The organism is Streptomyces sp. NPDC037401, assembly GCF_055602345.1.
In genome coordinates this window covers 165,465-219,488 of sequence record NZ_JBVJWO010000010.1, presented here as the reverse complement: position 1 = coordinate 219,488, position 54,024 = coordinate 165,465, and the positions used below count along the sequence as shown (strand labels likewise).

Below are 54,024 nucleotides of genomic sequence, written 5' to 3'. Positions count from 1 at the left end.
GGCAGGCCTGGCAGCAGAGCTGGGACCGCCAGCAGGAGTGGTACATGCCCGACCGCGAGGAGCGGTTCCGGGTGATGCTGGACATGGTCGAGGCACTGGTGGGCCCCGCTCCTCGGGTGCTGGATCTGGCGTGCGGTACGGGAAGTATTACGGACCGCGTCCTCAAGCGGTTCCCGGATGCCATCAGTACGGGCGTGGATCTGGACCCCGCCCTGTTGACCATCGCGGAGGGGTACTTCGCCGGCGACTCCCGCGTCACCTTCGTCACCGCGGACCTGAAGGACCCCGACTGGGCCGCGAAGCTCCCGTACGCCTCGTACGACGCCGTGCTGACGGCCACCGCGCTCCACTGGCTGTACAGCCCCGACCTGGCCGTGCTCTACGGGCAGCTCGCCCCGCTGGTCCGCCGGGGCGGCGTGTTCATGAACGCCGACCACATGCCCGACGAGACCACCCCGCGCATCAACGCCGCCGAGCACGCCCACCGGCACGCCGCCATGGACCGGGCCCGCGCCGCGGGCACCCTGGACTGGGCGGACTGGTGGGCCCTGGCCGCGAAGGACCCGGTGCTCGCCGAGCCGACCCGGCGCCGGTACGAGATCTACGGGGAGCACGCCGACGGCGACACCCCCTCCGACGCCTGGCACCTGCGCACGCTGCGCGAGGCCGGTTTCGACGAGGCGCGCACGGTCTGGCGCTCTCCCTCGGACGCGCTGGTGCTCGGCCTGAAGTAGCCCGTGCGGGACGCGTCCCGGCCCGCACGCACGCGGAAGGGGCGGTACGGAGATCCGTACCGCCCCTTCGCCGTGTACGGCGTACCGCCTAGAGCACCTTGGAGAGGAACGCCTTGGTGCGGTCGTGCTGCGGGTTGCCCAGCACGTCGCGCGGGTGGCCGGACTCGACCACGACGCCGCCGTCCATGAAGACGAGGTTGTCGCCGACCTCGCGGGCGAAGCCCATCTCGTGGGTCACCACGATCATGGTCATGCCCGACTCGGCCAGGTCCCGCATGACGTCGAGGACGTCGCCGACCAGCTCCGGGTCGAGAGCCGAGGTGGGCTCGTCGAAGAGCATCAGCTTCGGCTCCATGGCCAGCGCGCGGGCGATCGCCACGCGCTGCTGCTGGCCGCCGGAGAGCATGGACGGGTAGTTGTTGCCCTTGTCGCCCAGGCCGACGCGGTCGAGCAGCCGGACGGCGCGCTCGCGGGCCACCGCCCTGCTCTCGCCCTTGACCATGACCGGGGCTTCCATGACGTTCTCTATGGCCGTCATGTGGGGGAACAGGTTGAAGCGCTGGAAGACCATGCCGATGTCCCGGCGCTGGGCCGCGACCTCGCTGTCCTTCAGCTCGTAGAGCTTGTCGCCCTTCTGCTTGTAGCCGACGAGCTCGCCGTCGACCGAAAGCCGGCCCGCGTTGATCCGCTCCAGGTGGTTGATGCACCGGAGGAACGTGGACTTGCCGGAGCCGGACGGGCCGACCAGGCAGAAGACCTCGCGGGGGGCGACCTCGAGGTCGATCCCCCGCAGGATGTGGGCGGCGCCGTAGGACTTGTGGACGCCCTCGGCCTTGACCATCGGCTGGCCGGTCATCGGGTCACCTCCGTACGGCGGAACATGTTCAGGTTGGCACGGATGCGCTGCCACGGCGTGGGCGGCAGGCTGCGCAGCGAGCCGCGGGCGAAGTGCCGCTCCAGGTAGTACTGCCCGACGCTGAACACGCTGGTGAGGGCCAGGTACCAGATGGAGGCCACGAAGAGCATCTCCATGACGGCGCCGGCCGTGTTGCCGATGTTCGTGGACGCCCGCAGCAGTTCCGTGTACTGCACGGCCGAGACCAGGGAGGAGGTCTTGAGCATGTTGATGAACTCGTTGCCCGTGGGGGGCACGATCACCCGCATGGCCTGGGGCAGGACCACCCGGCGCATCGTCTTGGTCTGCGACATGCCGAGCGCGTGCGCGGCCTCGGTCTGGCCCTCGTCGACGGACTGGATGCCGGCCCGGACGATCTCCGCCATGTACGCGCCCTCGTTGAGGCCGAGGCCCAGGAGCGCGACCATGAACGGCGTCATGACGTCGACGGTCTCGTTCTTGTAGATCGGTCCGAGGTTGATGTACTCGAAGATCAGCGAGAGGTTGAACCAGACGAGCAGCTGCACGTAGACCGGCGTGCCGCGGAAGAACCAGATGTACAGCCAGGCCACGGCGCCCGTGACCGGGTTCTTCGAGAGGCGCATGACCGCGAACAGCACGCCGAGCGCGAGGCCCAGCGCCATGGCCGCGACGCTGATGATCACGGTGCTCCACAGGCCCTTGAGCACCGAGGTGTCGAAGACCTTGTCCCAGACCGTGTCCCAGAGGACGTTGCCCTGGGAGAAGGCGTAGACGAGCCAGCCGAGGAGCACGACGACGACGACGGCGCTGATCCAGCGGCCGTAGTGCCGTACGGGGATTGCCTTGATCGCCTCGTACGGGGAGCCCGAGGCGCCGGGTCCGGCCGGAGCGGCGGCCGGACCCTTGTCGATCTTGTCAGTCACAATGACTGCCCTTCAGTGGAGCGCGGAGAGTCACTTGCCGGCGTTGACGGTCGCCGAGGTGACGGCACTGTCCTTGACGTTCCACTTCTCCAGGACCTTGGCGTAGGAGCCGTCCTTGATGATGGCGTCGAGGGCTTCCTTGACCGCGTCACGCAGCTGGGTGTTCTCCTTGGAGACGCCGATGCCGAAGAGGCCGACGTCGCTCTGGCTGCCCGCGACCTCGAAGTCGTTGCCGCCGCCCGAGGTCTTCGCGATGTACGCGGCGACCGGGTAGTCGTTCAGGTCGGCGACGGCGCCGCCGGCCTTCACACGGGTCTGGGCCTCGGCGTCGGTGTCGAACGCCTGGATGGTGAGCTTCTTGGCACCGCACTTCGCGGCCTGGGCCTTGAAGGTGTCCTCGTAGATGGTGCCGCGCTGGACGGCGACCGTCTTGCCGCAGAGGTCCTCCAGGGACTTGATGCCCTGCGGGTTGCCCTTCTTCACCAGCAGCGAGACGCCGGAGCTGAAGTAGTCGACGAAGTCGATGCCCTTGCCGATCTTCTTGCCGGCGTCGTCCAGGCCCTCCTGGCGCTTCTTGTTGTCCGTCATCGAGGACATGATCAGGTCCTGGCGGCCCGTGTAGATCGAGGTGATCAGGCCGTCGAAGGTGCCCGAGACGAACTCCATCTTGACGCCGAGCTGCTTGCCCAGGGCCTCGGCGATGTCGGGGTCGACACCGACGATCTTGCCGCCCTCGGTGAACTCCATCGGGGCGTACGCGGCGTCCGTGCCGATCTTGATGACGCCGGAGTCCTGGTACTTCTTCGGCAGCTTCGAGAACAGCGGGGCGCTGTTCACCTTGCCGCCGCCGGACGTCTCGGACGACGCCCCACCCTCGGTCTGGTCACCGCAGCCGGTGAGGATCAGAGCGCCGGCCACCGCGATCGCGCTGACCGCGGCGATGCGGGACCGGGCGGCGGTCGTACGACGAGTGGTGCTTGCGGTCATGAGCTGGTCCTCCGGCAGGGGTGCTGAAACTGGCCGAAAACGGTCGGGCACGCACCTTCGAGTGTCGCGACCTCGTGTGATTACGGCATCTTGCCATTCGGACCGCACGAATCCGACGGTCAGCCAGGTCAAAATCGGATAACGGGTACCCCGAGTTGCCCAACAGGACTGCGGGGAAGGGTGATCGTCACCGGAAGTTCTGGCGTGAAAGGAGCCTCAGGCGCCATTTTTTGCGGCGCGTCTCGAGGCTTGGTCTGGGTTCGCCGGATTTTTCGACGAAAGCGGACAACCGGCTTAAAGTCACAGCGGAATCGACTCGTCTGGGCGAGTGTTCTTCCGGTAGAACAGATCCTTACACCCCTCATCCGGGGCCCAGGGCGCGTGTGCGGCGCGCCCGCGCGTACGAACCTCCCACTCCGGGGGAAGTGGGCCAACCGCCGACAGAAGCCGGAGTCTCGAACGCGGTGCCCGCCCACGCCTCAACCAGGAGTGGTCAACCCTCAAATGATTAAGACTTAAGGGGTCAAACAAGTGGCAGCGGAGATCGTCAATCCTCGCAGCGACAGCGTCACGGACAACAATCCCGATGCGGCCTTTGCGCTGCACCGCGGCGGCAAGATGGCCGTGCAGGCCACCGTGCCGGTCCGTGACAAGGACGACCTGTCCCTCGCGTACACGCCCGGCGTGGCGAAGGTGTGCAGCGCCATCGCCGAGCAGCCCGACCTGGTCCACGACTACACCTGGAAGTCCAACGTGGTCGCCGTCGTCACCGACGGCACGGCCGTGCTCGGACTCGGTGACATCGGGCCGGAGGCCTCCCTCCCCGTGATGGAGGGCAAGGCCATTCTCTTCAAGCAGTTCGGCGGCGTCGACGCGGTTCCGATCGCGCTCGCGACCAAGGACACCGACGAGATCATCGAGACGGTCGTCCGGCTCGCTCCCTCGTTCGGCGGAGTGAACCTCGAAGACATCTCGGCACCGCGGTGCTTCGAGATCGAGCGCCGCCTCCAGGAACTCGTCGACATCCCGATCTTCCACGACGACCAGCACGGCACGGCCATCGTGACGCTGGCCGCCCTGCGCAACGCCGCCAAGCTCACCGGGCGCACGCTCGGCGACCTGCGCGCCGTGATCTCCGGTGCGGGTGCGGCCGGCATTGCGATCGCCAAGATCCTCGTGGACGCGGGCATCGGCGACGTGTGCGTCACCGACCGCAAGGGCGTCGTCTCCGCGGACCGTACGGACCTCACGGACGTCAAGCAGGAGATCGCCGGGCTGACGAACACCTCCGGCCTCAGCGGCACCCTGGAGGAGGCGCTGGCCGGCGCGGACGTGTTCATCGGCGTCTCCGGCGGCACGGTCCCCGAGGCGGCCGTCGCCTCGATGGCGAAGGACTCGTTCGTCTTCGCCATGGCCAACCCGAACCCGGAGGTCCACCCGGACGTCGCGCACAAGTACGCGGCGGTCGTGGCCACCGGCCGCAGCGACTTCCCGAACCAGATCAACAACGTCCTCGCGTTCCCCGGCATCTTCGCCGGTGCGCTCAAGGTCCGGGCCTCCCGGATCACCGAGGGCATGAAGATCGCCGCCGCCGACGCCATCGCCGGTGTCGTCGGTGAGGACGAGCTGTCCGCCGAGTACGTGATCCCGTCGCCGTTCGACGAGCGCGTCGCCGAGGCGGTCACCGCCGCGGTCGCCGCCGCCGCCCGTGCGGACGGCGTGGCGCGCCGCCCGTAACACCGGCAAGGCGACCCCCAGGGCCGCGCCGCTCCCCTCCGGGACGGCGCGGCCCTTCGCATTCCCGGGAACCTCCCCCGCGAACCTCCCCCGCCGGGACAGCCGGGCGACGCCCGCGGTTCATCCGCTCCTGCTGGGATTCCTGACGCCCACTCACCGACGGCAGGAGGCACTTCCCGTGAACCTGGTGATCAACGGCGACGCCGAGAGCGGACCGGGCGGCGGCGCGACGCCGGTCGCGTCCGTCACCGGCTGGACGATCCGGCAGGGCGCGCCCGCGCTGGTCGGCTACAGCGTCGGCGGCGGCTATCCGACGCCTTCGGACCCGGGCCCCGCGGCCCGCGGCAGCCGCTTCTTCTCCGGCGGCAACAGCCCCGTCACCGAGCTGGTGCAGGACGTCGCTCTGCCGGCGTCGGTCGATGCCGGCACCGTGCGCTACACCCTCGCCGGCTGGCTGGGCGGGTACCTGGGCCAGGAGGACGGCGTGCAGCTGTCCGCGGAGTTCCGCGACGCGAGGGGGATACCGCTCGCGCTGTCCGTACTCGGCCCGGTCACCGCCGCGGAGCGGGCGGGGAGGACCGGACTGCTGCAGCGCACCGCGGCGTCGGCGGTGCCCCCGGGGGCCCGTACCGCGCGGATCCGGCTGGTGTTCACCCGGGCCGGCGGGACCTCCAACGACGGGTACGCCGACGCCGTCTCGCTCACCCTCACCGGAGGTGCCGCATGAAGCTCGACCGCCGTGCGCTGCTCAGGGCGGCCGGCGCCGCGGGCGCCCTCAACCTCGCCTGGCCGCTGAGCGCAGGCCTCTCCCCCGCACAGGCCCTGGAGGCCGCCCGGACGCTCGGCGCGGTGTACGACCCGGCGCCCTTCACCCTCGGAGTGGGCTCCGGCGACCCGCAGCAGGGGTCGGTGGTGCTCTGGACCCGGCTCGCGCCCGAGCCGCTGGCCGCCGAGCAGCCGCTGCCGGACCTGGTGGAGGTGGAGTGGGTGGTGGCGGAGGACCCGGGCCTCGGCCGGATCGTGGCCCGCGGCACGCACCCCGCCTCCGCGACCCTGGGCCACAGCGTGCACGTGGCCGTCCACGGCCTCGCGCCGGGCACGCGGTACTGGTACGCCTTCAAGGCCCTCGGCGTCACCAGCCGGACCGGCCGGACGAAGACCGCGGCCGCCGGAGCCCTCGCCCGGGTCCGCTTCGCCGCCGCCAACTGCCAGGCCTTCCACGACGGCTACTACGCCGCCCACCGCGGGATCGCCGCCGAGGACGTGGACTTCGTCGTCCACCTCGGGGACTACATCTACGAGCACGGGCCGGTCGGCGGCGACCACGTGCGCGACCACGACGCCCCGCAGACCCTCACCCTGGCCGACTACCGCCGCCGCCACGCCCTCTACAAGGGCGACCCGGCGCTGCGCGACGCGCACGCCGCCCACCCCTGGTACCTGACCTGGGACGACCACGAGGTCGTCAACGACTACAGCGGCACCACGGGCGGGGCGCCGTTCCTGCGGCGGCGCTCGGCCGCCTACCAGGCCTGGTACGAGAACCAGCCGCACCGGGACGGCTCGGCGGCCGGCCCCGGCCTGCCCGACCCCGAGATCCACCGGGTCCGGCGCTGGGGCGACCTGCTGGAGCTCACCGTGCTCGACCTGCGCTCGTACCGCTCGGCGCAGAACCTCGCGGGCGGCACGATCCTGGGCGCGGGGCAGAAGTCCTGGCTCAAGCAGAACGTCTCGGCGTCCCCGGGCGGCTGGCACGTCTGGGCGAACTCGATCATGCTCAGCCAGCTGCGCTCGCGGGCGGGCGGCCCGTACATGTTCACCGACCAGTGGGACGGCTTCACCGCCGAGCGCAAGGAGGTCCTCGGGCACGTGCACGCCGGCGGGATGGAGGACCTGGTCGTGATCACCGGCGACTGGCACTCGGCCTTCGTCGACGACATCCGGACGGACTTCGACGACCCCTCCTCGCCGGTCGTCGGCACGGAGTTCACCGCCCACTCCGTCACCTCGGGCGCGTACTCGGCGGACTGGAACAGGACCAACGGACCCGTGATGGGCCGGGCCAATCCGCACCTGAAGTACTTCGAGGGCAACCGGTACGGCTACGACGTCTACGAGGCCACGCCGTCCCGGTTCACCGCCCGCATGAGGGTGATTGCGGACCGGCGCGATCCGAACTCTCCCGTGACCACGCTGACCGCCTTCCACGTCGACCGGGGCGTCGCGGGCTCGTACGAGGACCCTGCGACGAAGAACTCACCCGCTCAGTGGCGGCGGGACTAGTCCCGGCCACTACCGGCCGGTAGCGTCTGGCGGCATGTTCGCTGCCTATGCCGCCCGAATCGACCGTGACCAGCCGCTGAGCGGCCTTGAGCTGGGCGAGCGCCCGGCCCCCGAGGCGCGCCCCGGCTGGGTGACCGTGAACGTCAGGGCCGCCTCGCTCAACCACCACGATCTGTGGTCGTTGCGCGGGGTGGGCCTCGGCGAGGACAAGCTCCCGATGATCCTCGGCTGCGATGCCGCCGGGACCGACCAGGACGGCAACGAGGTCGTCCTGCACTCGGTGATCGGCCAGTCCGGCCACGGGGTGGGCCCGGACGAGCCCCGCTCCATCCTGACCGAGCGCTACCAGGGCACCTTCGCCGAGCAGGTGACCGTGCCCGCCTGGAACGTGCTGCGCAAGCCCGCGGAGCTGTCGTTCGAGGAGGCCGCGTGCCTGCCGACGGCATGGCTGACGGCGTACCGGATGCTGTTCACCAATGCGGGGGTGCGGCCCGGGGATTCGGTGCTGGTGCAGGGTGCGGGCGGCGGTGTGGCCACCGCCGCGATCGTGCTCGGCAAGGCGGCGGGCCTGCGGATCTTCGCGACCAGCCGTGACGAGGCCAAGCGCAAGCGGGCCGTGGAGCTGGGCGCGCTGGACGCGTACGAGCCCGGCGCCCGGCTGCCGCACCGGATGGACGCGGTGATCGAGACCGTGGGGGCGGCCACCTGGTCGCACTCGGTGAAGTGCCTGCGCCCCGGCGGCACCCTGGTCATCTCGGGCGCGACGAGCGGTGACCGCCCGGCGCACGCCGAGCTGACCCGGATCTTCTTCCTCGAACTCAAGGTCGTCGGCTCCACTATGGGGTCCAAGGACGAGCTGGAGGACCTCCTCGCCTTCTGTGCTGCGACCGGCGTACGGCCGGTGATCGACGAGGTGCTGCCGCTGGACCGGGCCCGCGAGGGCTTCGCGAAGCTGGAGTCGGGCGACCTGTTCGGCAAGGTGGTCTTCACCGTCTGAGCCGCTTGAGCCGACTGAGCCGCCTGGGTGCGGCCCGAGTCGTCCGGGCCGCCTGCCACCGGGATCCGCACACCTTGTTGTCAATCTGGGTTGACACCCCTCCCGCGTCAACCTAGATTGACAGCATGACGGAAGCAACCGATCTCGCCGCGGCCGCCGGCGACCGCGACCCGCGGGTGGGGCTCCGGGCGGTCGCCGCGCTGCGGCGGCTGCTGGAGCAGCTGGAAGCCGTACAGGTACGCAGCGCCCGCACCCAGGGCTGGTCGTGGCAGGAGATCGCGGCCGAACTGGGCGTCAGCAGGCAGGCAGTGCACAAGAAATACGGGAGGCATTGATGTTCGAGCGGTTCACGAGCAGCGCCCGGAACGCCGTCAAGGGCGCGGTGGCACAGGCCGAGCGGGCAGGGGCGGAGGCGGTCGACGAGCAGTGCCTGCTGCTCTCGCTGCTGGAGCTGGGGGCACTGGACCCGCTCGGGGTGGACCCTCAGGCGGTGGCGGGAGGGCTTGCGCGGGCCCGCCGCCGGGGCGGGCTGTCCAAGGCCGACGAGGAGGCCCTCGCGGGCATCGGGATCGACGTGTCCGAGATCGTCTCCCGGATCGAGGAGGCGCACGGCGAGGGCGCGCTGGACCCGGCCCGCCGCACCGCGCGGCGCCGGTGGTCGAACCACCGCCCCTTCACGGCCGACGCCAAGAAGATCCTGGAGCAGTCGCTGCGGATCGCGCTGGGCCGCGGCGACCGCCACATCGGTACGGAGCACCTGGTGCTGGCCCTGATCGCCCGACCGGGTCCGGCCGCGGAGGTCCTCGCGGACCACGGCGTCAGCTACGCCGCCGCCGATGCCGCCCTGGCCCGGCCGGCCGCCTGACCCCGAAGCGGCGGGGCGGGCGGCCGGGCGGGAGCGGTCAGCGGGAGGGGCCGCGCAGGACGGCGTCGACGGCTCCGGCGGCCTCCGCGAGGCGGCGGCGCACCTCGGCGAGCTGCTCGTCCGTCACCCCCCGGTCCCGGGCCGCGTCCCGGATGTCGTCGCGGAAGCGGTCGAGGAGCCGGTCGAGGTCGCGGGCGGGGTCGCCGGCGGACGGCACGTCGGCCGCCCAGCGGGACGCCTTCTCCCGGTCGGCCGCCTCCTCCCCGTGGGTCGCCTGGTCCCGGCGGGCCTCCTTCTCCCGGCCGCCGCGGCCGTCCTGGCCGGTCCGGTCCTCCTGGCCGAGCCAGGACGTGGCCTCGCGGGCCAGCCCGCCGAGCTGCGAGGTGAACTCCGAGAGGCCCCCCAGACCACCGCGGACACCTGCCTTCGCGAACTGCTCCTGCATCTGCCGCACGACGCGCTGGACGTCCTCGCGCGCCTTCTCGTGGGCCTCCTGGGCCTGGCGGCGGGCGTTCTGCGCGTCCTCGCGGGCCCGGCGGCTCTCGTCCTTGGCCCGGCGGGTCTGCTCCTTCCACTCCTGCTTGGCGCGGCGCAGCTCCTCCTTGGCCGACCGCCAGGCGTCGCTGTCGCGGAAGGCGTCCTCGGGCTGCTTCTCGGAGGCCGCGGCGGCCGCCCTCATCTCCCGGCGCAGGTCTCCGGCCGCCCCGCGGACGTCGTCGCGGATCTCGGCCGCCAGCTCGGCGACCGACTCGCGGATCTCCAGCTCCAGGTCGGCCAGTTCGCCGCTGCGGCCGGACAGTTCCGCACGGCCCGCGTCGGTGATGGAGTACACCTTGCGGCCGCCCTCGGTGGCATGGGTGACCAGGCCTTCGGCCTCCAGCTTGGCCAGGCGCGGGTAGACCGTGCCGGCGGAGGGCGCGTACAGGCCCTGGAAGCGCTCCTCCAGGAGGCGGATCACCTCGTAGCCGTGGCGTGGGGCCTCGTCGAGCAGCTTGAGCAGGTACAGGCGCAGACGGCCGTGGGCGAATACGGGCGGCATGTCACAGCACCTTCTTGTCGAAGTCGAGGGCGGCGGGGGCGGGCCGGGCGGCCCGGTCCGGCTCCGGTTCCGCGTCCGGACGGCGCAGCAGGGCGATGGAGCCGGAGAGCGTGGTGGCCTTGAGGGTGCCGGTGCCCGAACCGAGCGTGCCGGTGATCCGCTTGGCGCCGAACTGCCCGGTGACGCGCAGGTCGTCGAAGGCGTTGGACACGGAGCCGCCGGCGGTGTTCGCGTCGACCGTGGCGTCCATGGGGTGCGGCAGGCGGATCGCGACCTTGCCGGACACGGAGGTCGCGCTGATGTCGGCGCAGGGCCCGGCGGGGTCGAGGTCGAGGACCATGTCGCCGCTGACCGACTCGGCCTTGACGGAGGAGCCCGCGCCGTCGACGACGGTGATCTCGCCTGACACGGAGCGCACGCGCAGCCCGCCGGTGACGCCCTGGGCCTCGATGGACCCGGTGACGGTGTGCGCGCCGACCGCTCCGGACAGGCCGACGAGGGTGACGTCGCCGTTGACCGTACGCACCTCGGCCGGGCCCCCGACACCGGAGAGCACGGCGGCGGCGGAGACGGCGCCGACCTGTACACGGGTGCCGGCCGGCACCGCGAGGGAGACCACGGCGGTGCGCTGCCAGCCCTCGCGGTCAAGGGCTCCCCTGAAGCTGGACCAGGGCAGGTCCTCGTACGCGACGGTGAGGGTGCCGTCCTCGTGGGTGACGTGCAGCGGCGGCCCCTCGACGTGGGAGACCTCCAGGCGGGCGGGGCCCTCGTCCACGCCGACGACGTTCACGGCACCGTTCACGAGACGCACGGAGAGCTCCGCGACCGGCTCTTCGAACGAGAGCTTCTGCGGCTCGCTGACCGACCACGTCGACTGACTCATGGGACTGCTCCTCCTCGGTCGGGGCCCGACGCAACATATCGCGTCTTCTGCAAGACACGATATATCGCGGCTGTCGGAAGTCAAGCGCCTCCCGGCGCGGCCGGCTGCGTCCGGATTGCTCAGTGATGGCCGTACGGGGCAGTTGATGCCGTTGATGCCCTTTGATGCACGGGAATGCGCCATTTGCCTTAGCGTGTGGACATGCCGATCTCTATGACGACCGCAGGCGGGCTGCTGCTCTGCCATGCCGAGCCGCAGTCCGTACGCCCCTCCGCGCATCTGCTGCGCGAGCGGCTGCTGCTCGCGCCGGCGGGCGCGCAGTGGAGCGTGCTCACCCCTCAGGGCAAGCCGTGGCGCGACGGCGGGCACAGCGCGTCCGAGGTGCTGGAGGGGTGGACGACGGCCGTGGCCGTCGGCGCCAACCGGCCGGTCCTCGGGCTCTGGTGGGAGGAGGGCCGGACCGGCTTCGCCCTGGCCTCCGGCCTGCGCCGCACGGTCACGTACGCGTGGACGTCCGACGGCACCCCGGACGGGGACCCCGATGCGATGCGGACCGTGGCCGCCCGGCTGGGGCTCGACCCCGTGCTCGACCGCGAGGCCCTGGACCTGCTGACCCGGCCGGACCCGGCGGCGGACGGGCGGGCCCGGCTGCTGGGCCTGATCGCACTTCTGGCGCGAACCGGCCTGGCGCTCCCGGCCGGACTGGCCCCGGGCGAGCCCGTGGACCGGCTGCGGGAGGCGGCGAAGCTCGCACCGGGAGCGGAGACGGTCGAGTGGTCGGGCTGGCGCGACGCGGTGCTGGCCGAACTCGACGCGGTGGACAGCGGCCCGCTGGGTCCGTGGGTGCGCGGCCCCCGGGCCCGCCTGCTCGGGGCGGCCCAACTGGCCGTCGGCGCACCCCTGATGGCCTGGGGAGCCGGTCGGCGCAGCGCCGGCTGGGCGGCGGCCGGAGCGGTCCTGACGGCCCACGGAGCACTGTCCCTCGCCTACGACCGGGCTCGTGGTCTCACATCCCGGAACCATGGCGGGGCCCCGGACGTCCCCTGAACGTAGGCATATGCATGAGGGGACGGGACGGATGAGAGTCACGCTGGGCGAGGAGATCATGCTGCTGTCGCTGGACGACGAGTCCGGCGCCGCGAAGGAGCGCCTCGCCGCCGGCTGGGCCGTTGCGGGCGGCATCCTGCTGGAACTGGTCCTGGCGGGCAGGGTGTCGATCGACGGCGAGCGGCTGGAGGTCATCGACACCACGCCGACGGGCACTCACCTGCTCGACGGGCGGCTGCGGATGGTGCACGACTGGGCCGAGCGGCACCGCAAGCCCTCCGTGGGCAACTGGCTGACGCGCGACCAGAACAAAGCCGTGAGCGCGACCGTCGACAGCCTGCGGGCCCGGGGGCTCGTCGTCGAGGAGGAGCGCCGCGTCATGGGCCTGTTCCCGGTCCGGCGCTACCCGGAACTGGACGGCTCGGTCGAGCGGGAGCTGCGCGCGCGGCTCGCCGGCGTGGTGCTGGCCGGGGCCGCGCCCGACGAGCGCACCGGCAGCCTGGTGTCGCTGCTGCACGCCGCCGGACTGCACCGGCTCGCCTTCCCCGACCGGCCCGCCCGCGAGGTCAAGCCGCGCATGGGGGAGCTGGCGGAAGGCCAGTGGGCGGCCGACTCCGTCCACAAGGCGATGCTGGCCATGCAGTCCGCCGCCCTGGTCGTCATCCTCAGCGCCGCGGCCATCACGGCGTTCTGACCCCGCGCCGCACGCACCCGGCTCCCGGTCCGGGTGCGGCGCGGCTGCGGGTCCCGGGTGCGGCCGGCCGCCGGATCGGCCCGCGCCCCGGCTCAGGAGGGCGCGAGCAGCGGGCTGCGGGTCCGGTGGAGCCAGTGCCGGTAGGCCTCGGGGCGCAGGGCCGCCTCGCGGTAGGCCGCGCGGAGTTCCTCGTACACCTCGCCGTACGCGAAACCCGGGCGCGTCACCAGCAGCAGCCGGACGGCCAGCGGGTCGCCGCGCAGGGGGCGGATCGCCATGTCCTCCCGCGGTCCCGACGTGGGCTGGCAGGGCGCGACCGCCTCGCCCGTGACCACCAGCGAGGCGGCGGTGTGGTAATCCCCGTGCAGGAAGGGCGGGTCGAAGCCGGCCTCGGCGAGCACCCGGCGCAGCCCGTCCCATTCGCCGTCCACCGACGGGTCGACCATCCAGCGGTCTCCGGCCAGGTCCGCCAGGTCCACCACCGCCGCCCGGGCAGCCGGATGGTCGCGTGCCATCGAGACGAACTGCGGCTCCCGCTCGACGAGCACGTGCGGTTCCACCCCCGGCGGGATCCGGAGCGGGCAGCCCTCGACCTCGTGGACGAAGGCCACGTCCAGCTGTCCGCACGCAACCATCCGCAGCAGGGCATTGGCCGAAACGTCCACCAGGAGTGAGGTCTCGGTGGCCGGGAGCCGCCGTCGCAGCCGTCGCAGCCAGCCCGGCAGGGCCCGGCTTGCCGTCGAGCCGATCCGCAGCCGCGGGCCCTGTGCGGCGGCCCGTGCCTCCGCCACCAGGACGGCCATCCCGTCGAGCAGCGGACGGGCCCGGCCCAGCACCACCCGCCCGAACGGCGTGGGGCGGCAGCCGGTGCGCTCACGCAGGAACAGCTCGCCGTCCAGGGCCTGTTCGATCCGGCGCAGTTGCGTGGTGAGCGAGGGCTGGCTGACGCCGAGCTGCCGGGCCGCCTTGTGCAGACTGCCCGCGTCCGCGATGGCGCACAGTGCGCGCAGGTGCCTCACCTCAAGCTCCATGCCCCGAGGGTAGGGCGGCCCCTGGGAGCGCACCAGCCACTGGTGAACCACCGATTTCCGCCATTCTTACGGCAGTTGGCGGCGCGGCGAAGCTTGGCTCGGAGCAGGCGATAGGGCCGCGTTATCGAGGACTGGCATCATCCGCACGGCGCATCCGCTCCCCCAGACTCCGGTACCGAACGACCGCCCCGTTCACCGGAAATGAAGTGGGAGCCCCCCATGCCCCAGTCCCGCATGACCGTACTCGCCTGCACGCTCGGCCTCGGCCTCGCCGCTGCGCTCGGTGCCGCACCCGCCGCGGGCGCCGCCCCGGCCCCGGCCGCCGCGACCGGCTCGCCGGCATCGTACGCCGCCTACGAGAAGTCGAAGGAGAACGCCGCTGCGAACCGGGCGTTCTTCGAGGCCGTCATGAAGTCCGTCGCGGAGAAGCGCGCCGCGAACCCGCGCGCCGCCGCGGTGACCGTCACCTACAGCACCCGCAACGCGCCCAGCTTCCGCACCCAGATCGCCCGCAGCACCCAGATATGGAACAGCTCGGTCAGCAACGTGAAGCTCCAGGAGGTCAGCTCCGGGGGGAACTTCTCGTACCGCGAGGGCAACGACCCCCGCGGCTCGTACGCCAGCACCGACGGCCACGGTCGCGGGTACATCTTCCTCGACTACCGCCAGAACCAGCAGTACGACTCGACCCGCGTGACGTCCCACGAGACCGGCCACGTGCTGGGCCTGCCGGACCACTACTCGGGCCCGTGCAGCGAGCTGATGTCGGGCGGCGGCCCGGGCACGTCGTGCCGCAACGCCGTCCCGAACTCCGCCGAGCGCAGCCGCGTCGACTACCTGTGGCGCAACGGCCTGGCCGCCGCCCTCGCGAAGAAGTAGCGCCGGGCACGCACGTGCAGGCCCGCCGGGCCCCTCGGGGACCCGGCAGGCCTGCACGCACATCAGCGTGTCAGCGCTTGCGTGCGTACGTGCGCACGACGACGCCGTTCTCGAAGGTGCGCAGGTCCGTCAGCTCGACCTCGCGCAGGGCGAATCCGGCCGTCGACATCGGCAGGCCCGATCCCGTGAACACCGGGTACGTCTTGAGTACGAACTCGTCGATCTCGTCGACGAGCTGCCCGGCGACGTCCGCGCCGCCGCAGAGCCAGATCCCGAGGCCGTCCTGCTGCTTCAGTTCCCGCATCCATGCCGCGACGTCACCGCTGACGATCTCCACGGCCGGGTCCGGCGAGGGCGAGAGCGAGCGCGAGACGACGTACTGCTTCAGGTGGGCATAGGGGCTGGTGACTCCGGCCTTGAGGCCCACGTCGTAGCTGGCCCGGCCCTGGACGACGGTGTCGAAGCGCTTGGCCTCGACGGACTCCATCCCGAAGTGCGCGTGCGCATGGGTGGGCAGGGTCTCCGGGTAGTCGCCGGTCATGAAGCCGACGAACTCGGGGCTGAGCCACTGGTTGAAGAAGTCCCCGTCACCGTCGGGGTCGCCGATGAACCCGTCGACGGACACGGCCATGAAGTACGTGAGCTTGCGCAAGCGCAATCCTCTTCCGTTCGTTCGCGGTCACCCCGGCGGCGACCACTGCGAGGAAAGTACTACGTTCACAGTGGTCTCACAATCGATTTCCGGCCCTGCGGTTTTCAGCCGCGGGGCTTGCGCCACATGGGCCACATCAGCGGCCCGTCGGGCAGCTGCACCGCCGTGCCCGTGAACTCGAAACCGAGCCGCTCGTACAGCCCGCGGCTGCGCTCGCTGCTCGCCTCCAGGTAGGCCGGCAGCCCCTCGCGGTCGCAGCGCTCCAGCACCGGCCGGATCAGCTCGGTGCCCAGCCCCTCGCCCTGGCGTCCCGGGGCCACCCCGATCATGAGGAGGTACGCGTGCTCCTCGGCCGTCGGGTGCACTTCACCGGTCAGCCGGCCCACGAGCTCGCAGCGTTCGTTGCCGGGGTCCGCCGCCTCCCGCATCCGGGCCGGGATCTCGTCCTCGCCCTCCGGCTCCCCCGCCGGGATCCGCAGCCACAGCGCGACCGCCGAACCGTCCGCGGCGCAGTCGATACGCCCCTCCGCCAGCGCCACGTCCACGAACACCCCGAGGAAGCGCGCGTGGACCGCGCGCCGGTGCGCCGGGTCCGGGAAGACCCAGCTGCTCACCGGATCGTTCCGGAAGGCCTCGTCCAGCAGCGCGGCCACCGCGTCCCGGTCGGTCTCCAGAGCCTGTCGTATCTCCAGTCCCACTGTCAGTCACCCGTCACTTGAGAGGCCGTCAACAACGGGACAGGATCCTAGGGTTACCGCATGGCGAAGGCCCGCCCGCATGACCGGAATCGATCCTGCGGACGGGCCCGCCGCCCCTCAGGGCGCCTGTGCGGACGCCCAGGTCGTGTCGTCAAGGTCCCGTCTGGCCGCCGGGCCGGGCGGACGACGCCACTTCGACGACACTCCCTAGCGCGTACGCCGCGTGACGAATTCCGCCAGCGCCAGCAGCCCGCCCGCGGCCGCCGGGTCCGGCACGGCCCGGGACAGCTGCTGCACCGCCCGGCCCATCCGGTCGGCCGCGTGGACCTGTGCCCAGTCGCGCCCTCCGGCCCGCTCCACGGCGTCCGCCGCCCGCCGTACGTCGTCCCCGGCCATCGGGCCCGCGTACAGCCGCGCCAGCTCCGTCCCGGCCGCGGTGCCCGAGGTGAGGGCGGCCACGACCGGAAGGGACTTCTTGCGGGCGATCAGATCGGCGCCGGCCGGCTTGCCGGTGTGCTCCGGATCCCCCCAGATGCCGATCAGGTCGTCGATGAGCTGGAAGGCCAGCCCGGCCTCCCGGCCGAAGGCGTCGAGGGCGTCGACCTCCTCGTCGTCCGCGCCTGCGTACAGCCCCCCGAGCGCGCACGCACAGCCCAGCAGGGCCCCGGTCTTGGCCATGGCCATCGCCAGGCACTCGTCCAGGGAGACCCGGGCCCGCTGCTCGAAGGCGCAGTCCGCCTGCTGGCCGGCGCACAGCTCGACCACACAGGCCGCGAGCCGGGCCGAGGCCCGGGGAGCGGCCGGGTGCGGGTCCTGCGCCATCTCCTTCAGCGCGAGGGCGAGCATGGCGTCCCCGGTGAGGATCGCGTCCGGTATCCCGAACACGGTCCACGCCGTGGGCCGCCCCCGCCGCCGCGCGTCCTCGTCGATGACGTCGTCGTGGAGGAGGGTGAAGTTGTGCGCGAGCTCCACGGCGGCGGCCGCCCGTACCGCCTCCCCGGCCGTGCCGCCGAGCGCCGCGGCCGCGGTGAGCACCAGGGCCGGGCGGATGGCCTTCCCGGCCTGGCCCGCGGCCGGCGTGCCGTCCGCGTGCTCCCAGCCGAAGTGGTACATCGCCACCCGCCGCATCGAGCCGGGCAGCCCCTCGACCGTCCTGCGCAGCTGCGGGTTGACCGTTTCTCTCGTTGCCTCCAGCAGGGCCGCGGCCTCCTGGCCCTCGGTCAGCGCCTCGGTGATCACCACGGCCCCTCCTCCCGCGGCGCTCAGCGCCAGCGGCCGATCTCGACGTTCTCCAGCACACCGAGCGCGTCCGGGACGAGCACGGCCGCGGAGAAGTAGGCGGTGACCAGGTACGAGATGATCGCCTGCTCGCTGATGCCCATGAAGCGGACCGAGAGGCTCGGCTCCAGCTCGTCCGGGATCCCGGTCTGGTGCAGGCCGATGACGCCCTGCTCGGACTCGCCCGTGCGCATGCAGAGGATGGACGTGGTGCGGGCGTCAGTGATCGGGATCTTGGCGCACGGGAAGATCGGCACCCCGCGCCAGGCGGGCACCTGGTGATCACCGACCTGGACCGGGTCCGGGTAGAGCCCGCGCTTGTTGCACTCGCGCCCGAAGGCGGCGATGGCCTTGGGGTGGGCGAGGAACATCTTGGAGCCGCGCCGCATGCTCAGCAGCTGGTCCATGTCGTCGGGGCTGGGTGCGCCGTCGTGCGGCTGGATGCGCTGGTCGTAGTCGGCGTTGTGCAGCAGGCCGAAATGGCGGTTGTTGACCAGCTCGTGCTCCTGGCGCTCGCGGAGCGCCTCGACGGTCAGCCGCATCTGCTGCTCGGTCTGGTTCATCGGCTGGTTGTAGAGGTCCGCGACACGCGTGTGGACCTTCAGCACGGTCTGGGCGATGCTCAGCTCGTACTCGCGCGGCGCCGCGTCGTAGTCGACGAACGTACCGGGCAGAACCGGTTCTCCGACATGGCCGGCGGCCAGGTCGATCGCAGCCTCGCCGTAGTGGTTGGTGCGCTGCGGCGGCAGGCTGCGGACGCGCCGGACGTGGTCGGCCAGCGACTCCACCCGGTCGGACAGCAGCTGGAAGTCCTGCCGGCTGAGGACGAGCACGGTGCCGGAGGTCGCGGCCCGGGCCGTGAACTCCCAGATCCCCTCCTCCTCGACGAGGCTGCCCTCGCCGAAGTACGCGCCGTCCGCGAGGGTGCCGAGCACGGCGTCGTCGCCGTAAGGGCCGGGGCCGACCTGCTCGATGCGGCCGTGCGCCAGCAGGAACACGTCCGTGGCGGGGCTGCCGAAGGACGTGAGCTCCTCACCCGCCGAGAAGTCGCGCTGGCGGCAGCGCAGGGCGAGCTCGGTGAGCACGTCGAGGTCCTCGTAATCGCGCAGCAGCGGCAGTTCGCCGAGCTCCGCCGGGATGACCTGTACCTGGTCTCCGGTCTTGACGAACGTCACGCGCCCGTCGCCGACCGAGTAGCTCAGCCGGCGGTTCACCCGGTACGTGCCGCCCTGCACCGACACCCACGGCAGCGTCTTGAGGAGCCACCTGGAGGTGATCTCCTGCATCTGCGGCGCGGACTTGGTGGTGGTTGCCAAGTTCCGCGCGGCCGCGGTACCAAGGCTGCGCTGTGGCAGCGACTGGCCCTCACGAGTTTCGGAACCTGCCTGGACCGACATCCTTTTCCCTTTCGATCACGCAAATGACCTGCGGGACGGAAGCCTGTCAGCACTGAGCGTGATCGGAACATTACACAAAAGGGTGGGACTACTCGGCCCGGGTCTGGGCACGTTCTGGAGTTCACCTCCGTCCGCGGACCACCTGCCCTTTTCGGCCACATCACTCGGGCCGTTAATTTGCGTCCAAGATGCAAGTTTTCTACCGTGAGGCCATGCGCCTGACGCGATTCACCGACCTGGCCCTGCGCGTGCTCATGCGGCTCGCCGTCGAGGAGGGGGACCTCCCGACCACCCGCGACGTGGCGGCGACCATGCAGGTCCCGTACACGCACACGGCGAAGGTGGTCGCACGGCTGCAGCACCTGGGCCTGGTCGAGGCGCGGCGCGGCCGGGGCGGCGGGCTCACCCTCACCACGGCCGGACGCACCGCATCCGTCGGAGGGCTGGTCCGCGAACTGGAGGGCGCGGACGACGTGGTGGAGTGCGAGGGCTCCACCCCGTGCCCGCTGCGCTCCGCCTGCCTGCTGCGCGGCGCGCTGCGCCGGGCCCAGGAGGCCTTCTTCGCCTCGCTCGACCCGCTCACGGTGGACGAGCTCGTGGGGGCGCCCACCGGTCCGCTGCTGCTCGGGATCACGGGCGGCGCCCCCGGAACGGCCGGGAGACCGGCGGACCGATCCCCGCACACGCACCCCGCACCCCCTGGCCGATAAAGGAGGGGCGGGCACCCCCCCAGCCGTTCGGGCGAACGGAAGAACGAATCCATCCCGGCGCCTGCGCGCCCGAAAATACGACTCTCAAATACCAATTAACGAAGGAACGAGGAGCCCCTGATGCTGTCCGAGAAGTCGACCGGAACCGTCCGTGCCACCCTGCCCGCCGTCGGAGCGGCCATCGGCGACATCACGGCGCTCTTCTACACGAAGCTGTTCGAGGCCCACCCCGAGCTGCTGCGCGACCTCTTCAACCGCGGCAACCAGGCCGCCGGGCTCCAGAAGCAGGCCCTCGCGGGCTCCATAGCCGCCTTCGCCGGCCACCTCGTCGAGCAGCCCGGCACCCGCCCGGACGTGATGCTGCACCGCATCTCCCACAAGCACGCCTCCCTCGGCGTCACCCGCGAGCAGTACGCGGTCGTCCACCGCCACCTCTTCGCGGCGATCGCCGAGGTGCTCGGCGACGCCGTCACCCCCGAGGTCGCCGCCGCCTGGGACGAGGTCTACTGGCTGATGGCGAACGCCCTCGTCGCCATCGAGGAGCGCCTGTACGCCGGGCAGCAGGTCGCGGCCGGCGACGTCTGGCGCACGTGGACGGTGACCGGCCGCACCGAGGAGACCGCCGACTGCACCACCTTCCGGCTCGCCCCCGCAGACGGCTCCCCCGCCCCCGCCCACCTGCCCGGCCAGTACGTCTCCGTACAGGTCGGGCTCGCCGACGGCGCCCGCCAGATCCGGCAGTACAGCCTCTCCGGCGCCCCCGGAGCCCCGGACCGCACCATCACCGTCAAGCGGGTCCACGGCGGCGCCGGCCCGGACGGCGAGGTCTCGAACCACCTCCACGCACACGTCCGCCCCGGCGACACCCTGCGCGTCTCGGCCCCGTACGGCGACCTCGTCCTCGGCGACACCACCGCGCCCCTGCTCCTCGCCTCCGCCGGCATCGGCTGCACCCCCATGCTGGCGATGCTGGAGCACCTCGCCGGGACCGGGCACCGCGCCCCGGTCACCGTCGTGCACGCCGACCGCTCCCCGGCCGACCACGCGCTGCGCACCGACCACCGGGCCCTGACCGGCAAGCTCCCCGACGCGGCGGCCCACTTCTGGTACGAGGACGGCGCCGCGGCCGGGGACCGCAGCGGCCGGGTCGACCTGTCCGCGCTCCCGCTGGCCCCCGGCACCCGCGCGTACCTCTGCGGGCCGCTCCCCTTCATGCGCGCGGTGCGCGAACAGCTGCTGGAGCGGGGTGTCCCGGCCGCGGACATCCACTACGAGGTCTTCGGCCCGGACCTCTGGCTCGCCGGCGCCTGACCCCATCACAGCGGGTGACCGAATCGGCTCGCACGCTGTACGAAAGGGGTAGCCCCGGAAGCGGAACCTCCGGTACACCCGCGGTACGGGCGGCTGCGAAAGGCAGTCGTCACGTCCGCAAAGGAGGCCGCTCATGGCCGCACCCATGTCCGCGGGAGAATTCAGGCACGCACTGGTCGGCGAAGGGCTGACGGTCGTCGAGGTCGGCGACTGGCGCACGCACAACCGCAATCACAAGGGCCCCTGGGGGCCGGTCCACGGGGTCATGATCCACCACACCGTCACCCAGGGCACGGCGGCCACCGTCCGTATCTGCCGCGACGGCCACTCGACCCTCCCCGGGCCGCTGTGCCACGGGGTGATCAGCAAGGACGGACGGGTCCACCTCGTCGGCTACGGCCGTACGAATCACGCCGGTTCCGGGGACGGTGACGTGCTCGCCGCCGTCGTCGCGGAGAAGGCCCTGCCCCCGGACAACCAGGCCAACCGCGACGGCAACACCCACTTCTACGGATTCGAGTGCGAGAACCTCGGCGACGGCGAGGACCCCTGGCCGGCCGTCCAGCTCGACGCGATCGCGCGGGCCGCTGCAGCCGTCTGCCGGCACCACGGCTGGACCGCGCGCTCGGTGATCGGCCACCTCGAATGGCAGCCGGGCAAGGTCGACCCGAGGGGCTTCACCATGCAGTCCCTGCGCGACCGGGTGCACGAACGCCTCAAGTGACCCCGGCCGCGACAATGGGGAGGTGACCGACCCCCGCCCCGCCGACCCCGCCGCCGACCCGCTCGCCGTGCTCGGGGCGCGCCTGCCCTCCCCCCTCCAGGAGCTGGAGGACGAGCGCTTCTCCCGGTACGGCGTGCGCCTGCTGCTGAAGCGGGACGACCTCGTGCACCCGGAGGTCCCGGGCAACAAATGGCGCAAGCTCGGGCCGAACGTCCGGGCGGCGGTGGCGGCGGGACGGCAGGAGCTGGTGACCTTCGGGGGCGCGTACTCGAACCACTTGAGGGCCACCGCGGCGGCCGGGCGGCTCCTCGGCCTCGGCACGGTCGGGATCGTCCGCGGCGAGGAGCTGGCCGGCCGGCCGCTGAACCCGTCACTCGCCCGCTGCGCGGCCGACGGCATGCGGCTGCACTTCGTGCCGCGGTCGGTGTACCGGCGCAAGGCGGAGCCGGAGGTGCTGGCCTCACTGCTCGCGGAGGCCGGGACGCCCGGCGCGTACGTCGTCCCCGAGGGCGGGAGCAACCGGGCCGCCGTGCACGGCTGCGTGGATCTGGGGCGCGAGCTGCGGGGGGTGTCGGAGGTCGTGGCGCTGGCGTGCGGGACGGGCGGCACCGTGGCCGGGCTCTCGGCAGGTCTGGGGCCGCACCAGCGGGCGCTGGGCATCCCGGTGCTGAAGGGGTCCTTCCTCGCAGCGGAGATACGTTCCTTCCAAGAAGCCGCCTTCGGCGCACCGCTGGCCAACTGGAGCCTGGACGAGCGTTTCCACTTCGGCGGCTTCGCCCGCACGCCCCCCGAACTCACCGCCTTCGCGGAGGGGTTCGAGGAGCGTCACGGGGTGCCGGTGGAACGGATCTACGTGGCCAAGCTGCTCTACGCGCTGACCGCGCTGGCCGGCGCCGGGGCCTTCCCCCCGGGCACCGCCGTGACCGCCGTCCTCACCGGCCCGCCGCTCGACTAGCCTGCCGGACCACGATCGTGGCGCGGTCGCAGGCAGGACCCCTAGGACTCCGATTCGCGGTACGCCGCCGCCTCCTCCAGGTCCAGGCGGCGCAGCAGGGAGCGGAGCATCTCGTCGTCGATGCGCCGGGCGTCGCGCAGCGAGACGAAGACTTCCCGTTCGGCCGAGATCATCTCCCGGGACAGCCTGCGGTACGTGTCGTCCGCCGACTCCCCCGTCTCCGGGTTCACCCCGCCCAACCGCTCCCACACGGCGTTGCGGCGGCGCTCCAGCACCGTCCGCAGCCGGTCCGCCAGCGGTGCCGGCAGGGTGTTCGCGGGCGACGCCAGCAGCTCCGTGAGCCGTTCGTCCGCGGCCCGCGAGGCCTCGCTCTGCGCCTGCGCCTCCGCCAGCGTCTCCGCCTGCACGTCGCGCGGGGGCAGCCGCAGCATCCGGATCAGCCACGGCAGGCTCAGCCCCTGGACCACCAGCGTGCCGATCACGGTGGTGAAGGTGAGGAAGAGGATCAGGTTCCGGTACGGGAAGTCCTCGCCCCCGTCGACCGTCATGGGGATCGAGAAGGCGATGGCCAGGGAGACCACGCCCCGCATCCCGGCCCAGCCCACGATCACCGGCGCCTTCCAGCTGGTGTCCGGCTCGCGCGAGCGGATCCGGTCGGACAGCATCCGCGGGAGGAAGGTCGCCGGGAAGACCCAGACGAACCGGGCGACCACCACCGCCAGGAACACCGCCACCGCGTACCAGGCCGCGTGCGGGCCGGCGTACTCCTCCCCCAGCCCGTCCAGGACCACCGGCAGCTGGAGGCCGATGAGGGCGAAGACCACCGATTCGAGGATGAAGGCGATCATCTTCCAGACGGCCTCCTCCTGGAGCCTGGTCGCGAAGTCGACCTGCCAGGCCCGGTGCCCCAGGTAGAGCGCGACGACGACCACCGCGAGCACCCCCGATGCGTGGACGCGCTCGGCGGCGGCGTACGCCACGAACGGGATCAGCAGGGACAGGGTGTTCTGGAGCAGCGGCTCGCGCAGCCGGGTCCGCAGATGGTGGATCGGGACCATCAGCAGCAGTCCCACGCCGACCCCGCCCACCGATGCCAGGAGGAATTCCGCGATGCCGCCCGCCCAGCCCGCGCCCTCGCCGACCACCGCGGCCAGGGCCACCTTGTAGGCGGTGATCGCGGTGGCGTCGTTGACCAGCGACTCCCCCTGGAGGATGGTCGTGATGCGCGGCGGCAGGCCGAGCTTGCGGGCGATGGCGGTGGCGGCGACCGCGTCCGGCGGGGCGATCACCGCGCCCAGCACCAGCGCGGCGGTCAGCGGCAGGCCCGGAACGACCAGGTGGGCGGCGTAGCCGACGGCGAGCGTCGCGAAGAGCACGTAGCCGACCGACAGCAGGGCCACGGGCCGGACGTTCGCCCGCAGGTCGAGGTACGAGCTGTCCACCGCGGCCGTGTAGAGCAGGGGCGGCAGCAGCAGCGGCAGCACGATGTGCGGGTCGAGCGCGTAGTCGGGCACACCGGGCAGGTACGCGGCGAGCAGCCCCGTCGCCACGAGCAGCAGCGGCGCCGGGACCGGTGTCCTGCGGGCCACCCCCGCCACGGCGGCGCTGCCCGCCACCAGTGCCACCAGCGGCAATACCTCCATCGTCCGGACCCGTCCTCACTCGTCTCCGTCGTAACCTGGCCATCATGAGCGAGTGCACGCACGTTCCCGAACTGCCGCGCCCCGAGCCCGGGCCGCGCACCATGACCTGTGCGGCCTGCCTGGCGGTCGGCAGCCACCCGGTGCAGCTGCGGATGTGCCTGTGGTGCGGCCACGTGGGCTGCTGCGACTCCTCGCCGCACCGGCACGCCACCGCCCACTACCACGAAACGGGACATCCCGTGATGCGCAGCTACGAGCCCGGGGAGACCTGGCGGTGGTGTTTCGTGGACGCGTCGATCGTCTGAGGACCGCCGCGATTCGATCGCGCGCGGAGGGGTAGGTCAACCCTCCGCCGGTTCCCTTGAATTGGGCCCGCAGACCCCTAGCCACTGTGCGTACCCGCGGGCTTACCATCAGTCACTGTCGTCGGATGGGGGTGCCGCGACACGATCGCCCGTATCGCGGTAGCGTCACCGGCGAACAGAGCTCGTACCACCTTGGAGGTGAGGGTGTCCCAGATCGCAGGCGAGCCCGGGACCCAGGACTTCGTCGAAGTCCGGCTGCCGGCCGCGGGTGCCTATCTGTCGGTGTTGCGTACGGCCACGGCCGGACTTGCCGCACGCTTGGACTTCACCCTCGACGAGATCGAGGACCTGCGCATCGCGGTCGACGAGGCGTGCGCGATCCTGCTCCAGCAGGCCGTGCCCGGCTCCGTCCTCAGCTGTGTGTTCCGGCTGGTGGACGATTCGCTGGAGGTGACCGTCTCGGCGCCGACCACCGACGGACGGGCACCCGAGCGCGACACGTTCGCGTGGACGGTGCTGTCGGCCCTGGCCGGCAAGGTCGAGTCGACGGTCGCCGAGGACAAGACGGTGAGCATCAGCCTCTACAAACAGCGCGGCGCGGGACCAGGACCGGCGTGAGCGGCGGGGACATCCCGGTGCGGGGCGAGGAACGGCCCCGGGCGGCGCACGGTTCCGGCGGGGACATCCCGGAACAGCAGCACGCCCGGCCTCACCCTGCGGAAGACGGCTTTTTGGACTCGGCGGAGCGACGGGCGGGCCCTATGAGCGAGAACCAGCACGAACTCAACGCGGAGCGCGTCGAGCACGCGGAGCACGATCCCCGCGACCGCAGCGGCGCGCGGGCTCTGTTCCTGAAGTTGCGGGAACTCCCCGAGGGGTCTCCGGAGCGGGCCGAGCTGCGCAACCGGCTGGTGCGGATGCACCTGCCGCTGGTCGAGCACCTGGCCCGCCGGTTCCGCAACCGCGGCGAGCCGCTCGACGACCTGACCCAGGTCGCCACGATCGGCCTGATCAAGTCGGTGGACCGGTTCGACCCGGACCGCGGCGTCGAGTTCTCGACGTACGCGACTCCGACGGTCGTCGGGGAGATCAAGCGGCACTTCCGTGACAAGGGCTGGGCGGTTCGGGTGCCCCGGCGGCTCCAGGAGCTGCGGCTGTCGCTGACCACGGCGACGGCGGAGCTGTCCCAGCAGCACGGCCGCTCCCCGACGGTCCACGAGCTGGCCGAGCGGCTCGGAATCTCCGAGGAGGAGGTGCTGGAGGGGCTGGAATCGGCCAATGCCTACAGCACGCTGTCCCTGGACGTGCCGGACACGGACGACGAGTCCCCGGCGGTGGCGGACACCCTCGGCGCGGAGGACGAGGCGCTGGAGGGCGTCGAGTACCGGGAGTCGCTCAAGCCCCTGCTGGAGGGCCTCCCGCCGCGCGAGAAGCGGATCCTGCTGCTCCGCTTCTTCGGGAACATGACCCAGTCGCAGATCGCCCAGGAGGTCGGCATCTCGCAGATGCACGTCTCCCGGCTGCTGGCCCGCACCCTGGCCCAGCTCCGGGACAAGCTCCTGGTCGAGGAGTAGCGGAGAGTGACGGAGGGCGGCGGGCCTGCGGCCTGCCGTCAGCGGCCGGTGCCCCCGGTTTCCGGGGCGCCGATGCCGAGGGCCTCGGTCGCGGCCGGGTGGAGCAGCAGGACGAAGACCGCCACGGCCGCCAGGGCCAGCGCCACGGCCGCGGCGATCATCGCGCCGCCCGAGTTGTAGAGGGTCCAGGCGACGGGGAGGGCCATCAGCTGGGTGATCAGGGCCGGGCCGCGGCTCCAGCGGCGGCGCAGCCGCAGGCCGCGGGCCGCCACGAGCGGCAGAGCGGCGAGCGCGAGCATGGTGATCCCGCCGGTCTCGGCCTGCTGCGGCGAGTCCGGGTTGCCGAGCAGCCCCATGACCAGCATGGAGATGCCCAGGCCCAGCAGGGCGAGCCCTTCCAGCGCGGTGAGCGCGGCGGCGGCGGTCAGCCGGGCGGGGACCGGCCCGGCGGGGACGGCGGCGGCGGGGGTGACGGGGGGCTGCTTCGTACTCACCCCAGCAGGGTAGCCCTGCCCAAGGGGCGGGCAGTATGGGCGCCGAGGTGACGGGTGGGTAGGCTGCTGCTCATGCGTGCACTCCTCGTGGCGAATCCGGCGGCAACGACCACCAGTGCGCGCACGCGCGACGTCCTGATCCATGCGCTGGCCAGCGAGATGAAGCTGGAGGCCGTCACCACCGAGTACCGCGGCCACGCGCGGGACCTGGGGCGGCGCGCGGCCGAGAGCGACGACATCGAGCTGGTGGTGGCCCTCGGCGGCGACGGCACGGTCAACGAGGTCGTCAACGGCCTGCTGCACCAGGGCCCGGACCCGGAGCGCCTGCCCCGCCTCGCGGTGGTCCCCGGCGGATCGACGAACGTCTTCGCGCGGGCGCTGGGCCTCCCCAACGACGCGGTCGAGGCGACGGGCGCGCTGCTGGACGCGCTGCGGGAGCAGCGGGAGCGGACCGTGGGGCTCGGACTGGCCGCTGGCGCCCCCGGCACCGAGGACGAGATGGTGCCCGCGCGCTGGTTCACGTTCTGCGCGGGGTTCGGCTTCGACGCGGGCGTGGTGGGCCGGGTCGAGCAGCAGCGGGAGCGCGGGAAGCGTTCGACGCACGCGCTGTACGTACGGCAGCTGCTGCGCCAGTTCCTGGAGGAGCCGAACCGGCGGAACGGCACCGTCACGCTGGAGCGGCCGGGCGCGGATCCGGTGCGGGACCTGGTGCTCTCGATAGTGTGCAACACGTCCCCGTGGACGTATCTGGGAAACCGGCCACTGTACGCGTCCCCGGCGGCGTCGTTCGACACCGCACTTGACGTGCTGGGACTCAGCCGTTTGTCAACTCCGGCCATCGCGCGGTACGCGACACAGCTCCTGACCTCGTCTCCTGAGCGCGGCCCGCACGGCAAGCATGCGACCTCTCTGCACGATCTGACGGACTTCACCTTGCATTCGAAGGTTCCCCTCCCCTTCCAGATGGACGGCGATCACCTGGGACTGCGCACGAGCGTGCGGTTCACAGGCGTACGCCGTGCACTGCGTGTGATTGTGTGAGTGGAAGGGCCTTTAGCCCTTCCACTCGAACGTTTAGGCGCCGGTCCACCCCATAGAAGTACGGCTGTGACCTAGTCGACACCGACGAATCAAAAAAAACTTTCCGGAAGGGGTTGTATCCCCGTCCGAGGTTTGCGAATCTCTACATGGCGATCGGGACAGCCCGCAGAACCGGCACCCACGAAGACCGCCAGAACCCCTCCACGAATCACGGACCGCACCAGGCGACTGGGCGACGGCCCTTCCCTCGCGTAGGGATTCGTGAAAGCGTTCACATTCACAAGCAACGTGCAAGTCACACAAGAGAGGTAGCAGCCATGGACTGGCGTCACAACGCCGTTTGTCGTGAGGAAGACCCCGAGCTGTTCTTCCCCATCGGCAACACCGGTCCTGCGCTGCTGCAGATCGAGGAAGCCAAGGCCGTCTGCCGCCGCTGCCCCGTCATGGAGCAGTGCCTGCAGTGGGCGCTCGAGTCCGGCCAGGACTCCGGCGTCTGGGGCGGCCTCAGCGAGGACGAGCGCCGCGCGATGAAGCGCCGCGCCGCTCGCAACCGGGCGCGCAACGCCAGCGCCTGATATCGACTTTCGAGCCTCGAGCCGCAGCGCGTAGAACTCCGATAGCGCTCAGCAACGTGCTCTTGAGCCCCGGACCGGAAATTCGGTCCGGGGCTCAGTGCCGTCCCGGGTCCGCATAGTCCGGGATATACCCGAACTCGGCGCGGAATAACGCCGGTTGGCGATTCCGCTACTTCTGCTGGTTCTGCTACTTCTGCGCGCTGGCCGGCACGTCGAGGACGACCTTGGTGCCGCGTTCCGCGCCCGGCTGCATGTCGAAGCTGCCGCCCAGTTCGCCTTCGACGAGCGTCCGCACGATCTGCAGGCCCAGATTTCCCGCGCGCTGCGGGTCGAAGCCCTCGGGCAGCCCGCGGCCGTCGTCCACCACGGTGATCAGCAGGCGCGCATCGTCACGCCCCGTGCCCGTGCGCACCGCGGAGACCTCGACCGTGCCCTGCTCGGCCGGCGCGAAGGCGTGCTCCAGGGCGTTCTGGAGCACCTCGGTCAGCACCATCGACAGCGGGGTGGCCACCTCGGCGTCGAGGATCCCGAACCGGCCGGTGCGCCGACAGGCGACCTTGCCCGGGGAGATCTCCGCGACCATCGCGATCACGCGGTCGGCGATCTCGTCGAACTCCACCCGCTCGTCCAGGTTCTGAGACAGCGTCTCATGCACGATGGCGATCGAACCGACGCGCCGGACGGCCTCGTTGAGCGCCTCGCGGGCACTGCCGCCGCCCGGTGCGGAGGTGTCCATCCGGCGGGCCTGGAGCCGCAGCAGCGCCGCGACCGTCTGGAGGTTGTTCTTCACCCGGTGGTGGATCTCCCGGATGGTCGCGTCCTTGGTGATCAGTTCGCGTTCGCGACGGCGCAGCTCGGTGACGTCACGGCACAGGACCAGCGATCCGATCCGGGTGCCCTTCGGCTTGAGAGGGATCGCGCGCAGCTGGATGACTCCGCCGTTGCCGTCGACCTCGGTCTCGCGGGGGGCCCAGCCGCTGGCCAGCTTGACGAGCGCCTCGTCCACCGGGCCCCGGGACGGGGCGAGTTCGGCGGTGGTGGTGCCCAGGTGCTGGCCGACGAGGTCGGAGGCGAGGCCGAGCCGGTGGTACGCGGAGAGCGCGTTGGGGCTCGCGTACGTGACCACGCCGTCGGCGTCGAGCCTGATCAGGCCGTCGCCGACGCGCGGGGAGGCGTCCATGTCGACCTGCTGGCCGGGGAACGGGAACGTTCCGGCTGCGATCATCTGGGCCAGGTCCGAGGCCGACTGGAGGTACGTGAGCTCGAGCCGGCTCGGCGTACGGACCGTGAGCAGGTTGGTGTTGCGGGCGATCACGCCCAGGACGCGGCCTTCGCGGCGGACCGGGATGGACTCGACCCGTACCGGGACCTCCTCGCGCCACTCCGGGTCGCCCTCGCGGACGATCCGGCCCTCGTCGAGGGCGGCGTCCAGCAGCGGGCGGCGGCCCCGCGGAACCAGGTGGCCGACCATGTCGTCCTGGTACGAGGTGGGGCCGGTGTTCGGGCGCATCTGGGCGACCGAGACGTAGCGGGTGCCGTCCAGCGTCGGGACCCACAGCACGAGGTCCGCGAAGGACAGGTCGGAGAGCAGCTGCCACTCCGAGACCAGCATGTGGAGCCACTCCAGGTCGGTGTCACTGAGAGCGGTGTGCTGACGTACGAGGTCGTTCATGGAGGGCACGTCAGCGAGGGTACCCGGGCTCGGGCCATGACTTTCGCCATGGGGAATACCCAGGAGAGGCAGCTTCCGCGTATGTTGGAGGAAGTGACGGGATTCCGAGCCCTGTCATTGGATGGACAGAACAGAATGGTCTAGTCCACAATGCTGTAAGAGAATCAGGCTTCCGCCCTCCCCGCACAGGAGGACGGATCGAGGTGAGCAGCGCGTTCTGCCCTGACCGCGCACCCACCTCCCCCGGCCGCCGGGACCGCACACCCGCCGGCCGAAGCACTCCGGGCTGCGGTGCCGGACGGGTTGAGGGTCCCGTCCCGGCACCGTGGCCCAGGGGGTGAACCACCCGCTCCGCCGCTCGCCGCGATCGCTCAGCGCGGCCAGGCCAGCATCGCCTGCTCCGCCACCGCCTTCAGCTGCTCGTGGGTCGCGCCGTCGCGCGCCTGCTGCGACATCCCCTGGATCACGGCCCCGGTGTAGCGGGCCAGCGCCGAAGCGTCCGTGCCGGCCGGCAGCAGCCCGACGGCGACGTCCGCGCGGATCCGGCTCTCGAACAGCTCGATGTTGGCGTTGCGCCGTTCCCGCATGGCCTGCGCCACCTCCGGGACCGTGCAGTTGATCGCGGCGCTGACCACCAGGCAGCCCGCCGGGTGGGCCGGATCGGTGTAGATCTCCGCCGCCTCGCGCAGGATCCGGACCATGGCCTCCCGCACGGTGGGCTCCTCTTCGAGGGCCTTGAGCGCGAAGCCGCCGTACGCCGCCGCGTACGCCTGGACGACCTCGTCGAACAGGCTGCGCTTGTCGCCGAAGGCCGCGTAGAGGCTGGGGGCGCCGATGCCCAGCGCCCTGGTCAGGTCGGCGATCGAGGTCGCCTCGTAGCCGTGCTCCCAGAAGGCCCGCATGGCCTGCTCGAGCGCCGCGTCTCGGTCGAAGGAGCGGGGCCTGCCGCGCTGTCCGGTCACCATGCGCCCAATTCTATAGCGGGCACTAGGGAATCTGGTACGGTCCCTTTCTGTAGCGACCACTATCGATTTCGAAGGGGGGCGCGTCATGGGCGTGCTCAGTGGGAAGACGGCCGTCGTGACCGGGGGCGGGCGGGGCATCGGACGGGCGGTCTCGGAGCGGCTGGCCAAGGACGGTGCGCTGGTTGCCGTGCACTACGGGGGCAACGAGGCCGCCGCCGCGGAGACGGTCGGGGCGATCGAGGCGGCCGGCGGGCGGGCCTTCGCGGTCCGGGCGGAGTTCGGGGCACCGGGCGACGCGGCCGCGCTCTGGGCGGCGTACGAGGCCCACCCGGACAGCACGGAGCACGTGGACGTCCTGGTGAACAACGCGGGTGGGGCCACGTTCGCCACGCTCGCGGACACGGACGAGGAGGCCTACGACCGGGCGCACGCGGTCAACGCCCGCGCACCCTTCTTCGTGATCAAGCACGGACTGCCGCGGCTGCGCGAAGGCGGCCGGATCGTCAACGTCACCGGAACCCCGGACATCGCCCTCCCGGCCATCCTGGCCACGGTCATGGCCAAGGGTGCGGTGAACGCGCTCACCCGGTCGCTGGCGGCGGAGCTCGCACCGCGCGGGATCACGGTGAACTCGGTGGGCCCCGGCATCACCGAGACCGACCTCAACAGCGCCTGGCTCGCCGACCCGGCGGCCCGCGCCCACGCGTCCTCCCGGTCGGTGTTCGGCCGCATCGGCACGGCGTCCGAAGTCGCCGACGTCGTGGCCTTCCTGGCCTCGGCGGACTCCCGCTGGGTCACCGGACAGCACCTGAACGCGACCGGCGGCCTCCAGATGGCGCTGCTCTAGATCTTCACCGCGTCTCGGTGACCTTCGCCAGGGCGCGGGGCGCGTCCGGGTCCTGGCCGCGGGCGAGGGTGATCTCGTGGGCGAGGAGCTGCAGCGGCAGGATCTCCAGCAGGGGTTGCAGCTCCTCCGGTACGCCGTCGACGGGCAGGACGAAGCCCGCCGAGGCAGCGTCCACCTCGGCCTGCGGCCCGATGACGCACAGGTCCGCGCCCCGGCCCCGGAGCCGGTCGAGTACGGGCCGCAGGGCCTGCCCGCCGCGGCCGCCGGTGACCACGGCGATCACCGGGGAGATGTTGTCGACCATGGCGAGCGGGCCGTGCAGGAGGTCGGCGCCGGAGTACGCGAGCGCGGGGATGTAGCTGGTCTCCATCAGCTTCAGGGCGGCCTCGCGGGCGGTCGGGTACCCGAAGCCGCGCGAGGTGATGACCATCCGCTCGGCGAAGCGGTAGCGGGCGGCGAGGGTCCGCACTTCCTCGCCGCGGCCCAGGATCTCCTCGGCGAGGCCGGGCAGGGCCGCCGCCTCGCCGGTGCCGTCCGCACCGCGCAGGGCCTCCGTGAAGAGGTAGTAGGGCCAGCAGCGAGGCGGTGTACGTCTTGGTGGCGGGCAGGGCCTTCTCGGGGCCCGCCAGGATGTCGATGTGGTGCTCGCTGACGGCGGCGAGGGCCGAGTCGGGGTTGTTGGTCACGGCGAGGGTGACCGCGCCGGCGGCGCGCGCGGCCTGGGTGGAGGCCACGAGGTCCGGGGAGCCGCCGGACTGGCTGACCGTGACGACGAGCACGTCGTCGAGGCGGGGCCGGGCGCCGTACGCGGTGACGGTGGACATCGAGCTGAGGCCGCAGGGCAGGCCGTGCCGCACCTCCAGCAGGTACTTGGCGTACAGGGCGGCGTGATCGGAGCTCCCGCGGGCCGCGAGCAGGACGAACCGCGGGCGGCGGGCGGCGATCGCCTCCGCCGTGGCGCGGACCGCCTGCGCGCCGTCGGCGAGGATCCGCCTCCAGACCCCGGGCTGCTGCCCCATTTCGGCGGCCATGATGCTGCCGGGCCGTTCCATGCGCACCTCCGCTGAGTGACGCCCGTCCACAGCCGTCCGGCCCCGGTGGAGCGGCCCGGCACGGGGGTGCCGGGAGGCCGCCGGGGCGGAATCGGCCGACCATGGAGTCAGTCGAGCACGGGAGCCGGACGGGACGCCAGCGGAACGCCTGTGAGCAGGCCTTCGCTCTGCTAGATTGGACCCAGATTGGTCTATACCATACGTGCCCACCACCTTCTCAGATCGGCAGGCCCCAGCGTGGAAGTTGTCATCGTTCCGGACGCCAAGGCAGGCGGCGAGCTCATCGCGGAGGCCATGGCCGCCCTGGTCCGACGCAAGCCCGACGCCCTGCTCGGCGTGGCCACCGGCTCGACCCCGCTGCCCGTCTACGAGGCCCTCGCGGCCAAGGTCCGCGCCGGTGAGGTCGACGCCTCGCGCGCGCGCATCTGCCAGCTCGACGAGTACGTCGGACTGCCCGCCGGGCACCCCGAGTCCTACCGGTCCGTCGTCCTGCGCGAGGTCGTGGAGCCGCTCGGACTGTCCGAGTCGTCGTTCATGGGCCCGGACGGCTCCGCCGAGGACGTCGTGGCGGCCTGCGAGGCGTACGACCAGGCGCTCGCGGGCGCCGGCGGCGTCGACCTGCAGCTGCTCGGCATCGGCACCGACGGCCACATCGGCTTCAACGAGCCCTGTTCCTCCCTGGCGTCCCGCACCCGCATCAAGACGCTCACCGAGCAGACCCGCGTCGACAACGCCCGCTTCTTCGACGACGACATCGACCAGGTGCCGCACCACGTCATCACCCAGGGCATCGGCACCATCCTCGACGCCCGCCACCTGGTGCTGCTGGCCACCGGCGAGGGCAAGGCCGAGGCGGTCGCGCAGACCGTCGAGGGCCCGGTCTCCTCGCTCGTCCCGGCGTCCGCGCTCCAGCTCCACCGCCACGCGACCGTGGTCGTGGACGAGGCCGCCGCCTCGAAGCTCAAGCTCGTCGACTACTTCCGCCACACCTACGCCAACAAGCCGCAGTGGCAGGGCCTCTAGCCTGCGGCCCCCGACCGGCACGCGGAAAGGCCGGGCGCTCCCGAAGGAGTGCCCGGCCTTTCGCGTTCCGCCCGCCGGGGGCTAGGTCTTGTGGTCAAAGTCCCGTCTGGCCGGCGACGACTTCCGCCGCGGCGCGGCCGCAGACGCGCGAGGCGCCGTGCGTGGCGACGTGGAGCGCGCCGCGCGGCTCGGCCCGCGGCAGGCCCATCTCGACCACGACCGTGTCCGGGCGGGCCTCGACCAGTGCGTCCAGGGCCCCGGTCATCCACGGGTGCCGGTGGGCGTCGCGGACGACCGCGACGATCCGGCGGTCGCCCGCGGCGGCCAGGACCTCGGCGGCCCGGGAACCCTCGCCGTAGCTGCCGGCCTCGGTGCCCGGGAGCAGCTCCGCCAGCTCGGCGGCCGGGCCCCACGGGGTCTCGTCGCCGACCGCGATGTTCGCGACCGGCGCCAGGGTGGCGACGTACGGGGCCTTGACCGGGACCTCCAGGGCGCCGGTCACGCGGACCGCGCGGCGGGCGGCGACCAGGCCGACGGGCGAGGCCTGCGAGCCGGGTGCGCTCCCCTCCTCAAGCGGCGCACCCGGCCCCGTGGCGACCCGGGCCTGCCGGGTCCAGTCGGCGAGGGCCCGTACCCGGGCGGCTGCGTCGGCGAGCCGCTCCTCGGGGAGGCTGCCCTCGCGCACGGCGTCGACGAGTGCGTCGCGCAGGCGCAGCACCGTCTCCTCGTCGGCGAGGCCGCCGCCGACGCAGATGGCGTCGGCGCCCGCGGCGATGGCGAGGACGGAGCCGCGCTCGATGCCGTAGGTGCCGGCGATGGCGTTCATCTCCATGCCGTCGGTGACGATCAGGCCCTCGTAGCCGAGCTCGCCGCGCAGCAGACCGGTGAGGATCTGCGGGCTGAGGGTGGCGGGCCGGGTCGGGTCGAGCGACGGGAGCAGGATGTGCGCGCTCATGATCGCCTTGGTGCCCGCGGCCATGGCCGCCTTGAAGGGCACGAGCTCGCGCTCGTACAGCGTCTCCAGCGGGGCGTCGATCCGCGGCAGCGCGTGGTGCGAGTCGACGTTGGTGTCGCCGTGGCCCGGGAAGTGCTTGGTGCACGCGGCGACACCGGCGGCCTGGAGGCCCTCGACGTACGCGGCGGTGTGCCGGGCCGTCAGCAGGGTGTCGGCGCCGAAGGACCGGACGCCGATGACCGGGTTGTCGGGGTTGGAGTTGACGTCGGCGGACGGCGCCCAGTTGAGGTTGACGCCGCACTCGGCGAGCCGGCGGCCGAGCTCGCGGGCCACCTCGCGGGTCAGCTCCGTGTCGTCGACGGCGCCGAGGGCGAGGTTGCCGGGGAAGGAGGAGCCGCCGCGGACCTCGAGGCGGGTGACGTCGCCGCCCTCCTCGTCGATCGCGACGAGGACGTCGTCCCGCACGGCGCGCAGCTGCGCGGTGAGCGCGGCGAGCTGTCGGGGCGAGGCGATGTTGCGGCCGAAGAGGCCGACGGCGGTGAGGCCCTGGTCGATCTGGCGCAGCAGCCAGTCGGGGGCGGTGGTGCCGGCGAAGCCCGGCTGGAGCACGGCCAGGGCGTCGCGGGTGAGGCCGTCGTGGTCGGGCACGGACGTACGGTGGGCGGTGATCGTCATCGGGAGCGGGTCATCCCTTCACTGCGCCGGCGGTCAGGCCCGCGGCCATCTTCCGCTGGACGATGAGGAACAGCACGACGATCGGGACGGCCATCATGGTGGAGCCGGCCATCATCGGGGCGAACTCGGTGCCGTTCTTGGTGATGAAGTTGCTGAGCCAGACGGTGGCGGTCTGGTTCTGCTGGCTCATCAGCATGAGCGCGTACAGGTACTCGTTCCACGCCTGGATGAAGCCGTAGACGGAGGTGGCCACCATGCCCGGGGCGAGCAGCGGGAAGACCACGCGCATGAAGGCGCCGGTGGGGGTGCAGCCGTCGACCATGGCCGCCTCCTCCAGCTCCTTCGGGATGTTCACGATGAAGCCGCGCAGGGTCCACACGGTGAAGGGCAGGATGAAGGTCAGGTACGTGATGATCAGGCCCGTGAGCTTGTCGTACTGACCGAGGTCGTTCAGCAGCAGGAACACCGGGATGATCATCGCGACGAGCGGGATCATCTGGACGGCGAGGATGCCGACGATCACGATCTTGCGGCCGCGGAAGGCGAACCGGGAGATGGCGAGGGCCGCCAGCATGCCGACGAGGATGCCGATGAACACCACGACGAGCGAGACGACCGCGGACCGGCCGACCGGTCCCCAGAAGTCGTTGATCTCCAGGGCGCGCCGGAAGTTGTCGAGCGTCCAGGTCGTGGGGAAGAAGTGCGGGTTCGGGTCGATCGCGTCCTTGGCCGGCTTGAAGGCCGTGTTCAGCATCCAGTAGACCGGGAAGCCGGCCGTGATGAAGACCAGGAGGCCGAGGAGGTTCCAGCCGAACTTCGACTTCTTGAAGACCTTGCGGCGTGCGAGGCGCGGGGTCGCGCTGGTCGAGGTCACTCCACCTCTCCGATCTTGAGCATCTGGCGCATGTAGACGGCGACGACGCCGAGCAGCAGCAGGACGGTCACGAGGGCGATCGCCGAGCCGCCGGAGTAGTCGTTGACCACGAAGGCCTGCTGGTACGAGTACGTGGTCAGCAGCTGGAACTCCGCCTCGGGGTTGCCGTTGCGCATCACGAAGACCTGCGGGAAGACGCCCATGTCCCAGATGACCGAGAGGGTGGTCAGCATGACGATGATCGGCTTCAGGATGGGCAGCGTGACGTGGCGGAACACGCCCCAGGCGCCGGCGCCGTCGAGGCGGGCGGCCTCTTCGAGCTCCTTGGGGACCTGGGTGAGGCCCGCGGCGAGGGTGATGACGACGAACGGCACCGCGCCCCAGACCACCAGGAGCATGATCACGGCGAGGCCCTGGGGGCCGCTGGCGAACCAGTTGTGGCCGATCATGTCCACGCCGGGCAGCTTGCTCATCAGGTAGTTGAGGACGCCGTAGTCGGCGTCGAAGAGCCACTTGAAGATGGCGGTGGAGACCAGGATCGGCATGCCCCAGCTGGCCACGAGGGCCACGCTGATGAGCGCCTTGACCCAGCCGGAGACCCGCTGCATCAGCAGGGCTATGAGCATGCCCAGCACCATGGTGAGCACGACCGCGCCGACCGCGAAGACCGCGGTGCGGACGACGACCGCCCAGAACTCGCCGTCGCCGAGGATCTTGGTGAAGTTCTCGAAGCCGACGAACTCGGCTTCCTTGAACCCCCAGAGCTCGGACTTGCCGAAGCTCTGGAAGGAGAGGGCGACCAGCCGGTACAGCGGGTAACCCATGACGAGCACGATGACCAGCAGGCACGGGGCCAGCAGCAGCCAGGGAGTCGCGGCGGAACCCTTGCGTTCCGGCTTTCCCTGCTTGCCGGCGCCGTTCCCTGTATCCGCTCCGGTGGGACTCGGCTGCTTCGCCGGTGGCAGATCGGCGGTGGTTGTCTGTGCGGCACTCATCGCGCGCTCCTCAGGGGTCCCTCTCTCGGTACGGGCAGCAGGGCCCCGCCTCGGTGGCGGGGCCCTGCCCAGTCAGGTCACTTGGTGTTGATGACCTTGTCGATCTCGGCGTCGGCGGCCTTGGCCGCGTCCTCGACCGACTTCTTGCCGGTGCCGATCTCCTGGAGCATCGTCTGGAGGACCTTGGCCTTCTCGATCTGGCCCCAGCCCGGCGCCGTCGGGACGAACCACGAGGACTCGGCGGCGGTGGCCGCGACCTGGGTCTTCGGGTCGGCCTTCAGCGGCGCGAGGTCCGTCTTGTTGTTCGGCAGGTTGCCCTTGGCGATCAGGCCGGCCTGGCCCTTGGCGCCGGTGAAGGCGTTGATCCACTCGGCGGCGATGTCCTTGGCGCCGGACTTGGACGGGATGGCCAGGTCGGAACCGCCGAGGAAGACCGGGAGGTTCTTGCCGTTCGGGCCGGGCATCACGAAGTTCTCGAGCTTGTCGGCGAGCTTGCCGACCTTGTCGCTCTCCGGGGCGGCCGCGGTGGCGCCCTCCCAGCCGGCGGCGAAGATCGTCGCGGCGTTGCCCTGGCCGAAGACGACCGGGCGGTCGGCCTCGTCCTTGGTCTTGTCGCCGTGCATGTACTTGTCGAGGATCTCCTTGTACTGCTTGAGACCCTTCAGCGACTCGGCGGAGGACAGGGAGCCCTTCCACTGGCCGCCCTCGTTCTTCGCGATGGCGCCGCCGGCGTCGTAGACGAAGGACATCGCGGCGTACCAGTCCGGCGAGGGCTGGTACCAGGCGCTGAACTTGTCGCCCTTCTTCGCCTGGATGGCGTCGAGCGCCTTGGTCAGCTCGGCCCAGCTCTTCGGAGCAGCCTTGACGCCCGCCTCGGCGGCAATGTCCTTGCGCCAGGTGCCCACGCGGCCACCGGCGTAGTAGGGGACGCCGTAGGTCTTGCCGTCGTAGGTCACGGACTCCTTGAGGGCGTCCAGCCAGGCGGCGGAGTTGTCGAACTTCGACGGGTCGACCTCGGAGAAGGCGCCGGTCGACATGTAGCCGATCATCTCGGAGTTGCCCATCTCGACAACGTCCGGAGCCTTGTCCGTGGCGAGCACGGCGTCCAGCTTGGCGTTCTTGTCCGGCCAGCCGTAGTACTCGTGCTTGATCTTCAGACCCGGGTGCTTGGCGACGATCGCGGCGTCGGCCGCATCGACCAGGTCCTTCCAGTTGTTCTGGGCGTCGACCGTCAGCCAGACGGTCAGCTCCTTCGCGGCGGAGGGCTTGCTGCCGCCGTCGTTCTTGTCCTCGGAACCGCCGCACGCCGCCAGGCCGATAACCATGCCCGCGACACCAACCGCCGCGATGAGCTTGCGCTTCACGCCACCCTCCTCAGGGATGCCTGCACTCCCCCTGCCCGCCGACGGTGACATACGCCAAGTACTGAGTACTGCCCGTGGGGCTGGGTACTGATCCATATTGGTTTAGACCAGTAGCCTGGAGCTTGGCCTAGACCTTTGGGGGTGTCAAGGGTGTAATAAACGAGGGGTCAGTCCGTTATCGGACCGACACCTCAGGGAGGGGCGAGGTCCGTGCTCCGGCCCGTGTCACGATGTGACCGCACACAACGGAGGAGCCGGTGACGGCAACGAGACTGGAGTCGGGAAGGCGGGCGGCGATGGCCACCGAAGGGGCGCTCACGGAGCCGGAGAGCGGGGCAGCCACTCGTACCGCGCGCGTGCCCAAGTACTACCGACTCAAGCGCCATTTGCTCGACATGACCGAAACGCTCCCGCCCGGCACCCCGGTCCCGCCGGAGCGCACGCTGGCGGCCGAGTTCGACACCTCCCGGACCACGGTCCGGCAGGCACTGCAGGAGCTCGTCGTCGAGGGGCGACTGGAGCGCATCCAGGGCAAGGGGACCTTCGTCGCCAAGCCCAAGGTCTCCCAGCCCCTCCAACTCTCCTCCTACACCGAGGACATGCGGGCCCAGGGGCTGGAGCCGACGTCCCAGCTCCTGGACATCGGCTACGTGACCGCGGACGACACCCTCGCCGGCCTGCTCAAGATCACCACCGGCGGCCGGGTCCTGCGCATCGAGCGGCTGCGGCTGGCGAGCGGCGAGCCCATGGCGATCGAGACCACGCACCTGTCGGCCAAGCGCTTCCCGGCGCTGCGCCGTTCGCTCGTCAAGTACACCTCGCTCTACACCGCCCTCGCGGAGGTGTACGACGTCCGGCTCGCCGAGGCCGAGGAGACCATCGAGACCTCGCTGGCCACCCCGCGCGAGGCGGGCCTGCTGGGCACCGATGTCGGCCTGCCGATGCTGATGCTCTCCCGCCACTCGTTCGACGCCGACGGCGAGCCCGTCGAGTGGGTCCGCTCCGTCTACCGCGGCGACCGGTACAAGTTCGTGGCCCGTCTGAAGCGCCCCGCCGTCTGATTCGCATATCGCTCTCGTACCGGATTGCGGACGGGGGCTTACGTACAGCGGTCGGGTCCCCGTAGATTCCTGCGCCCACGCAGGTGATCAACGAGGGGACGAGGTCATGTCGGAACCAGGATCAACAGGCGCAGAAAGGGACATGGCGGGTTCGGCCGGTACGGCGGACTCGCCTTCCCCTTCCGGACAGCCGTCCGGGCGCATGACGCCCAAGTCGATCGCCGTGTGGTCGCTCGTGGCCCTGGCCGGCGCGATCGGCTGGAGCGTCCTGGCCCTCTCCCGCGGCGAGGAGATCTCCGCCGCGTGGATGCTGGCCGCCGCCCTGGGCTCGTACGCCATCGCGTACCGCTTCTACTCGCGCTTCATCGCCCACCGCGTCCTCAAGGTCGACAAGACCCGGGCCACCCCCGCCGAGCGTCTTGACAACGGTGTCGACTTCCACCCGACCGACCGCCGCGTGCTGTTCGGGCACCACTTCGCGGCCGTCGCGGGCGCCGGCCCGCTGGTCGGCCCGGTGCTCGCCGCGCAGATGGGCTACCTGCCCGGGACCATCTGGATCGTGGTCGGCGTGATCTTCGCCGGAGCCGTCCAGGACATGGTCACGCTGTTCTTCTCCACCCGGCGCGACGGCCGTTCGCTCGGCCAGATGGCCCGCGAGGAGATCGGCCCCTTCGGCGGCGCCGCAGCACTGGTGGCGGTCTTCGCCATCATGATCATCCTGCTGGCGGTGCTGGCGCTGATCATCGTCAACGCCCTCTCGCACTCCCCGTGGGGCGTCTTCTCCATCGGCATGACCATCCCGATCGCCCTGTTCATGGGCGTCTACCTGCGCATCCTGCGCCCGGGCCGGGTCACCGAGGTCTCGCTCATCGGCGTCGCGCTGCTGATGCTCGCCATCGTCGCGGGCGGCTGGGTCGCCGAGTCCTCGCTCGCGGACTTCTTCACGCTGGAGAAGGAGACCCTGGTCGTCTGGATGGTCGCGTACGGCTTCCTGGCCTCCGTGCTGCCGGTGTGGCTGCTGCTCGCGCCGCGCGACTACCTCTCCACCTTCATGAAGGTCGGCACGATCGCCCTGCTGGCGATCGGCGTGGTCGTCGCCCTGCCGATGCTCAAGATGCCGGCCGTCACGGACTTCGCGAGCCGCGGCGACGGGCCGGTCTTCGCCGGGTCGATGTTCCCCTTCGTCTTCATCACCATCGCGTGCGGCGCCCTCTCCGGCTTCCACGCCCTGGTCTCCTCGGGCACCACCCCGAAGATGATCCAGAAGGAGACGCAGGTCCGCATGATCGGCTACGGCGCGATGCTGACCGAGTCGTTCGTCGCCGTCATGGCGATGATCGCGGCCTGCATCATCGAGCCGGGTCTGTTCTTCGCTCTGAACTCCCCTCCGGGCGTCATCGGCACGACGGTGGAGAGCGCCTCGCAGGCCGTGGGCAACTTCGGCTTCACCATCTCCCCCGCCGAACTGGCCAAGGCCGCCTCGGACGTGGAAGAGGCCTCGCTGCTCTCCCGTACCGGCGGCGCGCCGACGTTCGCACTCGGAATGTCGGAGATCTTCTCGTCCGTGCTCGGCGGCGCCTCCATGAAGGCGTTCTGGTACCACTTCGCGATCATGTTCGAGGCCCTGTTCATCCTCACCACCCTGGACGCGGGCACCCGCGTGGGCCGCTTCATGCTCCAGGACACGCTGGGCAACGTCGCCAAGCCCTTCAAGCAGATCAGCTGGAAGCCGGGCGTGTGGATCACCAGCGCGCTGGTGGTCGGCGGCTGGGGCTACTTCCTGTGGGTCGGCGTGAAGGACCCGCTGGGCGGCATCAACCAGCTCTTCCCGCTGTTCGGCATCGCGAACCAGCTCCTCGCCGCGGTCGCCCTGGCGGTGTGCACCACCCTGCTGGTCAAGTCCGGCCGCCTCAAGTGGGCCTGGGTGACGGGCGTCCCGCTGGCCTGGGACGCGACCGTCACGCTGACCGCGAGCTGGCAGAAGGTCTTCTCGGAGGACCCCCGGGTGGGCTTCTTCGCCCAGCGGGACAAGTTCCAGGCGGGCATCGACGCCGACAAGGTGCTGCCGCCCGCCAAGACCATGGACGAGATGCACACCGTGGTCACCAACGCCACCGTCGACGGCTTCCTCTCGGCGCTCTTCGCCCTCCTGATCGTCGTCGTCCTCGTGGACGCCACCCGCGTCTGCATCAAGGCGGTCCGCCGCCCGGAGACTGTCGAGCTGCACGAGGTGCCGTACACCGAGTCGAAGATCGTCGCCCCCGCCGGGCTGATCCCGACCCCCGAGGAGAAGGCCGAACTCGCCGCGGCCGGTCTGGAGCCGGACGGCCGCGCCAAGGAGACCGTGTCCTCGTGACCGCCCGCGAGCTGCTCGCCAGGATCCGCTTCTACGTCCGGGAGTTCTCGGGCGAGGCGGCGTACGACCGGTACGTCGCCCACGCCCGCGGCCACGACCCGGACGCCGATGTACTGAGCCGCCGCGCCTTCGAGCGGGCCCGCACGGACGCCCGCGAGGCGGACCCGCGGGAGGGGTTCCGCTGCTGCTGAGGTCCGCAGAATGGTGAGCGCCCCGACGGTTGACGCCGTCGGGGCCCATTCTGCGGCTCAGCGCACCCAATCCTTCAGACGCTCGGTTTGAAGGATGATGCCAACGGGGTCGGGCAGCTTGACTTCCTTGCCGAAAGGAACCGTGGTTACGGTCTCGTACCGCTCGCCGTCCGGGTCGCTGTGGACGAGAAGCTGACACTTGAGCCGGTCGATGAGCAGGTAGACGGGGATGCCGGTTTCGGCGTAGGCACGGGGCCTTTCGATCCGGTCGCGCCGCTCGGTGTCGGAGTCCCACGAGGTCACCTCGACGGCCATGAGGATCGGGCGCGGATCCGCCCAGTCGCCCTGGCCGACGAACGCATCGTCGGGTGCCAGGACCCCGTCCGGGATGGCTCGGCCCTCTCGATACTGCTCCACCTTGATCCCCTGCCCCGGGTGCAGCCAGAGCTCGGGGTAGTGCTGGAGACAGATTCGTGCGAGCCACTGGATCATGCGTCCGTGGTCCCCGTCAGGCATAGCCTTGCTCCTCAGCACCCCACCGATGAACTCCAGTCGCATGCCCTCCAGCTCGCGCGCCGCTATGCGCGCCAGTTGCTCGAAATCCTCGGGCGACATGTGGGGCCGGTCAATCATCACGGTCATGCCTCGCTCGCCTTCCTCGACGGTGCTGTCTCCGACCATAGCGCCGCCCGCCGACGGCCGTCCTGCACACTCGACCGCATGGACATCGCGATCAGAGAGGCACGGCCCGGGGAGTACGCGGCCCTCGGGGAGATCACCGCGCAGGCCTACCTCGCCGACGGTCTGCTGGACGACAATCCGGACGGCTACTACCTCGGCGTGCTCCGGGACGTCGCCGCCCGCGCCGAGGACTCCGAGGTGCTGGTCGCCGTACGCGACGGCGAGGTGCTCGGCGGAGTGGCCTTCGCGCCGCCCGGGAGCCGGTACTGCGACATCGCCGGCCCCGGCGAGGCCGAGTTCCGGATGCTCGCCGTGTCCCGCGAGGCCCGTGGACAGGGCGTCGGCGAAGCCCTCGTCCGGGCCTGCATCGACCGGGCCCGGGCCATCGAAGGCGTACGCACCCTCGTGCTCTCGACGCAGCCCGCGATGCGCGGCGCGCACCGGATCTACGAGCGGCTGGGCTTCGTGCGGACGCCCGAGCGGGACTGGTCTCCGGTCCCGTCCGTCCCGCTGCTCACCTACGCAATGAAGCTGGGCGCACCCGAGCAGTAGTCGCCCGACACAACATCTAGGGGGTCCCACGCGAGGGTGCCCCCACATGTATGCTCGTCCTCGCTGTCGTCGCAGGGGAATCCGGTGCGAATCCGGAACTGTCCCGCAACGGTATGAAGTGCGCGCTTCGTGCACCTGCGAGTCCGAGGACCTGCCGACAGCGTGACCCGGCCGACCGGCCGGGCGACGACACGTCCGGGCCTCGCGGTTGGGCCGGTGGACGCCATGCGGTGGGGACGCGTCTCCTGCCATGCCCGCATGCGCTCCCCCGGCCCCGCTCCGAAGCGACCGGAGCCGAGCGAGGGAGAGCCCCCCACGTGACCATCGCGCCTGCCGCACTGCGCGCCGAGTCCGACCAGCCCCAGACTCCGACCGAGCCCGGGGGGCCCGGAGCCGCGCTGCTGCGCACCCTCACCGACCTCACCGCCGACCTGCCCGACACCGACCCGGGCCGGGTCGCCGCCGCCGCCCTGCGCGGCCGGAGCGCCGTCGCGGACGAGGCCGAACTGCGGGGGCTGGCCACCGAGGCGGCCGCGGGGCTCATCTCCGAGGACCCGGCGTACTCGAAGCTCGCCGCCCGGCTGCTGACGCTCGCCATCGCGGACGAGGCGGCCGGCCAGGGCGCGACCTCCTTCTCGGCCTCCGTCGAGGTGGGCCACCGCGAGGGCCTGATCGCGGACCGCACCGCGGAGTTCGTGCGCACGCACGCCACCCGGCTGGACTCCCTGGTCGAGCACTCGCTGGGCGAGGGCGCCGACGACCGCTTCGGCTTCTTCGGCCTGCGCACCCTGCACAGCCGCTACCTGCTGCGCCACCCGATCACCCGCCAGGTCGTCGAGACCCCGCAGCACTTCATGCTGCGCGTGGCCTGCGGTCTCGCGGAGGACGACAGCCTGCGCGCGGTGGAGGAAGTCGCCTCGCTGTACCGGCTGATGAGCCGCCTGGACTACCTGCCCTCCTCCCCCACGCTCTTCAACTCGGGCACCCGGCACCCGCAGATGTCCTCCTGCTACCTGCTGGACTCGCCGCTGGACGAGCTCGACTCGATCTACGACCGCTACCACCAGGTCGCGCGGCTGTCCAAGCACGCGGGCGGCATCGGCCTCTCGTACTCCCGCATCCGCGCCCGCGGTTCGCTGATCCGCGGCACCAACGGCCACTCCAACGGCATCGTGCCGTTCCTGAAGACCCTCGACGCCTCCGTCGCCGCCGTGAACCAGGGCGGCCGCCGCAAGGGCGCCGCCGCGGTCTACCTGGAGACCTGGCACGCGGACATCGAGGAGTTCCTGGAGCTCCGCGACAACACCGGCGAGGACCAGCGCCGTACGCACAACCTGAACCTCGCGCACTGGATCCCGGACGAGTTCATGCGCCGCGTGAACGCCGACGCCGACTGGTCGCTGTTCTCCCCGGCCGACGTGCCCGAGCTGGTCGACCTGTACGGCGACGAGTTCGACGCCGCGTACCTGAGGGCCGAGGCGGCCGGGCTGGCCAAGAAGACCATGCCGGCCCGCGACCTGTACGGCCGGATGATGCGCACCCTCGCGCAGACCGGCCAGGGCTGGATGACGTTCAAGGACGCCTCCAACCGGACCGCGAACCAGACCGCGCTGCCCGGCTCGGTGGTCCACTCCTCGAACCTGTGCACCGAGATCATCGAGGTCACCAACGACGGCGAGACCGCGGTCTGCAACCTGGGCTCGGTCAACCTGGGCGCCTTCGTGCTGACCGACACGGGCGAGATGGACTGGGAGCGGCTGGACGAGACCGTCCGCACCGCCGTGACCTTCCTCGACCGGGTGGTCGACATCAACTTCTACCCGACCGAGCAGGCCGGCCGGTCCAACGCCCGCTGGCGTCCGGTGGGCCTGGGCGCCATGGGCCTCCAGGACGTGTTCTTCAAGCTGCGGCTGCCGTTCGACTCGGCCGAGGCCAAGGCGCTCTCCACGAAGATCGCCGAGCGGATCATGCTGGCCGCGTACGAGGCCTCCTGCGACCTCGCCGAGCGCAGCGGCCCGCTGCCGGCGTGGGCCGAGACCCGCACCGCGCAGGGCGTCCTGCACCCCGACCACTACGACGTGACGCACCACTGGCCGGAGCGCTGGGACGCGCTGCGCGCCCGGGTCGCCGAGACCGGCATGCGCAACTCGCTGCTGCTGGCCATCGCGCCGACCGCGACGATCGCCTCGATCGCGGGCGTGTACGAGTGCATCGAGCCCCAGGTCTCCAACCTCTTCAAGCGCGAGACGCTGAGCGGCGAGTTCCTCCAGGTCAACGGCTACCTGGTCGAGGAGCTGAAGAAGCTGGGCGTCTGGGACGCGCAGACCCGCGAGGCGCTGCGCGACTCCAGCGGCTCGGTGCAGGGCTTCGGCTGGATTCCGCAGGAGGTCCGCGACCTGTACCGCACGGCCTGGGAGATCCCGCAGCGCGGCCTGATCGACATGGCGGCGGCCCGTACGCCCTTCCTGGACCAGAGCCAGTCGCTGAACCTCTTCCTGGAGACGCCGACCATCGGGAAGCTCAGCTCGATGTACGCGTACGCCTGGAAGCAGGGTCTGAAGACCACGTACTACCTGCGCTCGCGCCCGGCGACGAAGATCGCCCGTGCCGCGTCCGGCTCGGCCGCCGTCCCGGCCTCGGCCACCCCCCTCCCGCAGGCCGTCGACGCCGATGCGCTGGCCTGCTCCCTTGAGAACCCCGAGTCCTGCGAGGCCTGCCAGTAATGTCCGCCGAGAACAAGAACCTGCTCGACCCCGGGTTCGAGCTGACGCTCCGCCCGATGCGCTACCCGGACTTCTACGAGCGCTACCGGGACGCGATCAAGAACACGTGGACGGTGGAGGAGGTCGACCTCCACTCGGACGTCGCCGACCTCGCCAAGCTGACGCCGGCCGAGCAGCACATGATCGGCCGCCTGGTGGCGTTCTTCGCGACGGGCGACTCGATCGTCTCGAACAACCTGGTCCTGACGCTCTACAAGCACATCAACTCCCCGGAGGCGCGCCTGTACCTGTCGCGCCAGCTGTTCGAGGAGGCCGTGCACGTCCAGTTCTACCTGACGCTGCTCGACACCTACCTGCCCGACCCGGACGACCGGGCGGCGGCGTTCGACGCGGTCGAGGAGATCCCCTCGATCCGCGAGAAGGCGCAGTTCTGCTTCAAGTGGATGGACTCGGTCGAGAAGATCGAGCGGCTGGAGACGCAGGCCGACCGCCGTCGCTTCCTGCTGAACCTGATCTGCTTCGCCGCGTGCATCGAGGGCCTGTTCTTCTACGGTGCCTTCGCGTACGTGTACTGGTTCCGCAGCCGCGGTCTGCTGCACGGCCTGGCGACCGGCACCAACTGGGTGTTCCGCGACGAGACCATGCACATGAACTTCGCCTTCGAGGTCGTGGACACGGTCCGCAAGGAGGAGCCTGAGCTCTTCGACGACGCGCTCCAGCAGCAGGTCACCGACATGCTGAAGGAGGCCGTCGAGGCCGAGCTGCAGTTCGGCCGCGACCTGTGCGGCGAGGGCCTGCCGGGCATGAACACCGAGTCGATGCGCGAGTACCTGGAGTGCGTCGCGGACCAGCGTCTGGTGCGCCTCGGCTTCCCGGCGGTCTACGGCTCGCAGAACCCCTTCTCCTTCATGGAGCTCCAGGGCGTCCAGGAGCTGACGAACTTCTTCGAGCGCCGTCCGTCGGCCTACCAGGTCGCGGTCGAGGGCACGGTGGACCTCGACGAGGACTTCTAGCCGCGCAGGCGGTGTGACAGCGTCCCCATCCCCGGGCGGATCCGGAGGTGGGGACGCTGTGCTGTGTGCGGCGCGCGGCGGGGAAGCCGCGGCCCCTGCCGGACCGCGCGCAGTTGCCGGTCGATCCGGCCGTCCCGGAGGGCGCCGTACAGGGCGGGCCCGAGGACCAGGGCGGCGACGAGGAGGACGGTGAGGTAGCTCAGGAACGTGTTCATGCCTCCACTGTCGTCCGGCCGGGAGAAATCGGGCAGTGGCAGGACTGTCATGAAACAACGAATTACTGCCACACTGGAGTCATGCTGACCAATGTGGCCGTGGCCGTCGTCGACGGCGTCGCCCCCTTCGAGCTGGGGATCTTCTGCGAGGTCTTCGGGATCGACCGCAGCGAGATGGGCCTGCCGGTGTACGACTTCGCCGTGTGCGCGGCCGAGCCGGGGCCGGATGCGCTCACCGTCGGTGACGGCTCCTTCCGGATGCTCGCCCCGCACGGCCTGGAGCGGCTGGCCGCCGCGGACCTCGTCTGTCTGCCCGCCGACCGGCAGGCGCCCGTGCGGGAGTACCCCGAACCGCTGCTGGAGGCGGTCCGCGCGGCCGTCGCCCGCGGCGCCCGCGTCCTGAGCGTGTGCAGCGGCGCCTTCATCCTGGGCGCGGCCGGGCTGCTGGACGGACGCCGCTGTACGACGCACTGGATGCACGCGCCGGCCCTGGCCCGGCGCTATCCCCGGGCCCTGGTGGACCCGGACGTGCTGTACGTGGACGAGGGCCCGGTGATCACCGCCGCGGGCACCGCGTCCGGGATCGACGCCTGCCTGCACGTCGTCCGGCAGGAACACGGCGCCGAGGTGGCCAACCTGATCGCGCGCCGGATGGTCGTACCGCCCCACCGTGACGGCGGCCAGGCCCAGTTCATCCAGCGCCCGCTGCCGCGCACCGCGTGCGACACGGTGGGCGAGGTGCTCGGCTGGATGGCCCGGCACCTGGAGGACGAGATCACCGTGGAGCAGCTGGCGGACCGGGCCCACATGTCGCCGCGCACCTTCGCCCGCCGCTTCCTCCAGGAGACGGGCACGACGCCGTACCGCTGGCTGCTGCGCCAGCGGGTGCTGTTCGCGCAGGAGTTGCTGGAGGCGACGGACGACACGGTCGACGCGATCGCGGGGCGCTGCGGCTTCGGCAACGCCGCCGCGCTGCGCCACCACTTCCTGCGGACGCTCGGCACGACGCCGAACGCCTTCCGCCGCGCCTTCCGCGGCCCGCAGGCCGCGGAGGCGGCGTAGGGCCCGTCAGGCGTTGGGGACGGTCTCGTAGCGCGGGGTGCCGTCTTCCATCTGACGCAGGGCGTCCTTGCGGTCCCGCTTCGAGAGGCGGTCGATGTACAGGTAGCCGTACAGGTGGTCCGTCTCGTGCTGGAGGCAGCGGGCGAAGTAGCCCGTGCCGCGCACCTTGATCGGATTGCCCTGCGCGTCCTGGCCGTGGACCTCGGCGTAGTCCGGGCGGGCCAGCGAGGCGTACGCCGTCGGGACCGACAGGCAGCCCTCGTTCGAGTCGTCCAGGACGCGGCGGTCGGCCGGCAGGTCCTGGAGGACCGGGTTGACCACGACACCGGTGTGGCGCAGGCCGTCGTCGTCCGGGCAGTCGTAGACGAAGACCTTGAGGTCCACGCCGATCTGGTTCGCGGCCAGGCCCACGCCCTCGGCGGCCTTCTGGCTGGCGAACATGTCGTCGATCAGCGCGGCGAGCTCGTCGCCGAACTCCGTGACGTCCTTGCACTCCTTGTGCAGGACCGGGTTGCCGACCACGGTGATCGGGCGGGCGGTGCCGCGCTCGCGGTAGGCGAGCTCGCGCGCCTCACAGTCCTCGGTGTCGACGACGTACCCGTCGTTGACCTCGTCGACCTGCTGCTCCGTCTCCTGCTGCGCCATGTCCGCCGTACGCCTTCCGTAAGTCTCCGGTGTGCCCGTACAGACTACGGGCAGCGCTCAGCAGACTTCCTCGAGATCCCGCCACTCACGGGTGTCCGGGCTGTCCGCGACCCAGCCGTCGAGCAGTCCGCGCACCAGGCCTGCCGGGGCCGCGATGCCGCACTCGCGCTCGGGCACCCACAGCGAGCCGGAGCCGGCCGTCCGGTGGCCCAGCGGGCCGGGGTGGCCGGGCTCGCTGTGGTCGTGCGGGTCGAGGTGTTCACCGTCGCCCTCGCCGCTGGGCATCGCGCTCTCCGAGCAGGTCCGGCAGAGCAGGCGCACCGAGGACGACCAGTCCTCGGCCGCGAAGCCGGCGTCGGAGGCGAGCTGCTCCAGCGCGTCCCGGTCCGCCTCGGTCGCCGCCTCTAGCAGCACCACCCAGGTCGGCACGGGCGAGGGCGCCCACAGCTCGATCTCGTCGAAGACGGGATACGAGGGACCTGCCGCGGTGACCCGCTCGCCGTGCGGCACCCCGTCGTGCAGGACCACCTCGCCCCAGCGCCGCCCCGAGGACGGCAGCGGGATCGAGAGGACCTCCATCCGGGCCGGATCGAGCCTGCGGCCCCACACGACCTCGGCCTCGCCCTCGGGCGACAGCCGGACCGCCGCGCTGCCCAGCTCCATGCCCACCGGCTCCCCGGTGGAGACCCCGCCGCGGGGGTCGCCGGGCACCTTCAGCCCGTACGCCTGCCAGGCCCGGCGCGCCAGCGGCCAGTCCTGGAGGGCGGTGGCCGCGATGCCGACGTTCCACCAGTCGGGTGCCCCGGTCTCCCGGTCGAGCAGGGCCACGGCCCGCAGCCCGGCCGCCCGCGCCTGCTCCCAGTCGTGCCGGAACTTGTGCAGCAGGGCCAGGTTGAACCAGGACTCCGACAGCCACGGCTCCAGGTCCGCGGCGCGGGTCAGCAGCGCTCCCGCGTCCTCGTACCGGCCGTCGCCGATCAGCGTGAACGCGCGGTCGGTGGCCTGCCGCCACGAGGCGGAGGGCCGATGCCGTACCTTCCCGAAGATCCTCACGATTCCCGCCTGCCTGGGGGCACCTCCCAGCGGTAGCTGGGGGACTCGGTGCAGCCTTGCGGACACTCTCACTTCGCATCCAACCATGCCCACTCGGACGGCCGCTCATTACCCATGGGTTACCCCGGTGCAGAGGGGCCGACTCCGGCACGTCCGGAGCCCTGGGGACCGCCCCTCTGCAACACCCGTGCGAGGGCCTCGACGACCTCCGGCTGGTAGTCGTGCCCGGTGCCCAGCCGCAGCTGTTCCAGGGCCGCCAGCGAGCCGCCCGGGTGCCGCGCCCCGCCCGCCAGGTCGTCGTAGGCGTTCACGGCCCTCACGATCCGGGCGGCCACCGGCTGCTCCCGGTACGGATCGGCCTGCCGTTCCACCACGACGGCCACCTCCCCCGCCACACCGGTCTGGCGGGCCACCTCGCCGCCCAGCTCCGCGATCCGGCGGCGCTCGGCGGCCGGCAGCGGGGCGGTGGCCCCGGCCGGCACCGGGTCCACCAGGGAGAGCTGCCCGATGTCGTGCATGAGGGCCGCGTACTCCAGCACGGTCAGCTCGCGCTCGGACAGCCCGAGCTCCCGGCCGACCGCGCAGCTCAGGGCCGCCACCCGGCGGGCGTGGCCCTGCCGGGTGTAGCCGGCGATCTCGGTGGCACGGGCCAGCGAGGTGATCGTCTGCCGGTAGGTGGTGCGGATCGCGGAGATCCGCCGGAAGGACATCTGCGTGAGCACCAGCGGGACGCTGAACACCGGCAGCGCCCACAGTCCGGCGCCCGCCACCCCGAGGGCCATCACCACGCCGGTCGCGCAGATCGCCGAGCCGATCCCGGCCAGCGCCCGCAGTTCGTCCCGGAGCAGCGGCCCGTACGGCCAACCGGTACGCGCGGTCGCCAGGGCGGCGGCGAGGACGGCGTCGCACAGGGCGGTCAGGCCGAGCACGCCCAGCAGGAAGAGCACCAGCAGCGGGCCCTGGCCGAACCACTCGGTGACCTTGCCGGCGTTGTACAGCGGCTGGAAGCAGACGGCGGCGAAGGTGACGGTGAGCACCCGGCGGGCCACGTGGTCGAGCGCGGGGCCGCGGCCCAGGGCCACGTGCGGGACCACCCCGACGAGGGCGGCCGCGACGACGACGGCGACGATCTGCAGCACGCCGTGGTGGGTCTGCTCGCCGGCGTTCTGCCCGAGGAGGGCGTACGCGAGGGCGCCGGCCGAGCCGAGCGGGGCGGGCTGGCGGTCGGGGGCCCGCTGGAAGGGCGGCCGGCCGGCCCGGTCCCGGGTGTCCCGGCGGGCCAGTTCACCGACGGTGATCAGGATGCCGAAGACGAGGGCGATGGCGGGTTCGACGACGCCGTTCCACAGGGTGTGCCCGAGCCCGGCCGCGGTGAGCACGCCGGCCGCCGTGCGCACGGCCCACACGGTGGCGGTGCTCACCGGCTGCTCCCGGCGTCCGCGGGTCCGGGCGGGGGCGGCCCGGTGTGCCGCGCGGCTCCCTCGGCCCTGCCCGCGGAGCGGGTCCCCGCCTCGCCTCCCTGCGCCGGCAGGCCGGGCAGGGTGACCGCCCCGGCTGCCGTACGCCGCCCGCCGACGGGGGCCAGGCCGGCCGGCGTCTCCTCCGCGGGCGGGCCCGGGGCGGGCCGGGCGGACTGCGGCACGGCGGGGATCACCTGCACGTCGGCGTCGGCCGTCACCACCGGATGCCAGCCCTGCCGGGCCACCGCGCGGTTCAGGGCCCCGACCATCGCGGGGTCGAACTGCGCCCCGGCACAGCGCTCCAGCTCGGCCATGGCCACCTCCACCGGGCGGGCCCTGCTGTACGAGCGGGTGGAGGTCATCGCGTCGAAGGCGTCGGCGACGGCCACCACCCGGGCCAGCACCGGGATCTGGTCGCCGGTCAGGCCGTACGGGTAGCCGGACCCGTCGACGCGTTCGTGGTGATGGAGGATCGCCGCCCGCGCCTCGCCGAGGAAGCCGATCCCCCGGACCATCTCGTGCCCGTACTCCGGGTGCAGCTCGATGATCCGGCGCTCCTCGGGGGTCAGCGGGCCGTCCTTGCGCAGCAGCCGGGTCGGGACGCCCAGCTTCCCGACGTCGTGCAGGATCCCGGCGATGCGGACGACCTCCGTGCGCTCCTCCGGCATGCCCAGCTCGCGGGCGATCATCGCGGAGGCCTGGCCGACGCGTTCGCTGTGGCCGCGGGTGTAGCGGTCCTTGATGTCGACGGCCTGCACGAGGGTGCGGATCGTGGCCTGGTGGGCCGCGCGCTCGCGGTGGTACTGGGCGAAGACCCAGCAGGAGATGTACATGGGGAGCAGGACCAGCAGGGCGGCGGCGGGCCCGTAGGGGCTGAGCCACATGACCGCCATCATCAGCCCCGCCAGCCCGTGCACCGTGTGCGGGGCGAGCGGCCCCACCGACGACACGAGCACGCCCTGCCAGGCAGTACGGGCGGGCAGCCGCTCGGCGACCGCGAGGACACCGCCGTCGAGCGCGGTCAGCACCAGGCCGAAGACGACGGCCGCCGCTGCCGCCGGCAGCATGACGTACGGGAAGTCGGGCACCCAGCCGGGGCCCTCGCCCCCGAGTGCGGCAGGGCCGCGGAGCAGACGGTAGGTCTGCCCCGCGGCCCATGCTGCGATCGACTGCTGCGCGCCGTGCCACACCCGGCGGACCCACGCGGGCCGTTGGGCGACCCGGCCGATCATCGCCCCGGGCGCCGCGACGAGCGCGGCGGCCGCGGGCGGCAGCAGGAAGACGGCCGCCAGCAGGACCGGGAAGAACGCGCCTATGCCCTCGGGGACCCGGCTGCCGAGGACCGGGCACACCTTGACCAGTTCGAGGGCCGAATAGAGCGCGGCGAGCAGTGCGACGGTCACCCACGGAGTGCCGCGGTCGGTCAGTGCGGGAACGGCGCAGAGAATGGCGCCGAGAACGGCGCACGCGATATAGACACGCGCCCCCGGCGGAAGCACCCGCATGGCGCTCTCCTCCCCCGTGTGCCCAGGCAAGTCGGGTACCGAATGAAATCAGCACCGACTGGGGAGAATATGTGGGGCCCCGACGCCGACGGGCGGCATTTTCGTATTGCGCCGTCCGGGCGCCCCCGGATTAGCACCTTCGAGTGAACGAAGTACTGGCGTTCCAGGGGCGGTTCACCGTTTGTGCTGGGCAGCCCGCGGGGCCGCCTCAGGTCGTGGCGGGACCGGCCGTGATGTCCTGGTCGGGCACGGCCTGGCCCGAGCGGATCAGCTCGATCCGCCCCATGACCTTGGAGCGCAGGTCGCTCGGCACGTCGTCCGAGCCGCAGCAGCGCTTGACCAGCTTCTTCACCGCCTGCTCGAGTCCGTACTTCTCCAGGCAGGGGTTGCACTCGCCGAAGTGCGTCTCGAACTTCGTGCAGTCGGTGTCCGGCATCTCGTGGTCAAGGAACTCGTAAAGGTGGTCCAGGACCTCAGAGCAGTCCGTCTCGTGCGGCTCTCCGCAGCTCATGAGCCCGAGCCTTTCAGATCGTTCGACTCTCCCGCGCCGGCGGGGACCAGCCCGCGGTCACGGGCGTAGTCCTCCAGCATTCCGCGCAGTTGACGGCGGCCACGGTGCAGTCGCGACATGACCGTACCGATGGGTGTACCCATGATGTCCGCGATCTCCTTGTACGCAAAGCCCTCGACATCCGCCAGATAGACCGCGATGCGGAACTCCTCGGGAATGGCCTGAAGGGCTTCCTTCACGT

General features: G+C 71.5%; 54 protein-coding genes, 1 pseudogene and 1 riboswitch (2 of these 56 running past the window's edge). Of the genes and pseudogenes, 28 read left to right on the top strand and 27 right to left on the bottom strand.

Translation table 11 applies throughout. From position 1 onward, the window contains the following. Positions 1–734, top strand: partial view of a class I SAM-dependent methyltransferase gene (locus ACZ7H1_RS13355; RefSeq protein ID WP_470786283.1) — the 3' portion only. It extends 40 nt beyond the left edge of the window; only the last 734 of its 774 coding nucleotides appear in the window; the start codon falls outside the window, past its left edge; it ends in the stop codon at positions 732–734. Between the two features lie 88 nt (positions 735–822). On the opposite strand, the gene ACZ7H1_RS13350 is transcribed toward ACZ7H1_RS13355, so the two are convergent. The 3 genes from ACZ7H1_RS13350 to ACZ7H1_RS13340 are packed head-to-tail and all read right to left on the bottom strand — an operon-like array spanning position 823 to position 3,521. Continuing rightward, on the bottom strand, positions 823–1,590 hold the full coding sequence (locus ACZ7H1_RS13350) for an amino acid ABC transporter ATP-binding protein (RefSeq protein WP_470786282.1): 768 nt from the start codon (positions 1,588–1,590) through the stop codon (positions 823–825). Then, positions 1,587–2,534: an amino acid ABC transporter permease gene (locus ACZ7H1_RS13345; RefSeq protein ID WP_470786281.1), complete on the bottom strand. Its 948-nt coding sequence runs from the start codon at positions 2,532–2,534 to the stop codon at positions 1,587–1,589. The genes ACZ7H1_RS13350 and ACZ7H1_RS13345 overlap by 4 nt, the downstream gene beginning before the upstream one ends. 30 nt (positions 2,535–2,564) lie before the next feature. Further along, positions 2,565–3,521 (bottom strand): ABC transporter substrate-binding protein, encoded by a 957-nt coding sequence (locus tag ACZ7H1_RS13340; protein WP_470786279.1) that lies wholly within the window; start codon positions 3,519–3,521, stop codon positions 2,565–2,567. Between the two features lie 531 nt (positions 3,522–4,052). Between ACZ7H1_RS13340 and ACZ7H1_RS13335 the strand changes: the two genes are divergently transcribed. The 6 genes from ACZ7H1_RS13335 to ACZ7H1_RS13310 all read left to right on the top strand — a co-directional run bounded on the left by ACZ7H1_RS13335 (position 4,053) and on the right by ACZ7H1_RS13310 (position 9,403). After that, positions 4,053–5,258: an NAD(P)-dependent malic enzyme gene (locus ACZ7H1_RS13335; RefSeq protein ID WP_470786278.1), complete on the top strand. Its 1,206-nt coding sequence runs from the start codon at positions 4,053–4,055 to the stop codon at positions 5,256–5,258. A 178-nt stretch (positions 5,259–5,436) separates the two neighbouring features. Next, entirely contained in the window at positions 5,437–5,985 is a 549-nt protein-coding gene (locus ACZ7H1_RS13330; protein ID WP_470786276.1) for a phosphoesterase, read from the top strand. Then, positions 5,982–7,541, top strand: a complete 1,560-nt coding sequence (locus ACZ7H1_RS13325) for an alkaline phosphatase D family protein (RefSeq protein ID WP_470786275.1) — start codon at positions 5,982–5,984, stop codon at positions 7,539–7,541. The genes ACZ7H1_RS13330 and ACZ7H1_RS13325 overlap by 4 nt, the downstream gene beginning before the upstream one ends. Before the next feature lie 34 nt (positions 7,542–7,575). Continuing rightward, positions 7,576–8,538, top strand: coding sequence for a zinc-binding dehydrogenase (locus tag ACZ7H1_RS13320; protein WP_470786273.1), 963 nt, complete (start codon positions 7,576–7,578; stop codon positions 8,536–8,538). Positions 8,539–8,663: 125 nt separating this feature from the next. Next, complete coding sequence (locus tag ACZ7H1_RS13315) at positions 8,664–8,873, top strand: helix-turn-helix domain-containing protein (RefSeq protein WP_470786272.1); 210 nt, start codon at positions 8,664–8,666, stop codon at positions 8,871–8,873. Beyond that, positions 8,873–9,403: a Clp protease N-terminal domain-containing protein gene (locus ACZ7H1_RS13310; protein ID WP_470786270.1), complete on the top strand. Its 531-nt coding sequence runs from the start codon at positions 8,873–8,875 to the stop codon at positions 9,401–9,403. Before ACZ7H1_RS13315 ends, ACZ7H1_RS13310 begins: the two co-directional genes overlap by 1 nt. A 37-nt stretch (positions 9,404–9,440) precedes the next feature. On the opposite strand, the gene ACZ7H1_RS13305 is transcribed toward ACZ7H1_RS13310, so the two are convergent. Both ACZ7H1_RS13305 and ACZ7H1_RS13300 read right to left on the bottom strand, forming a co-directional pair. Next, positions 9,441–10,442 carry a PadR family transcriptional regulator gene (locus ACZ7H1_RS13305; protein ID WP_470786269.1) on the bottom strand — a complete coding sequence of 334 codons (1,002 nt, stop codon included), beginning with the start codon at positions 10,440–10,442 and terminating at the stop codon, positions 9,441–9,443. A gap of 1 nt (position 10,443) precedes the next feature. Continuing rightward, entirely contained in the window at positions 10,444–11,325 is an 882-nt protein-coding gene (locus ACZ7H1_RS13300; RefSeq protein WP_470786267.1) for a DUF4097 family beta strand repeat-containing protein, read from the bottom strand. 201 nt (positions 11,326–11,526) lie between these two features. On the opposite strand from ACZ7H1_RS13300, the gene ACZ7H1_RS13295 reads away from it, so the two are divergent. Next, the gene (locus tag ACZ7H1_RS13295) at positions 11,527–12,372 is read left to right on the top strand and encodes a hypothetical protein (protein WP_470786266.1); all 846 of its coding nucleotides are present in this window, start codon (positions 11,527–11,529) and stop codon (positions 12,370–12,372) included. Positions 12,373–12,403: 31 nt separating this feature from the next. Further along, on the top strand, positions 12,404–13,066 hold the full coding sequence (locus ACZ7H1_RS13290; RefSeq protein WP_470786265.1) for a GOLPH3/VPS74 family protein: 663 nt from the start codon (positions 12,404–12,406) through the stop codon (positions 13,064–13,066). 92 nt (positions 13,067–13,158) lie between these two features. On the opposite strand, the gene ACZ7H1_RS13285 is transcribed toward ACZ7H1_RS13290, so the two are convergent. After that, positions 13,159–14,097, bottom strand: coding sequence for a LysR family transcriptional regulator (locus ACZ7H1_RS13285; protein ID WP_470786264.1), 939 nt, complete (start codon positions 14,095–14,097; stop codon positions 13,159–13,161). 219 nt (positions 14,098–14,316) lie between these two features. On the opposite strand from ACZ7H1_RS13285, the gene snpA reads away from it, so the two are divergent. Continuing rightward, positions 14,317–14,976 (top strand): snapalysin, encoded by a 660-nt coding sequence (gene snpA / locus ACZ7H1_RS13280; protein WP_470786262.1) that lies wholly within the window; start codon positions 14,317–14,319, stop codon positions 14,974–14,976. 70 nt (positions 14,977–15,046) lie between these two features. On the opposite strand, the gene ACZ7H1_RS13275 is transcribed toward snpA, so the two are convergent. From ACZ7H1_RS13275 to ACZ7H1_RS13260, 4 genes are all read right to left on the bottom strand, one after another. Beyond that, positions 15,047–15,628: a dihydrofolate reductase family protein gene (locus ACZ7H1_RS13275; RefSeq protein ID WP_470786260.1), complete on the bottom strand. Its 582-nt coding sequence runs from the start codon at positions 15,626–15,628 to the stop codon at positions 15,047–15,049. Positions 15,629–15,732: 104 nt separating this feature from the next. Next, the gene (locus tag ACZ7H1_RS13270; RefSeq protein WP_470786259.1) at positions 15,733–16,326 is read right to left on the bottom strand and encodes a GNAT family N-acetyltransferase; all 594 of its coding nucleotides are present in this window, start codon (positions 16,324–16,326) and stop codon (positions 15,733–15,735) included. Between the two features lie 207 nt (positions 16,327–16,533). Next, positions 16,534–17,568, bottom strand: a complete 1,035-nt coding sequence (locus ACZ7H1_RS13265) for a family 2 encapsulin nanocompartment cargo protein polyprenyl transferase (protein ID WP_470786257.1) — start codon at positions 17,566–17,568, stop codon at positions 16,534–16,536. Positions 17,569–17,588: 20 nt separating this feature from the next. After that, positions 17,589–19,001, bottom strand: coding sequence for a family 2B encapsulin nanocompartment shell protein (locus tag ACZ7H1_RS13260; protein ID WP_470786253.1), 1,413 nt, complete (start codon positions 18,999–19,001; stop codon positions 17,589–17,591). Positions 19,002–19,213: 212 nt separating this feature from the next. Between ACZ7H1_RS13260 and ACZ7H1_RS13255 the strand changes: the two genes are divergently transcribed. The 4 genes from ACZ7H1_RS13255 to ACZ7H1_RS13240 all read left to right on the top strand — a co-directional run bounded on the left by ACZ7H1_RS13255 (position 19,214) and on the right by ACZ7H1_RS13240 (position 22,701). Beyond that, a complete protein-coding gene (locus ACZ7H1_RS13255) occupies positions 19,214–19,711 on the top strand; it encodes an RrF2 family transcriptional regulator (RefSeq protein WP_470786251.1) in 498 nt (165 codons plus the stop codon). A 120-nt stretch (positions 19,712–19,831) separates the two neighbouring features. Further along, entirely contained in the window at positions 19,832–21,022 is a 1,191-nt protein-coding gene (locus tag ACZ7H1_RS13250; protein ID WP_470786250.1) for a globin domain-containing protein, read from the top strand. A 133-nt stretch (positions 21,023–21,155) separates the two neighbouring features. Continuing rightward, entirely contained in the window at positions 21,156–21,746 is a 591-nt protein-coding gene (locus tag ACZ7H1_RS13245; RefSeq protein WP_470786248.1) for an N-acetylmuramoyl-L-alanine amidase, read from the top strand. Between the two features lie 22 nt (positions 21,747–21,768). Next, positions 21,769–22,701, top strand: coding sequence for a 1-aminocyclopropane-1-carboxylate deaminase/D-cysteine desulfhydrase (locus ACZ7H1_RS13240; RefSeq protein ID WP_470786246.1), 933 nt, complete (start codon positions 21,769–21,771; stop codon positions 22,699–22,701). Between the two features lie 41 nt (positions 22,702–22,742). Here the strand turns inward: ACZ7H1_RS13240 and ACZ7H1_RS13235 are convergent, their stop codons facing one another. Then, a complete protein-coding gene (locus ACZ7H1_RS13235) occupies positions 22,743–24,344 on the bottom strand; it encodes a Na+/H+ antiporter (protein WP_470786245.1) in 1,602 nt (533 codons plus the stop codon). A 44-nt stretch (positions 24,345–24,388) separates the two neighbouring features. Between ACZ7H1_RS13235 and ACZ7H1_RS13230 the strand changes: the two genes are divergently transcribed. From ACZ7H1_RS13230 to ACZ7H1_RS13220, 3 genes are all read left to right on the top strand, one after another. After that, positions 24,389–24,649 (top strand): UBP-type zinc finger domain-containing protein, encoded by a 261-nt coding sequence (locus tag ACZ7H1_RS13230; protein WP_470786243.1) that lies wholly within the window; start codon positions 24,389–24,391, stop codon positions 24,647–24,649. Positions 24,650–24,853: 204 nt separating this feature from the next. After that, positions 24,854–25,267 (top strand): ATP-binding protein, encoded by a 414-nt coding sequence (locus ACZ7H1_RS13225; protein ID WP_470786241.1) that lies wholly within the window; start codon positions 24,854–24,856, stop codon positions 25,265–25,267. Beyond that, entirely contained in the window at positions 25,264–26,223 is a 960-nt protein-coding gene (locus ACZ7H1_RS13220) for an RNA polymerase sigma factor SigF (protein ID WP_470786239.1), read from the top strand. Before ACZ7H1_RS13225 ends, ACZ7H1_RS13220 begins: the two co-directional genes overlap by 4 nt. Positions 26,224–26,261: 38 nt before the next feature. Here ACZ7H1_RS13220 and ACZ7H1_RS13215 read toward each other — a convergent pair whose 3' ends face one another. Next, complete coding sequence (locus tag ACZ7H1_RS13215; protein WP_470786237.1) at positions 26,262–26,717, bottom strand: hypothetical protein; 456 nt, start codon at positions 26,715–26,717, stop codon at positions 26,262–26,264. Positions 26,718–26,789: 72 nt separating this feature from the next. On the opposite strand from ACZ7H1_RS13215, the gene ACZ7H1_RS13210 reads away from it, so the two are divergent. Further along, positions 26,790–27,758 (top strand): diacylglycerol/lipid kinase family protein, encoded by a 969-nt coding sequence (locus ACZ7H1_RS13210; RefSeq protein WP_470786235.1) that lies wholly within the window; start codon positions 26,790–26,792, stop codon positions 27,756–27,758. 317 nt (positions 27,759–28,075) lie between these two features. Further along, the gene (locus tag ACZ7H1_RS13205; protein ID WP_003953983.1) at positions 28,076–28,333 is read left to right on the top strand and encodes a WhiB family transcriptional regulator; all 258 of its coding nucleotides are present in this window, start codon (positions 28,076–28,078) and stop codon (positions 28,331–28,333) included. Positions 28,334–28,520: 187 nt separating this feature from the next. Here ACZ7H1_RS13205 and ACZ7H1_RS13200 read toward each other — a convergent pair whose 3' ends face one another. Then, positions 28,521–30,005: a sensor histidine kinase gene (locus tag ACZ7H1_RS13200; RefSeq protein WP_470786319.1), complete on the bottom strand. Its 1,485-nt coding sequence runs from the start codon at positions 30,003–30,005 to the stop codon at positions 28,521–28,523. 371 nt (positions 30,006–30,376) lie between these two features. Next, entirely contained in the window at positions 30,377–30,970 is a 594-nt protein-coding gene (locus ACZ7H1_RS13195; RefSeq protein WP_470786233.1) for a TetR/AcrR family transcriptional regulator, read from the bottom strand. An 85-nt stretch (positions 30,971–31,055) separates the two neighbouring features. Here ACZ7H1_RS13195 and ACZ7H1_RS13190 point away from each other — a divergent pair, with 85 nt between their 5' ends. After that, the gene (locus ACZ7H1_RS13190; protein ID WP_470786231.1) at positions 31,056–31,817 is read left to right on the top strand and encodes an SDR family oxidoreductase; all 762 of its coding nucleotides are present in this window, start codon (positions 31,056–31,058) and stop codon (positions 31,815–31,817) included. A gap of 4 nt (positions 31,818–31,821) precedes the next feature. Here the strand turns inward: ACZ7H1_RS13190 and ACZ7H1_RS13185 are convergent. Continuing rightward, positions 31,822–32,869, bottom strand: a pseudogene (locus ACZ7H1_RS13185) (SIS domain-containing protein). Between the two features lie 237 nt (positions 32,870–33,106). On the opposite strand from ACZ7H1_RS13185, the gene nagB reads away from it, so the two are divergent. After that, on the top strand, positions 33,107–33,892 hold the full coding sequence (gene nagB, locus ACZ7H1_RS13180) for a glucosamine-6-phosphate deaminase (RefSeq protein WP_470786229.1): 786 nt from the start codon (positions 33,107–33,109) through the stop codon (positions 33,890–33,892). A 94-nt stretch (positions 33,893–33,986) separates the two neighbouring features. Here the strand turns inward: nagB and ACZ7H1_RS13175 are convergent, their stop codons facing one another. The 4 genes from ACZ7H1_RS13175 to ACZ7H1_RS13160 all read right to left on the bottom strand — a co-directional run bounded on the left by ACZ7H1_RS13175 (position 33,987) and on the right by ACZ7H1_RS13160 (position 38,755). Continuing rightward, positions 33,987–35,522, bottom strand: coding sequence for a glycoside hydrolase family 3 protein (locus ACZ7H1_RS13175; protein WP_470786227.1), 1,536 nt, complete (start codon positions 35,520–35,522; stop codon positions 33,987–33,989). A 10-nt stretch (positions 35,523–35,532) separates the two neighbouring features. Then, positions 35,533–36,396 carry a carbohydrate ABC transporter permease gene (locus ACZ7H1_RS13170; RefSeq protein ID WP_470786225.1) on the bottom strand — a complete coding sequence of 288 codons (864 nt, stop codon included), beginning with the start codon at positions 36,394–36,396 and terminating at the stop codon, positions 35,533–35,535. Continuing rightward, positions 36,393–37,391, bottom strand: coding sequence for a carbohydrate ABC transporter permease (locus ACZ7H1_RS13165; RefSeq protein ID WP_470786223.1), 999 nt, complete (start codon positions 37,389–37,391; stop codon positions 36,393–36,395). The genes ACZ7H1_RS13170 and ACZ7H1_RS13165 overlap by 4 nt, the downstream gene beginning before the upstream one ends. A gap of 77 nt (positions 37,392–37,468) precedes the next feature. Beyond that, the gene (locus tag ACZ7H1_RS13160; protein ID WP_470786222.1) at positions 37,469–38,755 is read right to left on the bottom strand and encodes an extracellular solute-binding protein; all 1,287 of its coding nucleotides are present in this window, start codon (positions 38,753–38,755) and stop codon (positions 37,469–37,471) included. Positions 38,756–39,051: 296 nt separating this feature from the next. On the opposite strand from ACZ7H1_RS13160, the gene ACZ7H1_RS13155 reads away from it, so the two are divergent. From ACZ7H1_RS13155 to ACZ7H1_RS13145, 3 genes are all read left to right on the top strand, one after another. Continuing rightward, the gene (locus ACZ7H1_RS13155) at positions 39,052–39,816 is read left to right on the top strand and encodes a GntR family transcriptional regulator (protein ID WP_470786317.1); all 765 of its coding nucleotides are present in this window, start codon (positions 39,052–39,054) and stop codon (positions 39,814–39,816) included. Between the two features lie 202 nt (positions 39,817–40,018). Then, the gene (locus tag ACZ7H1_RS13150) at positions 40,019–42,172 is read left to right on the top strand and encodes a carbon starvation CstA family protein (RefSeq protein WP_470786220.1); all 2,154 of its coding nucleotides are present in this window, start codon (positions 40,019–40,021) and stop codon (positions 42,170–42,172) included. Further along, positions 42,169–42,363, top strand: a complete 195-nt coding sequence (locus ACZ7H1_RS13145) for a YbdD/YjiX family protein (RefSeq protein ID WP_470786219.1) — start codon at positions 42,169–42,171, stop codon at positions 42,361–42,363. The genes ACZ7H1_RS13150 and ACZ7H1_RS13145 overlap by 4 nt, the downstream gene beginning before the upstream one ends. 57 nt (positions 42,364–42,420) lie before the next feature. On the opposite strand, the gene ACZ7H1_RS13140 is transcribed toward ACZ7H1_RS13145, so the two are convergent. Then, complete coding sequence (locus tag ACZ7H1_RS13140; RefSeq protein WP_470786218.1) at positions 42,421–43,005, bottom strand: Uma2 family endonuclease; 585 nt, start codon at positions 43,003–43,005, stop codon at positions 42,421–42,423. A 78-nt stretch (positions 43,006–43,083) separates the two neighbouring features. On the opposite strand from ACZ7H1_RS13140, the gene ACZ7H1_RS13135 reads away from it, so the two are divergent. From ACZ7H1_RS13135 to ACZ7H1_RS13125, 3 genes are all read left to right on the top strand, one after another. Beyond that, complete coding sequence (locus ACZ7H1_RS13135; RefSeq protein WP_470786216.1) at positions 43,084–43,596, top strand: GNAT family N-acetyltransferase; 513 nt, start codon at positions 43,084–43,086, stop codon at positions 43,594–43,596. A gap of 50 nt (positions 43,597–43,646) precedes the next feature. After that, positions 43,647–43,769: riboswitch (cobalamin riboswitch) on the top strand. A gap of 144 nt (positions 43,770–43,913) precedes the next feature. Continuing rightward, positions 43,914–46,319: a ribonucleoside-diphosphate reductase subunit alpha gene (locus tag ACZ7H1_RS13130; protein ID WP_470786215.1), complete on the top strand. Its 2,406-nt coding sequence runs from the start codon at positions 43,914–43,916 to the stop codon at positions 46,317–46,319. After that, positions 46,319–47,332 (top strand): ribonucleotide-diphosphate reductase subunit beta, encoded by a 1,014-nt coding sequence (locus ACZ7H1_RS13125; protein WP_470786213.1) that lies wholly within the window; start codon positions 46,319–46,321, stop codon positions 47,330–47,332. Before ACZ7H1_RS13130 ends, ACZ7H1_RS13125 begins: the two co-directional genes overlap by 1 nt. Here the strand turns inward: ACZ7H1_RS13125 and ACZ7H1_RS13120 are convergent. After that, on the bottom strand, positions 47,329–47,547 hold the full coding sequence (locus tag ACZ7H1_RS13120) for a hypothetical protein (RefSeq protein WP_470786212.1): 219 nt from the start codon (positions 47,545–47,547) through the stop codon (positions 47,329–47,331). The two genes, ACZ7H1_RS13125 and ACZ7H1_RS13120, sit on opposite strands and share 4 nt — an antisense overlap. A gap of 81 nt (positions 47,548–47,628) precedes the next feature. On the opposite strand from ACZ7H1_RS13120, the gene ACZ7H1_RS13115 reads away from it, so the two are divergent. Next, complete coding sequence (locus ACZ7H1_RS13115) at positions 47,629–48,609, top strand: helix-turn-helix domain-containing protein (protein WP_470786210.1); 981 nt, start codon at positions 47,629–47,631, stop codon at positions 48,607–48,609. 6 nt (positions 48,610–48,615) lie between these two features. Here ACZ7H1_RS13115 and def read toward each other — a convergent pair whose 3' ends face one another. The 6 genes from def to ACZ7H1_RS13085 form a co-directional block, all read right to left on the bottom strand. Further along, a complete protein-coding gene (def, locus tag ACZ7H1_RS13110; protein WP_470786208.1) occupies positions 48,616–49,254 on the bottom strand; it encodes a peptide deformylase in 639 nt (212 codons plus the stop codon). A 57-nt stretch (positions 49,255–49,311) separates the two neighbouring features. Then, a complete protein-coding gene (locus tag ACZ7H1_RS13105; RefSeq protein WP_470786207.1) occupies positions 49,312–50,307 on the bottom strand; it encodes a tetratricopeptide repeat protein in 996 nt (331 codons plus the stop codon). Between the two features lie 119 nt (positions 50,308–50,426). Continuing rightward, positions 50,427–51,728 (bottom strand): HD-GYP domain-containing protein, encoded by a 1,302-nt coding sequence (locus ACZ7H1_RS13100; RefSeq protein WP_470786206.1) that lies wholly within the window; start codon positions 51,726–51,728, stop codon positions 50,427–50,429. After that, positions 51,725–53,272: an HD-GYP domain-containing protein gene (locus ACZ7H1_RS13095; RefSeq protein ID WP_470786205.1), complete on the bottom strand. Its 1,548-nt coding sequence runs from the start codon at positions 53,270–53,272 to the stop codon at positions 51,725–51,727. Before ACZ7H1_RS13095 ends, ACZ7H1_RS13100 begins: the two co-directional genes overlap by 4 nt. Before the next feature lie 208 nt (positions 53,273–53,480). Next, positions 53,481–53,783, bottom strand: a complete 303-nt coding sequence (rsrA, locus tag ACZ7H1_RS13090) for a mycothiol system anti-sigma-R factor (protein ID WP_470786203.1) — start codon at positions 53,781–53,783, stop codon at positions 53,481–53,483. After that, positions 53,780–54,024, bottom strand: the 3' portion of a protein-coding gene (locus ACZ7H1_RS13085; protein ID WP_470786316.1) for a sigma-70 family RNA polymerase sigma factor. The gene runs 400 nt beyond the window's last position; the window shows 245 of its 645 coding nt (coding positions 401–645); its start codon lies beyond the right edge, outside the window; it ends in the stop codon at positions 53,780–53,782. Before ACZ7H1_RS13085 ends, rsrA begins: the two co-directional genes overlap by 4 nt.

What these genes read in the sequence shown, in the direction of transcription:
- ACZ7H1_RS13195 (WP_470786233.1), bottom strand. Translation starts at nt 30,970, where the DNA reads ATGGTGACCGGACAGCGCGGCAGGCCCCGCTCCTTCGACCGAGACGCG.
- ACZ7H1_RS13200 (WP_470786319.1), bottom strand. Translation starts at nt 30,005, where the DNA reads ATGAACGACCTCGTACGTCAGCACACCGCTCTCAGTGACACCGACCTG.
- ACZ7H1_RS13235 (WP_470786245.1), bottom strand. Translation starts at nt 24,344, where the DNA reads ATGGAGGTATTGCCGCTGGTGGCACTGGTGGCGGGCAGCGCCGCCGTG.
- ACZ7H1_RS13175 (WP_470786227.1), bottom strand. Translation starts at nt 35,522, where the DNA reads ATGACGATCACCGCCCACCGTACGTCCGTGCCCGACCACGACGGCCTC.
- ACZ7H1_RS13205 (WP_003953983.1), top strand. Translation starts at nt 28,076, where the DNA reads ATGGACTGGCGTCACAACGCCGTTTGTCGTGAGGAAGACCCCGAGCTG.
- ACZ7H1_RS13245 (WP_470786248.1), top strand. Translation starts at nt 21,156, where the DNA reads ATGGCCGCACCCATGTCCGCGGGAGAATTCAGGCACGCACTGGTCGGC.
- ACZ7H1_RS13340 (WP_470786279.1), bottom strand. Translation starts at nt 3,521, where the DNA reads ATGACCGCAAGCACCACTCGTCGTACGACCGCCGCCCGGTCCCGCATC.
- ACZ7H1_RS13135 (WP_470786216.1), top strand. Translation starts at nt 43,084, where the DNA reads ATGGACATCGCGATCAGAGAGGCACGGCCCGGGGAGTACGCGGCCCTC.
- ACZ7H1_RS13125 (WP_470786213.1), top strand. Translation starts at nt 46,319, where the DNA reads ATGTCCGCCGAGAACAAGAACCTGCTCGACCCCGGGTTCGAGCTGACG.
- snpA (WP_470786262.1), top strand. Translation starts at nt 14,317, where the DNA reads ATGCCCCAGTCCCGCATGACCGTACTCGCCTGCACGCTCGGCCTCGGC.
- ACZ7H1_RS13120 (WP_470786212.1), bottom strand. Translation starts at nt 47,547, where the DNA reads ATGAACACGTTCCTGAGCTACCTCACCGTCCTCCTCGTCGCCGCCCTG.
- ACZ7H1_RS13305 (WP_470786269.1), bottom strand. Translation starts at nt 10,442, where the DNA reads ATGCCGCCCGTATTCGCCCACGGCCGTCTGCGCCTGTACCTGCTCAAG.
- ACZ7H1_RS13155 (WP_470786317.1), top strand. Translation starts at nt 39,052, where the DNA reads ATGGCCACCGAAGGGGCGCTCACGGAGCCGGAGAGCGGGGCAGCCACT.
- ACZ7H1_RS13250 (WP_470786250.1), top strand. Translation starts at nt 19,832, where the DNA reads ATGCTGTCCGAGAAGTCGACCGGAACCGTCCGTGCCACCCTGCCCGCC.
- ACZ7H1_RS13295 (WP_470786266.1), top strand. Translation starts at nt 11,527, where the DNA reads ATGCCGATCTCTATGACGACCGCAGGCGGGCTGCTGCTCTGCCATGCC.
- ACZ7H1_RS13210 (WP_470786235.1), top strand. Translation starts at nt 26,790, where the DNA reads ATGCGTGCACTCCTCGTGGCGAATCCGGCGGCAACGACCACCAGTGCG.
- ACZ7H1_RS13255 (WP_470786251.1), top strand. Translation starts at nt 19,214, where the DNA reads ATGCGCCTGACGCGATTCACCGACCTGGCCCTGCGCGTGCTCATGCGG.
- ACZ7H1_RS13325 (WP_470786275.1), top strand. Translation starts at nt 5,982, where the DNA reads ATGAAGCTCGACCGCCGTGCGCTGCTCAGGGCGGCCGGCGCCGCGGGC.
- ACZ7H1_RS13310 (WP_470786270.1), top strand. Translation starts at nt 8,873, where the DNA reads ATGTTCGAGCGGTTCACGAGCAGCGCCCGGAACGCCGTCAAGGGCGCG.
- ACZ7H1_RS13260 (WP_470786253.1), bottom strand. Translation starts at nt 19,001, where the DNA reads ATGTCGGTCCAGGCAGGTTCCGAAACTCGTGAGGGCCAGTCGCTGCCA.
- def (WP_470786208.1), bottom strand. Translation starts at nt 49,254, where the DNA reads ATGGCGCAGCAGGAGACGGAGCAGCAGGTCGACGAGGTCAACGACGGG.
- ACZ7H1_RS13300 (WP_470786267.1), bottom strand. Translation starts at nt 11,325, where the DNA reads ATGAGTCAGTCGACGTGGTCGGTCAGCGAGCCGCAGAAGCTCTCGTTC.
- ACZ7H1_RS13150 (WP_470786220.1), top strand. Translation starts at nt 40,019, where the DNA reads ATGACGCCCAAGTCGATCGCCGTGTGGTCGCTCGTGGCCCTGGCCGGC.
- ACZ7H1_RS13230 (WP_470786243.1), top strand. Translation starts at nt 24,389, where the DNA reads ATGAGCGAGTGCACGCACGTTCCCGAACTGCCGCGCCCCGAGCCCGGG.
- ACZ7H1_RS13320 (WP_470786273.1), top strand. Translation starts at nt 7,576, where the DNA reads ATGTTCGCTGCCTATGCCGCCCGAATCGACCGTGACCAGCCGCTGAGC.
- rsrA (WP_470786203.1), bottom strand. Translation starts at nt 53,783, where the DNA reads ATGAGCTGCGGAGAGCCGCACGAGACGGACTGCTCTGAGGTCCTGGAC.
- ACZ7H1_RS13140 (WP_470786218.1), bottom strand. Translation starts at nt 43,005, where the DNA reads ATGACCGTGATGATTGACCGGCCCCACATGTCGCCCGAGGATTTCGAG.
- ACZ7H1_RS13095 (WP_470786205.1), bottom strand. Translation starts at nt 53,272, where the DNA reads ATGCGGGTGCTTCCGCCGGGGGCGCGTGTCTATATCGCGTGCGCCGTT.
- ACZ7H1_RS13115 (WP_470786210.1), top strand. Translation starts at nt 47,629, where the DNA reads ATGCTGACCAATGTGGCCGTGGCCGTCGTCGACGGCGTCGCCCCCTTC.
- ACZ7H1_RS13290 (WP_470786265.1), top strand. Translation starts at nt 12,404, where the DNA reads ATGAGAGTCACGCTGGGCGAGGAGATCATGCTGCTGTCGCTGGACGAC.
- ACZ7H1_RS13315 (WP_470786272.1), top strand. Translation starts at nt 8,664, where the DNA reads ATGACGGAAGCAACCGATCTCGCCGCGGCCGCCGGCGACCGCGACCCG.
- ACZ7H1_RS13350 (WP_470786282.1), bottom strand. Translation starts at nt 1,590, where the DNA reads ATGACCGGCCAGCCGATGGTCAAGGCCGAGGGCGTCCACAAGTCCTAC.
- ACZ7H1_RS13165 (WP_470786223.1), bottom strand. Translation starts at nt 37,391, where the DNA reads ATGAGTGCCGCACAGACAACCACCGCCGATCTGCCACCGGCGAAGCAG.
- ACZ7H1_RS13285 (WP_470786264.1), bottom strand. Translation starts at nt 14,097, where the DNA reads ATGGAGCTTGAGGTGAGGCACCTGCGCGCACTGTGCGCCATCGCGGAC.
- ACZ7H1_RS13190 (WP_470786231.1), top strand. Translation starts at nt 31,056, where the DNA reads ATGGGCGTGCTCAGTGGGAAGACGGCCGTCGTGACCGGGGGCGGGCGG.